Source organism: Pseudomonas sp. Leaf48 (assembly GCF_001421885.1).
Lineage (GTDB): Bacteria > Pseudomonadota > Gammaproteobacteria > Pseudomonadales > Pseudomonadaceae > Aquipseudomonas.
In genome coordinates this window covers 1-57,422 of sequence record NZ_LMLH01000011.1, presented here as the reverse complement: position 1 = coordinate 57,422, position 57,422 = coordinate 1, and the positions used below count along the sequence as shown (strand labels likewise).

Annotated in this window: 51 protein-coding genes and 1 other RNA gene (1 of these 52 running past the window's edge); 21 read left to right on the top strand and 31 right to left on the bottom strand. The window is 60.1% G+C overall.

The genetic code is table 11. The features are described from left to right. Nucleotides 1-5, bottom strand: partial view of a molecular chaperone DnaK gene (gene dnaK, locus ASE98_RS09890; RefSeq protein ID WP_060541189.1) — the start only. Its footprint begins 1,912 nt before the window's first position; 5 of the gene's 1,917 nt are visible here — the first part of the coding sequence; its start codon is at nt 3-5; the stop codon falls past the left edge of the window. Nucleotides 6-107: 102 nt separating this feature from the next. Next, a complete protein-coding gene (gene grpE, locus ASE98_RS09885; protein WP_060541188.1) occupies nt 108-674 on the bottom strand; it encodes a nucleotide exchange factor GrpE in 567 nt (188 codons plus the stop codon). A 242-nt stretch (nt 675-916) separates the two neighbouring features. Here grpE and recN point away from each other — a divergent pair, with 242 nt between their 5' ends. Next, a complete protein-coding gene (gene recN, locus ASE98_RS09880; RefSeq protein WP_060541187.1) occupies nt 917-2,590 on the top strand; it encodes a DNA repair protein RecN in 1,674 nt (557 codons plus the stop codon). A 75-nt stretch (nt 2,591-2,665) separates the two neighbouring features. Here the strand turns inward: recN and fur are convergent, their stop codons facing one another. After that, entirely contained in the window at nt 2,666-3,070 is a 405-nt protein-coding gene (gene fur / locus ASE98_RS09875; RefSeq protein WP_060541186.1) for a ferric iron uptake transcriptional regulator, read from the bottom strand. A gap of 97 nt (nt 3,071-3,167) precedes the next feature. Between fur and ASE98_RS09870 the strand changes: the two genes are divergently transcribed. After that, on the top strand, nt 3,168-3,695 hold the full coding sequence (locus tag ASE98_RS09870) for an outer membrane protein assembly factor BamE (RefSeq protein WP_060541185.1): 528 nt from the start codon (nt 3,168-3,170) through the stop codon (nt 3,693-3,695). Nucleotides 3,696-3,756: 61 nt separating this feature from the next. On the opposite strand, the gene ASE98_RS09865 is transcribed toward ASE98_RS09870, so the two are convergent. The 3 genes from ASE98_RS09865 to ASE98_RS09855 are packed head-to-tail and all read right to left on the bottom strand — an operon-like array spanning nt 3,757 to nt 5,909. Beyond that, nucleotides 3,757-4,071, bottom strand: coding sequence for an RnfH family protein (locus tag ASE98_RS09865; RefSeq protein WP_060541184.1), 315 nt, complete (start codon nt 4,069-4,071; stop codon nt 3,757-3,759). Beyond that, on the bottom strand, nt 4,064-4,498 hold the full coding sequence (locus ASE98_RS09860; RefSeq protein ID WP_060541183.1) for a type II toxin-antitoxin system RatA family toxin: 435 nt from the start codon (nt 4,496-4,498) through the stop codon (nt 4,064-4,066). Before ASE98_RS09860 ends, ASE98_RS09865 begins: the two co-directional genes overlap by 8 nt. 7 nt (nt 4,499-4,505) lie before the next feature. Continuing rightward, nucleotides 4,506-5,909 (bottom strand): sodium-dependent transporter, encoded by a 1,404-nt coding sequence (locus ASE98_RS09855; RefSeq protein ID WP_060541182.1) that lies wholly within the window; start codon nt 5,907-5,909, stop codon nt 4,506-4,508. 118 nt (nt 5,910-6,027) lie between these two features. Between ASE98_RS09855 and smpB the strand changes: the two genes are divergently transcribed. Further along, nucleotides 6,028-6,510: an SsrA-binding protein SmpB gene (gene smpB / locus ASE98_RS09850; protein ID WP_007915208.1), complete on the top strand. Its 483-nt coding sequence runs from the start codon at nt 6,028-6,030 to the stop codon at nt 6,508-6,510. Nucleotides 6,511-6,561: 51 nt separating this feature from the next. Here the strand turns inward: smpB and ASE98_RS09845 are convergent, their stop codons facing one another. Then, nucleotides 6,562-7,329 (bottom strand): FCD domain-containing protein, encoded by a 768-nt coding sequence (locus tag ASE98_RS09845; protein ID WP_060541181.1) that lies wholly within the window; start codon nt 7,327-7,329, stop codon nt 6,562-6,564. A gap of 261 nt (nt 7,330-7,590) precedes the next feature. On the opposite strand from ASE98_RS09845, the gene ASE98_RS09840 reads away from it, so the two are divergent. From ASE98_RS09840 to ssrA, 8 genes are all read left to right on the top strand, one after another. Continuing rightward, entirely contained in the window at nt 7,591-9,285 is a 1,695-nt protein-coding gene (locus ASE98_RS09840) for a lactate permease LctP family transporter (RefSeq protein WP_060541180.1), read from the top strand. 149 nt (nt 9,286-9,434) lie between these two features. After that, nucleotides 9,435-10,259, top strand: coding sequence for a (Fe-S)-binding protein (locus ASE98_RS09835; protein WP_060541179.1), 825 nt, complete (start codon nt 9,435-9,437; stop codon nt 10,257-10,259). Beyond that, entirely contained in the window at nt 10,256-11,710 is a 1,455-nt protein-coding gene (locus ASE98_RS09830; protein ID WP_060541178.1) for a LutB/LldF family L-lactate oxidation iron-sulfur protein, read from the top strand. Before ASE98_RS09835 ends, ASE98_RS09830 begins: the two co-directional genes overlap by 4 nt. Then, complete coding sequence (locus ASE98_RS09825; protein WP_060541177.1) at nt 11,710-12,381, top strand: LutC/YkgG family protein; 672 nt, start codon at nt 11,710-11,712, stop codon at nt 12,379-12,381. The genes ASE98_RS09830 and ASE98_RS09825 overlap by 1 nt, the downstream gene beginning before the upstream one ends. Next, nucleotides 12,378-15,188 (top strand): FAD-binding and (Fe-S)-binding domain-containing protein, encoded by a 2,811-nt coding sequence (locus ASE98_RS09820; RefSeq protein WP_060541176.1) that lies wholly within the window; start codon nt 12,378-12,380, stop codon nt 15,186-15,188. The genes ASE98_RS09825 and ASE98_RS09820 overlap by 4 nt, the downstream gene beginning before the upstream one ends. Nucleotides 15,189-15,391: 203 nt before the next feature. After that, nucleotides 15,392-15,664: a hypothetical protein gene (locus tag ASE98_RS09815; protein ID WP_060541175.1), complete on the top strand. Its 273-nt coding sequence runs from the start codon at nt 15,392-15,394 to the stop codon at nt 15,662-15,664. 372 nt (nt 15,665-16,036) lie between these two features. After that, the gene (locus tag ASE98_RS09810; RefSeq protein ID WP_060541174.1) at nt 16,037-16,315 is read left to right on the top strand and encodes a hypothetical protein; all 279 of its coding nucleotides are present in this window, start codon (nt 16,037-16,039) and stop codon (nt 16,313-16,315) included. 95 nt (nt 16,316-16,410) lie between these two features. Continuing rightward, nucleotides 16,411-16,807: a transfer-messenger RNA gene (gene ssrA, locus ASE98_RS09805) on the top strand. A gap of 827 nt (nt 16,808-17,634) precedes the next feature. Here ssrA and ASE98_RS09800 read toward each other — a convergent pair. The 5 genes from ASE98_RS09800 to ASE98_RS09780 all read right to left on the bottom strand — a co-directional run bounded on the left by ASE98_RS09800 (nt 17,635) and on the right by ASE98_RS09780 (nt 21,885). Beyond that, nucleotides 17,635-18,216, bottom strand: coding sequence for an HD domain-containing protein (locus ASE98_RS09800; RefSeq protein WP_060541173.1), 582 nt, complete (start codon nt 18,214-18,216; stop codon nt 17,635-17,637). A gap of 75 nt (nt 18,217-18,291) precedes the next feature. Then, nucleotides 18,292-19,161, bottom strand: a complete 870-nt coding sequence (locus tag ASE98_RS09795) for an SDR family NAD(P)-dependent oxidoreductase (protein WP_060541172.1) — start codon at nt 19,159-19,161, stop codon at nt 18,292-18,294. Nucleotides 19,162-19,218: 57 nt separating this feature from the next. Then, nucleotides 19,219-19,950: an SDR family NAD(P)-dependent oxidoreductase gene (locus ASE98_RS09790; protein ID WP_060541171.1), complete on the bottom strand. Its 732-nt coding sequence runs from the start codon at nt 19,948-19,950 to the stop codon at nt 19,219-19,221. An 85-nt stretch (nt 19,951-20,035) separates the two neighbouring features. After that, a complete protein-coding gene (locus ASE98_RS09785) occupies nt 20,036-20,884 on the bottom strand; it encodes a TauD/TfdA dioxygenase family protein (protein ID WP_060541170.1) in 849 nt (282 codons plus the stop codon). A 14-nt stretch (nt 20,885-20,898) separates the two neighbouring features. Next, nucleotides 20,899-21,885 carry a quinone oxidoreductase family protein gene (locus tag ASE98_RS09780; protein ID WP_060541169.1) on the bottom strand — a complete coding sequence of 329 codons (987 nt, stop codon included), beginning with the start codon at nt 21,883-21,885 and terminating at the stop codon, nt 20,899-20,901. 144 nt (nt 21,886-22,029) lie between these two features. Here ASE98_RS09780 and ASE98_RS09775 point away from each other — a divergent pair, with 144 nt between their 5' ends. Continuing rightward, entirely contained in the window at nt 22,030-23,037 is a 1,008-nt protein-coding gene (locus tag ASE98_RS09775; RefSeq protein WP_060541168.1) for an AraC family transcriptional regulator, read from the top strand. 108 nt (nt 23,038-23,145) lie between these two features. Here the strand turns inward: ASE98_RS09775 and ASE98_RS09770 are convergent, their stop codons facing one another. Beyond that, nucleotides 23,146-23,433 (bottom strand): hypothetical protein, encoded by a 288-nt coding sequence (locus tag ASE98_RS09770; RefSeq protein WP_060541167.1) that lies wholly within the window; start codon nt 23,431-23,433, stop codon nt 23,146-23,148. A gap of 172 nt (nt 23,434-23,605) precedes the next feature. Here ASE98_RS09770 and ASE98_RS09765 point away from each other — a divergent pair, with 172 nt between their 5' ends. Next, the gene (locus ASE98_RS09765; RefSeq protein WP_060541166.1) at nt 23,606-25,012 is read left to right on the top strand and encodes a DUF2252 domain-containing protein; all 1,407 of its coding nucleotides are present in this window, start codon (nt 23,606-23,608) and stop codon (nt 25,010-25,012) included. Nucleotides 25,013-25,104: 92 nt separating this feature from the next. Here ASE98_RS09765 and ASE98_RS09760 read toward each other — a convergent pair whose 3' ends face one another. The 8 genes from ASE98_RS09760 to ASE98_RS09725 all read right to left on the bottom strand — a co-directional run bounded on the left by ASE98_RS09760 (nt 25,105) and on the right by ASE98_RS09725 (nt 36,970). After that, nucleotides 25,105-25,962: a phosphatase PAP2 family protein gene (locus tag ASE98_RS09760; protein ID WP_060541165.1), complete on the bottom strand. Its 858-nt coding sequence runs from the start codon at nt 25,960-25,962 to the stop codon at nt 25,105-25,107. 26 nt (nt 25,963-25,988) lie between these two features. Next, nucleotides 25,989-26,660 (bottom strand): histidine phosphatase family protein, encoded by a 672-nt coding sequence (locus tag ASE98_RS09755; RefSeq protein WP_060541222.1) that lies wholly within the window; start codon nt 26,658-26,660, stop codon nt 25,989-25,991. A gap of 459 nt (nt 26,661-27,119) precedes the next feature. After that, entirely contained in the window at nt 27,120-28,493 is a 1,374-nt protein-coding gene (locus ASE98_RS09750) for a DUF1329 domain-containing protein (RefSeq protein ID WP_060541164.1), read from the bottom strand. Nucleotides 28,494-28,645: 152 nt separating this feature from the next. Beyond that, on the bottom strand, nt 28,646-30,601 hold the full coding sequence (locus tag ASE98_RS09745) for a DUF1302 domain-containing protein (RefSeq protein WP_177336963.1): 1,956 nt from the start codon (nt 30,599-30,601) through the stop codon (nt 28,646-28,648). Nucleotides 30,602-30,661: 60 nt separating this feature from the next. Further along, nucleotides 30,662-31,951, bottom strand: a complete 1,290-nt coding sequence (locus ASE98_RS09740; RefSeq protein ID WP_060541162.1) for a hypothetical protein — start codon at nt 31,949-31,951, stop codon at nt 30,662-30,664. Between the two features lie 239 nt (nt 31,952-32,190). After that, nucleotides 32,191-33,759, bottom strand: coding sequence for an FGGY-family carbohydrate kinase (locus ASE98_RS09735; RefSeq protein WP_060541161.1), 1,569 nt, complete (start codon nt 33,757-33,759; stop codon nt 32,191-32,193). A 20-nt stretch (nt 33,760-33,779) separates the two neighbouring features. Continuing rightward, the gene (locus ASE98_RS09730; protein ID WP_060541160.1) at nt 33,780-35,369 is read right to left on the bottom strand and encodes a glycerol-3-phosphate dehydrogenase/oxidase; all 1,590 of its coding nucleotides are present in this window, start codon (nt 35,367-35,369) and stop codon (nt 33,780-33,782) included. Between the two features lie 5 nt (nt 35,370-35,374). After that, entirely contained in the window at nt 35,375-36,970 is a 1,596-nt protein-coding gene (locus ASE98_RS09725) for an FAD-binding oxidoreductase (RefSeq protein ID WP_060541159.1), read from the bottom strand. A gap of 212 nt (nt 36,971-37,182) precedes the next feature. On the opposite strand from ASE98_RS09725, the gene gliR reads away from it, so the two are divergent. Further along, on the top strand, nt 37,183-38,217 hold the full coding sequence (gene gliR / locus ASE98_RS09720) for an AraC family transcriptional regulator GliR (RefSeq protein WP_060541158.1): 1,035 nt from the start codon (nt 37,183-37,185) through the stop codon (nt 38,215-38,217). Between the two features lie 429 nt (nt 38,218-38,646). On the opposite strand, the gene ASE98_RS09715 is transcribed toward gliR, so the two are convergent. The 5 genes from ASE98_RS09715 to ASE98_RS09695 form a co-directional block, all read right to left on the bottom strand. Beyond that, on the bottom strand, nt 38,647-39,015 hold the full coding sequence (locus tag ASE98_RS09715) for a glyoxalase superfamily protein (protein ID WP_060541157.1): 369 nt from the start codon (nt 39,013-39,015) through the stop codon (nt 38,647-38,649). Nucleotides 39,016-39,134: 119 nt separating this feature from the next. Further along, nucleotides 39,135-40,592 carry an N-acyl-D-amino-acid deacylase family protein gene (locus ASE98_RS09710; RefSeq protein ID WP_060541156.1) on the bottom strand — a complete coding sequence of 486 codons (1,458 nt, stop codon included), beginning with the start codon at nt 40,590-40,592 and terminating at the stop codon, nt 39,135-39,137. Nucleotides 40,593-40,636: 44 nt separating this feature from the next. Then, nucleotides 40,637-42,082, bottom strand: a complete 1,446-nt coding sequence (locus ASE98_RS09705; protein WP_060541155.1) for a SulP family inorganic anion transporter — start codon at nt 42,080-42,082, stop codon at nt 40,637-40,639. 209 nt (nt 42,083-42,291) lie between these two features. Then, nucleotides 42,292-43,209: a LysR family transcriptional regulator gene (locus ASE98_RS09700; RefSeq protein WP_060541154.1), complete on the bottom strand. Its 918-nt coding sequence runs from the start codon at nt 43,207-43,209 to the stop codon at nt 42,292-42,294. 220 nt (nt 43,210-43,429) lie between these two features. Then, nucleotides 43,430-44,020 carry an NAD(P)H-dependent oxidoreductase gene (locus ASE98_RS09695; protein ID WP_060541153.1) on the bottom strand — a complete coding sequence of 197 codons (591 nt, stop codon included), beginning with the start codon at nt 44,018-44,020 and terminating at the stop codon, nt 43,430-43,432. A 160-nt stretch (nt 44,021-44,180) separates the two neighbouring features. On the opposite strand from ASE98_RS09695, the gene ASE98_RS09690 reads away from it, so the two are divergent. Continuing rightward, nucleotides 44,181-44,495, top strand: a complete 315-nt coding sequence (locus tag ASE98_RS09690; protein ID WP_060541152.1) for a putative quinol monooxygenase — start codon at nt 44,181-44,183, stop codon at nt 44,493-44,495. Here the strand turns inward: ASE98_RS09690 and ASE98_RS09685 are convergent. Then, on the bottom strand, nt 44,485-45,249 hold the full coding sequence (locus ASE98_RS09685) for a sulfite exporter TauE/SafE family protein (RefSeq protein ID WP_060541151.1): 765 nt from the start codon (nt 45,247-45,249) through the stop codon (nt 44,485-44,487). The genes ASE98_RS09690 and ASE98_RS09685 overlap by 11 nt on opposite strands. A gap of 217 nt (nt 45,250-45,466) precedes the next feature. Here ASE98_RS09685 and ASE98_RS09680 point away from each other — a divergent pair, with 217 nt between their 5' ends. Beyond that, nucleotides 45,467-46,351 (top strand): LysR family transcriptional regulator, encoded by an 885-nt coding sequence (locus tag ASE98_RS09680; RefSeq protein ID WP_060541150.1) that lies wholly within the window; start codon nt 45,467-45,469, stop codon nt 46,349-46,351. Here ASE98_RS09680 and ASE98_RS09675 read toward each other — a convergent pair. From ASE98_RS09675 to kynU, 3 genes are all read right to left on the bottom strand, one after another. Further along, nucleotides 46,292-47,731, bottom strand: coding sequence for an amino acid permease (locus ASE98_RS09675; protein WP_060541149.1), 1,440 nt, complete (start codon nt 47,729-47,731; stop codon nt 46,292-46,294). The genes ASE98_RS09680 and ASE98_RS09675 overlap by 60 nt on opposite strands. 85 nt (nt 47,732-47,816) lie before the next feature. Next, nucleotides 47,817-49,130: an OprD family porin gene (locus ASE98_RS09670; RefSeq protein ID WP_060541148.1), complete on the bottom strand. Its 1,314-nt coding sequence runs from the start codon at nt 49,128-49,130 to the stop codon at nt 47,817-47,819. A 104-nt stretch (nt 49,131-49,234) separates the two neighbouring features. Further along, the gene (gene kynU, locus ASE98_RS09665; protein WP_060541147.1) at nt 49,235-50,485 is read right to left on the bottom strand and encodes a kynureninase; all 1,251 of its coding nucleotides are present in this window, start codon (nt 50,483-50,485) and stop codon (nt 49,235-49,237) included. A 174-nt stretch (nt 50,486-50,659) separates the two neighbouring features. Between kynU and ASE98_RS09660 the strand changes: the two genes are divergently transcribed. Then, entirely contained in the window at nt 50,660-51,133 is a 474-nt protein-coding gene (locus ASE98_RS09660; protein ID WP_060541146.1) for an Lrp/AsnC family transcriptional regulator, read from the top strand. Nucleotides 51,134-51,253: 120 nt separating this feature from the next. Here ASE98_RS09660 and ASE98_RS09655 read toward each other — a convergent pair whose 3' ends face one another. Continuing rightward, complete coding sequence (locus ASE98_RS09655) at nt 51,254-52,267, bottom strand: AraC family transcriptional regulator (protein WP_060541145.1); 1,014 nt, start codon at nt 52,265-52,267, stop codon at nt 51,254-51,256. Between the two features lie 378 nt (nt 52,268-52,645). Here ASE98_RS09655 and antA point away from each other — a divergent pair, with 378 nt between their 5' ends. From antA to ASE98_RS09635, 4 genes are read left to right on the top strand one after another with little or no spacing between them, the layout of a single operon-like run. Continuing rightward, nucleotides 52,646-54,037, top strand: coding sequence for an anthranilate 1,2-dioxygenase large subunit (gene antA / locus ASE98_RS09650; RefSeq protein WP_060541144.1), 1,392 nt, complete (start codon nt 52,646-52,648; stop codon nt 54,035-54,037). Continuing rightward, nucleotides 54,037-54,528 carry an anthranilate 1,2-dioxygenase small subunit gene (gene antB / locus ASE98_RS09645; RefSeq protein WP_060541143.1) on the top strand — a complete coding sequence of 164 codons (492 nt, stop codon included), beginning with the start codon at nt 54,037-54,039 and terminating at the stop codon, nt 54,526-54,528. Before antA ends, antB begins: the two co-directional genes overlap by 1 nt. 18 nt (nt 54,529-54,546) lie before the next feature. Beyond that, nucleotides 54,547-55,566, top strand: coding sequence for an anthranilate 1,2-dioxygenase electron transfer component AntC (antC, locus tag ASE98_RS09640; RefSeq protein ID WP_060541142.1), 1,020 nt, complete (start codon nt 54,547-54,549; stop codon nt 55,564-55,566). A gap of 43 nt (nt 55,567-55,609) precedes the next feature. Then, nucleotides 55,610-57,013: an amino acid permease gene (locus ASE98_RS09635; protein WP_060541141.1), complete on the top strand. Its 1,404-nt coding sequence runs from the start codon at nt 55,610-55,612 to the stop codon at nt 57,011-57,013. Nucleotides 57,014-57,422 lie beyond the last annotated feature (409 nt).

Here is a 57,422-nt window from a genome sequence, read left to right as displayed (position 1 = left end):
CCCATGTTCACTCTCCCGAAACTTTGGATTTGGTTGCCGCAGCAGTGGTGGCTAACTGCGGTAGCACTTAAACGCTTGACTTATAAATGGGGGCCTTGCGGCGGATTTCAAGCCTGCTCATCAATAGAAGGCGAAACCGGCGCAGGCGCCTTGCTGACCACGACCATCGCCGGGCGCAGCAGGCGGCCATTGAGCTGATAGCCCTTCTGGAACACCTTCAGAACGCTGTTCGGCTCCACATCGGCGCTTTCCTGCATGGCCATAGCCTGATGCTGAACGGCGTTGAACGGTTCGCCATGCGGATCGATCGCTTCAAGCTGATAACGCTTGAGGGTGTCGTGGAACATTTTCAGGGTCAGCTCGATGCCTTCGCGCATCGGACGGATGCTTTCGTCGTCCGGGCTGGACAATTCCAGGCCGCGCTCCAGGCTGTCGACGATCGGCAGCAGGTCACCGGCGAATTTTTCCAGCGCGAACTTGTGAGCCTTCTCCACATCCTGCTCGGCGCGACGGCGGACGTTCTGCAGATCGGCGGCTACACGCAAAGCCTGATCCTGAGCGCCTGCCAGTTGCTCTTCGAGCACTTGTACACGAGCCGCCAGGTTCTCACCCGAAGCCTCGGGCGCCTGGTTGGCGTCTGGGTTTTGCGTATCCACTGTCTGTTCGTCAGCCATAGATTTCTCCTTTCAATATCGTCCGCGAGCTTAACTCGCGCTTCTGCCCAGCTATATGGGGCCGTGAAATCCGGCTTCAAGGGGGGAACAAAAGATTAACCCCACAAAAAACAACTGCATTGTCATGCCAGGCAGCGATAAGGGTTTCGTCGGCTCAAGCAAATCGAGCTAAAGAGGGGCATTGTCAGCGCGAAACAAAACACTGTATAAATAACCAGACCTTATGCCTGGGAGCGGCCCTTATGCTGGTGCACCTGTCCGTACACAACTACGCCATCGTTGAACATCTCGACCTCGAACTCGATCGCGGGATGAGCGTGATCACCGGGGAAACCGGCGCGGGCAAGTCGATCATGCTCGATGCACTGGGCCTGACCCTGGGTGATCGCGCCGATAATGGCGTAGTCCGCCCCGGCGCCGACAAGGCCGACATCCTGGCGACTTTCGATCTGGCCGACATCCCGGAAGCCGCCGCATGGCTGGCCGAGCGCGACCTCGAAAACGACGGCCCGTGCATTTTGCGCCGGGTGATCACCTCCGAAGGGCGCTCACGGGGCTACATCAATGGCACGCCCTGCCCGCTTGGCGACCTGAAGGCCCTGGGCGAGCTGTTGATCGACATCCACAGCCAGCATGAACACCAATCACTGCTCAAGACGGACACCCACCGCCGACTGCTCGACGAGTACGCCGGCGCCACGGACCTGGCCCGCCAGGTACAGCTGGCCGCCCAACGCTGGCGCCAGACCCGCCAGGAACTGGAGCGCCTCTCCAACTCCGGTGACGAGCAGCGTGCACGACATCAACTGCTCAGCTACCAGCTCGAAGAGCTGGAAAACCTTGGCCTGGGTGATAACGAACTGGAACAGCTGGAACAGGAACACAAAAACCTGACCAATGCCGAAACCCTGCTCGGGATCTGCCGACAGGTGGTCGAACAATGCAGCGAAAGCGACTCCGGCAACGTCCTCAATGCCCTCACCGCCAGCCTCAACCGCCTGTCGAGCATCAATAGCTCTATCGGCGCACTGGGTGAAGCCAGCAGCCTGCTGACCAGCGCGCAGATCCAGGTAGAAGAAGCCGTCGGCGAACTGAACCGCTTCCTCGACAACTTCGACGCCGATCCGTCACGCCTTCAATACCTCGAAGAGCGCCTCGATGCGATCTACACCCTTGCACGCAAGCACCGCATCCAGCCGACTGAAGTCGCCGAGATGCAGCAAAAGCTGCTGGATGAAATCGAAACCCTGAATGCCAACGACGAATCTATCGAGCGTCTGAGCGATGAACTGTCCTCCTATGCGCGTCACTATCAGGAAAAGGCCCGGGAACTGAGCGACCTGCGTCATCAGGCCTCAAGCAGCCTGGCCAGCGCCGTGGAACAGGAAATCCAGCGCCTGGGCATGCCCGGTGGCCGCTTCACCATCGAGTTGCGCCCCAACAGCAGCAATGAGCTTTTGCCCAACGGCCTGGAACAGGTGGAACTGCTGGTCAGCGCCAACCCCGGGCAACCATTGAAAGCCCTGGCCAAGGTGGCGTCGGGTGGTGAACTGTCGCGGATCAGCCTGGCGATCCAGGTGATCACCGCGCAGACATCCCGCGTACCGACGCTGGTATTCGATGAAGTGGACGTCGGCATCGGCGGCCCGACTGCGGAAATCGTCGGCCAGCTACTGCGTAGACTCGGAGAACGGGGCCAGGTGCTGACCGTCACGCACTTGCCGCAAGTGGCGGCGCAAGGTCATCAACATTTATTTGTGCACAAGGTACGGGGCGAGGATGCCACGCGCACAGCTGTCTCCAAACTGAGCAAAAACGACCGCGTCGAAGAAGTCGCGCGCATGCTGGGCGGTATCGACCTCACCAAGGAATCCCTGGCGCACGCGAAAAAAATGGTCGTAACGGCAAAAATTTGAGATGCACAAAAAGCACGAAGGCGACCCTGGGGTCGCCTTCGTTCGTTTCGCGAACCTTGGCTTCGCGCGACATGCTTACTTTTTCTTGCGCACGTACAGCACCAGATTGTGATCCACCAGATCGACACCGTGCTCTTCGGCAATTGCCTTCTGGAGCTTTTCGATTTCCGGGCTGATGAATTCCACAACCTCACCGGTTTCCACGTTGACCATATGGTCGTGGTGGCCACCGTCGGCCAATTCGAATACCGCATGGCCACCGTCGAAGTTGTGACGGACCACGAGGCCAGCCGCTTCGAACTGGGTCAGTACACGGTAAACAGTGGCCAGACCTACGTCCTCTCCAGCTTCCATCAACGCCTTGTAGACGTCCTCGGCACTCATGTGGCGCTGCTCGGTAGAGTCGAGCATTTGCAGAATCTTGACCCGTGGCAGGGTCACTTTGAGGCCGGCTTTGCGTAGTTCGCTATTTTCAACCATGGTCAGCTTTCTCGCGATGCTGCTTCGCAGCTTCTCTTAATGCGGGTATGATCGGCGTTTACGTTGTCCCAGCCAAGATAGTGGAAGTCGCCCACCGATGCAAAACACCAAGCTCTTGCTAACCAGTTTCACCTTTGTGGGACTGCTCGCACTCGCCGGTTGTTCATTCCCCGGGGTTTACAAAATCGACATCCAGCAGGGCAATGTCGTCACGCAGGACATGATAGACCAGTTACGCCCGGGAATGACCCGAAAGCAAGTACGGTTTATCATGGGTAACCCTCTGCTGACCGACACGTTCCATGCCGATCGCTGGGATTACCTGTATAGCCTGCAACCGGGTGGCGGTGAACGCCAACAAGAACGCATTAGCGTTATTTTCAACCCAAATGACCAGCTTGTCAGCCTTTCTGGTGATTTCATGCCAGGGGTGAGCCGTGACGAGGCCATTCTCGGCAAGGACAGCGGCACACCAGTCGCTGCGCCAGTAGAAAACGTCGAGCAGCCGAAACCGGAAAAACCGGTCAAGCCAGGCTCGTTACTGGATCAGATCCAGAAGGACGTCGACGGCGTAGAAACCGTTCCAGTCCCGACGCCAGAACCGCTGGACACCTCGCCGCAATAATTTGCGACGCAATAAAAAACCCGGCATGTCCGGGTTTTTTTATTGCCTGCATTTCGGCAAATCACTGATTTCTGGCTTTGGCCTCGGCAGCCTTCGCGGCGCGCAGCCGTCGCACTTCTTTCGGATCGGCCAGCAAGGGCCGATAAATTTCGATGCGATCCCCGGCCTCTACCAGCCGACTGTCGGGATCGACGATAACTTTACCGAAGATACCCACGGGGCAATCAGCCAGATTCAGCTCGGGGAACTCCTTGCCAACCCCGGACCCGAGTACAGCAGCCCGCACGGTCGTTCCCACCGGCACCGCTACCGACACAAGCACCTGGCGCTCCACGGCGGCATACACCACTTCGATCTCGATCACGGCCTCAACCATGTATTTGCTTGGCACGCTGACAGAACGCATCCATCAGCGTGTTCGCCGCCTGATTGAACAACGGCCCCAACGTAGCGCGAACGATCGGCCCGGCGTAATCGAACGAGAGGTCCAGGCTGATTTTGCAGGCTTTGTCGGTCAGCGCCTTGAACACCCAGATGCCATGCAACTGGGTAAATGGGCCTTCCTCAAGATGCATCTCGATCGATTGCCCGGGCACCAGGGTGTTACGTGTAACGAAATGCTGGCTGAGTCCGCCCTTGGCCACGCCGACGCTCGCCCGCATATGCTCGGGGGAGCTTTCCAGGACTTCCGCCGACGAGCACCACGGCAGAAACTCCGGGTATCGCGCTACGTCATTGACCAGGTCATACAGCGCTTGCGCCGGATAAGGCAGCAGGGCCGAACGTTGAATGTGTGTCGTCATGTCAGCGTCACTTCCACAGCTGGGCGGCAAACACTACGAGAATGCCGATTGGCGCCACATAGCGCATCAAAAACAAGGACAAGCTGAACAATGCCGGGTTGCGGATCGACAATTCGTCGCGCACCGCTTCGCGCCCCATTATCCAGCCTGCAAACACCACGAAACACAAACCGCCAAGGGGCAACATGAGTCGCGAGGTGAAGAAATCGATCACGCCAAAGAAGTCCAGACCACCGGTTGCTCCCCACTGATAGAGATGGAACATCCCGCCTTCGTTCACGAAGAACTTCGCTTCCTTCCAGATATTGAAGGAAAACACGGTACCCAGACCGACAAACCAGCAACTGAATGCCAGCCAGAAAGTGACCCACGCCCTGCTTACTTTAGTGCGCTCCACCAGGTAAGCCACCATGGGCTCCAGCAAGGAAATGGCTGAACTCCAGGCCGCCACCGCCACCAGCAGGAAGAACACGACACCCATCAATTGGCCGAAGGCTACGTTACCGAATGCGAACGGCAGGCTGACGAACATCAGGCCCGGGCCTTCGCTCGGGTTCAGGCCCGCAGCGAACACAATCGGAAACAATGCCAGGCCGGCCACCAGGGATACGAAGGTATCAAGCAAGGCCACGCCGACGACAGTGCCGGAAATCGACGAATTCTTCGGCATATAGGCGCCATAGATCATGATCGAACCGACGCCCACGCTCAGGGAGAAGAATGCGTGCCCCATCGCCGGTAGCAGGCCTTCCAGCACCTTTTCCGGGTGGAAGTCGAACATGAAATGCACGCCTTCCATGAAATGCCCGGTGGTCATGCTATAGCCCAGCAGCACCAGGATCATCACGAACAGCAACGGCATCATGATCCGCAAGCTGCGCTCAAGGCCGGCAACCACGCCTCTGGCGATCACCACGGCGGACAGCAGCATGAAAATCGTGTGCCAAAGTGTCAGGCGCCACGGATCCGCGATGACATTGCCAAAGTAGGCACCGACCTGATCCGCCGTCACGCCCTGGAAATCGCCGCGCCCCATGTCGATGATGTAGTCCAGCGACCAGCCGCCCACCACACTGTAGAAAGACAGGATCAACAATGCCGTGATCATCCCGGCAAATGCGCCCCAGGACCATTTGCCCGAATGCCCCGCCTCGACCGCCAGCATCTTCAAGGCGTTGGCCGGACTCTGCCGGGCACGCCGGCCGATCAGGGTTTCCGCCAGCATCACGGGCACACCGATGAGTGCGATACAGGCCAGGAACATCAGCACAAAAGCGCCGCCGCCATAGACGCCGACCATGTAGGGGAATTTCCAGATACTGCCCAGGCCCACGGCCGAACCGGTCGCGGCGAGTATGAAGACCCAGCGGCTAGCCCAACTGCCGTGGACAGAAACCTTGTCTGTCGACATCGTTAACACGCCCAAGCGTTCAAAAAAGAGGGCGCATTGTCCGGGATTCAATCAACCTGCTCAAGCACGTAGCAACACCGTAGCCGACTCTGTTGTAACTCCCTATAATGCCGCCCCTATGGCTAAACAGAAGAAACACCCAACAGGGACCATCGCGCAAAATAAAAAAGCGCGACACGATTACTTCATCGAACACAAGTTCGAGGCTGGTCTGGTCCTGGCCGGCTGGGAAGTAAAAAGTTTGCGGGCAAGCAAGCTGCAGCTCGTTGACAGTTACGTACTGCTCAAGGATGGCGAAGCCTGGCTGCTTGGCAGTCACATTACGCCTCTGATGACGGCCAGTACCCACGTCATCGCTGACCCGGTGCGCACGCGAAAATTGCTGCTCAACCGGCGCGAGCTGGAAAAGCTGGCGGCCGCCGTGCAGCAAAAGGGTTACGCCTGCGTATGCCTGTCCTGGTACTGGAGCAAGCACATGGTCAAGTGCGAGATCGCTCTGGGCAAGGGCAAGAAGGAATACGACAAGCGCGATACCGAACGCGAACGCGACGCCGGTCGTGAGTTGCAGCGTGCTGTGCGCAACAAGGGCAAAGAAGACTGACCCTCCTGCCCTGATCGTCCCCACGCTCTGCGTGGGAACGATCACTAAAGGTCACATCCCCTTGCGTCGCTCCGCCCGAGCCATGCGCTGCACTTCCTGACGCACTTCTTCCAGCACTTCCTGTACATACAGAATGTGTCGGCTGGAGACTTCCCGCGCCTGCTCAGCCCGCCCTTCGATAATCGCCTGGTACAACTCCCGATGCTGCGTGATCAGCATGTCGCGGGTTTCAGTACGCTGCTTGTACATGCCGCCGATGTTCGTCACCACGTTGCGCTTGAGCAGATCGAACAACCCGCGAATGGTGTGCAGCAGCACTGCGTTGTGGCTGGCTTCGGCGATTGCCAGATGAAAACTGGCATCCGCCGCGCCCTCTTCGGCACGACTCACTTCATCGTGGCGGGAGTAGCAGTCCTGTAATTGATTGAATGCGGCGGTGAGCCGTTCGCGGTCGACGTCGGTGGCACGCAACGCCGCGTAATAGGCACAGGACGCTTCCAGCGTATGACGAAACTCCAGCAGATCGCGCTGAGCCTCGGGATTACTTTCCAGTAGTTGCAGCAATGGATCACTGAAGGTCGTACCCAGGGACTCCACCACATAATTGCCGCCGCCCTGACGACTGACCAACAAACCCTTGGCCGTCAGTTTCTGGATGGCTTCGCGCAGCGAAGGGCGTGACACGCCGAACTGCTCGGCCAGCGCGCGCTCGGCCGGCAGGCGCTCACCGGCCTTTAGCGTGCCCTCGAGAATCATTCCCTCAAGCCGCTCGACAATATCGTCAGACAAACGGCGCTGACGAATCTGATCAAACCCCATAACAAAATTTCTCCACGATCCGACGACTCGCCGGGGCTCTATTCTGGCCTATCGGCGCGTCGCCAGCACCTGCCTCAGCGCATTTGCCCACGTGCTACAGACGAGTCGCGGACGGCGCATTCGACAAAAGTTTTAGGGCGGCAAATTGACACACCACCTACAAGGCTTTTACCCTAGCGAACAGCGATTGTAAATTGGTATTACCAATTAACCAAGACCGCCCATCAGTGCCTGACCAACAACAATTAGGGGCCACCCCATATGCAAACCTGGCAACAGCTCTACAGCCCGCTCGGCAGCCTCGGCCTGTCCGCACTCGCCGCCGTTATCCCCATCGTGTTTTTCTTCCTGGCCCTGGCCGTGTTTCGCCTCAAAGGCCACGTGGCCGGCAGCATCACCCTGGCCTTGTCGATTCTGGTGGCGATCTTCGCTTTCCATATGCCGGTCGACATGGCATTAGCCGCCGCCGGTTACGGCTTCGCCTACGGTCTGTGGCCGATTGCCTGGATCATTGTGGCGGCGGTATTCCTCTACAAATTGACGGTCAAGAGCGGTCAGTTCGAGGTGATCCGCAGTTCGGTGCTGTCGATCACCGACGACCAGCGCCTGCAAGTGTTGCTGATTGGCTTCTGCTTCGGCGCCTTCCTGGAAGGTGCCGCCGGTTTCGGCGCGCCGGTGGCGATTACCGCCGCGCTGCTGGTCGGGCTGGGCTTCAACCCGCTGTACGCCGCAGGCTTGTGCCTGATCGCCAACACCGCTCCGGTCGCGTTCGGCGCCCTGGGTATTCCGATCATCGTTGCCGGACAAGTGACCGGCATCGACGCCTTCAAAATCGGCGCCATGACCGGCCGGCAACTGCCGCTGCTGTCGCTGTTCGTACCGTTCTGGCTGGTGTTCATGATGGATGGCCTGCGCGGCGTGCGCGAAACCTGGCCGGCAGCACTGGTAGCCGGCTTGAGTTTCGCCGTGACCCAGTATTTCACCTCGAACTTCATCGGCCCGGAACTGCCGGACATCACTTCGGCCCTGGCCAGCCTGATTTCCCTCACGCTGTTCCTGAAAGTCTGGCAACCGAAACGCGCCGCCGGCCAGCACATCGCCGGTGCCGTGTCAGCCTCCGTGGTAACCGCCAGCGTCGGTGGTTTCGGCCAGAAGCGCAGCACCGTGGCTTCGCCCTACAGCCTCGGGGAAATTATCAAGGCCTGGTCACCGTTCCTGATCCTCACTGTACTGGTCACCATCTGGACCCTGAAACCGTTCAAGGCGATGTTTGCCGCGGGCGGCTCGATGTACAGTTGGGTATTCAACTTCGCCATCCCGCACCTGGATCAAATGGTGGTCAAGGTTGCCCCGATCGTGGCGACGCCGACGGCCATTCCAGCGGTGTTCAAGCTGGACCCGATTTCCGCGACCGGCACGGCAATCTTCTTCTCCGCGCTGATCTCGATGGTGGTCCTGAAGATCAACCTCAAAACTGGTCTTACCACTTTTAAAGAGACCTTCTACGAGTTGCGCTGGCCGATCCTGTCCATCGGCATGGTGCTGGCGTTCGCCTTCGTCACCAACTACTCGGGCATGTCATCGACCATGGCCCTGGTATTGGCCGGCACAGGTGCAGCCTTCCCGTTCTTCTCGCCGTTCCTCGGCTGGCTGGGTGTGTTCCTGACAGGCTCCGATACTTCGTCCAACGCCCTGTTCAGCTCGTTGCAGGCCACCACTGCGCACCAGATCGGGGTCAACGACACCTTGCTGGTGGCGGCGAACACCAGCGGCGGCGTGACCGGCAAGATGATCTCGCCACAATCGATCGCCGTGGCTTGCGCCGCGACTGGCCTGGTGGGCAAGGAATCGGATCTGTTCCGCTTTACCCTCAAGCACAGCCTATTCTTTGCAACAATCGTCGGCTTGATCACGTTGGCTCAGGCCTACTGGTTCACCGGCATGCTGGTGCATTAAAGGCTACAGGAAACACGGACAAAACCGACGCCGGGCCAAACCTCCGGCGTCAGCTATTCATACCCCGGTCTGTAAGGCTGCTGAACGTTTCCCTTTCAATATTCAGCAGCCTCGACGGACGCATAACCGGGACCACCCGGAGACGCCTGATGAGCGAGCTTTTCTACAACGCTGTGCCGAACGCGACCCGCGTCGCCCCGCCACTGCCCGAGCCTCGGCAATACCCCAGCGAGAAACCGTCACGGGTCTACCTGTTCGGGACCTGCGTGGTGGATTTGTTTTATCCGCAAGCCGGGATGGACGCGATCCACCTGCTGGAGCGCGAAGGCATTCGTGTCGACTACCCGCAGGGGCAGAGCTGTTGCGGGCAACCGGCCTACACCTCGGGTTACACTGAGCAGGCCCGGACCGTGGCGCGCTCGCAATTGGCGCTGTTCGCCGGGGACTATCCAGTGGTGGTGCCGTCGGGCTCCTGCGCAGGCATGTTGCGCGAGCACTACGCCGACTTGTTCAAGGACGAGCCGGACACGCTGAAACAGGTTCAGGCGCTGGCTGCCAGGACCTATGAGCTGGCCGAGTTCCTGCTGTTCGTGTGCAAGGTGCAGCTCAAGGACAGCGGCGCTCCCGTGAAAGTGGCGCTGCACACCTCGTGCTCGGCACGCCGCGAGATGAATACCCACCTGCACGGCCGCGAGTTGTTGGCGCAGTTGAGCAATGTGGAGCGGGTCAACCACGAACACGAAAGCGAATGCTGTGGCTTCGGCGGGACTTTCAGCGTCCGAATGCCGGACATTTCCGGCGCCATGGTGGCTGACAAGACCCGGGCGCTGAAGGAATCCGGAGCGCACCAGGTACTGAGTGCCGACTGCGGCTGCTTGATGAACATCAACGGCTCGCTGGAGAAACAGCAGGAAGCGTTACGCGGTCAGCATCTGGCCAGCTTCCTCTGGCAGCGAACCGGAGGTGCCCGATGAGCGCTTCCACGATTATTCCGACGGTTGCCGTAGAAGAAGACTTTCGCACCCGCGCCCACAACGCGCTGGGTGATGCGCAATTGCGCGGCAACTTCCGCAAGGCGATGGATTCACTGATGACCAAGCGGGCAGCGGCTTTCAGCGATGCCCACGAAAGAGAACATTTACGCGCACTGGGCAATGCTGTTCGCGCCCGTGCGTTATCCAAGTTGCCAGACCTGCTCGAACAACTGGAACAGAACCTGACCCGCAACGGTGTGACAGTGCACTGGGCGGAAACGGTGGACGAGGCCAATGGCATCGTCCTTTCGATCATCCGCGCTCACGAGGGGCGGCAAGTGATCAAGGGCAAATCGATGGTCAGCGAAGAAATGGAGATGAATCACTTCCTCGCTGAACAGGGCATTGAATGCCTGGAATCGGACATGGGCGAATACATCGTCCAGCTCGACCACGAGAAGCCTTCACACATCATTATGCCGGCGATCCACAAGAATGCCGGTCAGGTCGCGTCCTTGTTCCACGACAAACTTGGCGTGGAATACACCAAGGACGTTGACCAACTCATTCAGATCGGTCGCAAGGTCTTGCGGCAGAAATTCTTCGAAGCGGACATCGGCGTCTCCGGCGTCAACTTCGCCGTGGCCGAAACCGGCACCCTGCTGCTGGTGGAAAACGAAGGCAACGGCCGCATGACCACCACGGTGCCACCGGTGCACATCGCCGTCACCGGCATCGAAAAAGTCGTGGAAAACCTGCGCGATGTGGTGCCGCTGTTGTCACTACTGACCCGCTCGGCCCTCGGCATCCCGATCACCACCTACGTCAACATGATCTCCGGCCCGCGCAAGGAGCACGAGCTCGACGGGCCTCAGGAAGTGCACCTGGTACTGCTCGACAACGGTCGCAGCCAGGCCTTTGCCGACAGTGAATTGCGCCAGACACTGAACTGCATCCGCTGCGGCGCCTGCATGAATCATTGCCCGGTCTACACCCGAATCGGCGGCCATGCCTACGGCGAGGTTTACCCAGGGCCTATCGGAAAAATCATCACCCCGCACATGGTTGGCCTGGCCAAAGTCCCGGACCACCCGAGCGCCTCTTCGCTGTGCGGTGCCTGCGGCGAAGTGTGCCCGGTAAAAATTCCGATCCCTGCACTGCTGCGTCGCCTGCGTGAGGAAAACGTCAAGGCACCGGACAGCCCTCATCAAGTGATGCGCGGCCAGGGCAGCAAGTATTCGCGCAAGGAACGGTTCATCTGGAACGCCTGGGCGAAGCTGAACAGCTCGCCGACGCTGTACCGCCTGTTCGGCTTTTTCGCCACCCGCCTGCGCGCCCTCACCCCGAGCAATGTCGGCCCGTGGACGCAAAACCACAGCGCGCCGAAACCCGCTGCCCGCTCACTGCATGACATGGCCCGCGAGCATCTGGCCAAACAGGGAGACCGTTGATGAGCGCCAAGCAAAACATCCTCGCCAAATTGCGTAAAAGCCTGACAGGCACTACGCCGGTGGCTGACAACTTCGACGTCGATCTGGTGACGCAGCCCTACACCTACGCGCCAGAACAACGCATCGCCCAACTGCGCAAACTGATGGAAGCGGTGCACACGGAAATCCATCTGACGTCCGGCGAAGCATGGCCAGCGCTGTTGGCGAAATTGCTGCAGGAGCGCCAAATGCCGAGCCTGTTGATCGCACCGGGCACCGCTCACGGTCAGCGAGTCACTCAACATTGGGCGAGTCATCCTGAGCTGCCGACGCTCAAAGCCTACGACCGGCCTATCGAAGAATGGAAAGCCGAACTGTTCAACGACACCCCGGCGAGCCTCACCGGCACCCTCGGCGCAATCGCAGCGACAGGCAGCCTGATTATCTGGCCGACCCGGGAAGAACCGCGCCTGATGAGCCTGGCGCCACCGGTGCATTTCGCCCTGCTCAAGGCCAGTGAAATCCGCGACAACTTCTATCAGGTGCAGCAGGAATTCGAATGGGCCCAGGGCATGCCGACCAATGCACTGCTGGTATCCGGCCCGTCGAAGACCGCCGACATCGAACAGGTGCTGGCGTACGGCGCTCACGGACCGAAAGACCTGGTGGTTCTGATCCTGGAGGACAAATGAGTCTACCGGCGGCTTTTCTGCGAGATGCGCAGCAACTGATTCCCAAGGCGCGGCGTTTCGACGATCCGCTGTCGACGCTGGCGTTCGGTACCGATGCCAGCTTCTATCGACTGATTCCGCAACTGGTGATCCGCGTCGAGTCTGAAGAAGAAGTGGTAACGCTGCTGCGACTGGCCCAGCGCGATCGGGTTGCGGTGACCTTCCGCGCCGCTGGCACCAGTCTCTCCGGCCAGGCCATCAGCGACTCGGTATTGATCGTGCTTGGGGATAACTGGAACGGTCGCGAGATTCGCGGCCAAGGCACCCAGATTCGCCTGCAACCGGGGGTGATTGGCGCGCAGGCCAACGCCTGGCTGGCGCCGTTCGGCCGCAAGATCGGCCCCGACCCGGCCTCGATCAACGCCTGCAAAATCGGCGGCATCGTCGCCAACAATGCCAGCGGCATGTGCTGCGGTACGGCGCAGAACACCTATCACACCCTGGCCGGCATCCGCCTGGTACTCGCCGACGGCAGTTGCCTCGATACCGAAGACGCCGCTAGCGTTGCAGCATTTCGGCAGAGCCACGGTGCATTGCTGGAGCAACTGGCGACACTGGGTCGCGAGACCCGCGCCAACACCGAACTGGCTGCGAAAATTCGCCACAAGTACCGTCTGAAAAATACCACTGGCCTGTCACTTAATGCCCTGGTGGATTACGACGAGCCTGTGGATATCTTGAGCCACCTGCTGGTGGGTTCCGAAGGCACCCTGGGGTTCATCAGTGCCGTGACCTACGACACAGTGATCGACCACCCGAACAAAGCCTCGGCGCTGATCGTGTTCCCGGATGTGGAAACCTGCTGCAACGCGGTAAGCGTGCTCAAAAGCCAACCGGTCTCGGCCGTGGAATTGCTCGATCGTCGTAGCCTGCGCTCAGTGCAGGACAAACCAGGCATGCCGGCTTTCGTACAGCAACTGTCGAACAATGCCTGCGCGCTGCTGATCGAATCCCGCGCCGCGTCGTCCACCCTGCTGCATGAACAACTGGCGCAGATCATGGCGTCGCTCGCCGGGTTCCCGGTAGAAAAACAGGTCGACTTCACCGAAGACCCGCTGGAAAACGCCCGGCTCTGGGCAATCCGCAAGGACACCTTCCCCGCCGTCGGCGCGGTGCGCAAAACCGGCACCACGGTGATCATCGAAGACGTGACCTTCCCGGTCGAACAACTGGCCATCGGCGTGAACCGCCTGATCGAGCTGTTCGACAAACATCACTACGACGAAGCGATCCTTTTCGGACACGCCCTGGAAGGCAATCTGCACTTTGTCTTCACCCAAGGCTTCAACAATCCGCAGGAAGTCGCACGCTATCAGGCGTTCATGGACGACGTGGCGCAGTTGGTGGCAGTGGAATTCGGCGGTTCGCTGAAGGCTGAACACGGCACCGGGCGCAACATGGCGCCCTTCGTCGAACTGGAATGGGGCAGCGACGCCTACCAGTTGATGTGGCAACTCAAACGCCTGCTGGACCCCAACGGTATTCTCAATCCGGATGTGGTGCTCAGCGAAGATCCGAAGATCCACCTCAAACACCTCAAGCCGCTGCCGGCCGCCGATGAGATTGTGGATAAGTGCATCGAATGCGGCTTCTGTGAACCGGTCTGCCCTTCCAAAGGCCTGACCCTGAGCCCGCGCCAGCGCATCGTCATCTGGCGTGACATCCAGGCGAAGAAGAGCGCGGGAGTCGACACCTCCGAACTCGAAGCGGCCTTCGAATACCAGGGCATCGACACCTGCGCCGCCACCGGCCTGTGTGCACAACGCTGCCCGGTCGGCATCAATACCGGCGAGCTGGTGAAAAAACTTCGCAGCCGTAAGGCCACGCATACGAAAACCGCCAACTGGCTTGAAGGAAACTTCGCCACGGCGCTGCAAGGTGCGCGGTTCACCCTGCACGTGGCCAACGGCGCACGGATGCTGCTGGGAGCACCACGACTGGCCAGACTCAGCGCGACGATGAATAAGCTGTCCCACGGGCAGATCCCGCTGTGGACCAACGCCATGCCGCAGCCTGAACGGGCGATCCGTTTCAGCCCGACGACAACCGATGCGCGCCCGCGGGTGGTGTATCTGGCCGCCTGTGTGTCACGGGCCATGGGCCCGGCGGCGGGCGACAAGGAACAAATGTCGCTGCACGACAAGACCCGCGGCCTGCTGGAAAAGGCCGGTTATCAAGTGGTCTACCCGGACAACCTCGACAGCCTTTGCTGCGGCCAGCCGTTCGCGTCAAAAGGCTACGCCGAACAGGCCGAACACAAACGCCAGGAACTGATCGGAGCACTGCTGCACGCCAGTCGCGGCGGACTCGACCCCATCTACTGCGATACCAGCCCGTGCACCCTGCGTCTGGTCCAGGACCTGGGCGACGTGCGCCTGGATCTGTACGACCCGGTGCGTTTCATCCGCACACACGTGATGGATCGACTGGAGTTCACTCCCCAGGACGCGCCGATTGCCGTACACGTGACCTGCAGTACCCAGCACCTCGGCGAAAGCCAGGCGCTGATCGATCTGGCGCGCAAGTGCAGCAAAAACGTGGTGATTCCCGAAGGCATTCATTGCTGCGGCTTCGCCGGCGACAAGGGCTTCACCACGCCGGAGTTGAACGCGCACTCCTTGCGAACACTCAAGGACGCGGTGCAGCAGTGCAGCGAAGGGATTTCCACCAGCCGCACCTGTGAGATCGGCCTGACGCAACACGGCGGCATCGACTATCACGGTCTAGTCTATCTGGTGGACCGCGTTACCCAAGCCAGAGCGCTGTGATAGCAAGACCTCAAGGAAGGTGGATTGTTGGACCTTCCTCGATGCTTCTTGCCGGAATTGACAACCTTACAGCAGAAAAAACAGAACCCTGACGTGCCGCCGCAGTCCACTGATCAAGTCCCGCAAATGCGGGGCTTTCCCAATACTCGGCAGCCCGACTTGATGGCCAGCGATACCTGGCCCTTCAGCTCAAGGAGATACACATGAATCGTTCTGTGCTGTTAGGTTTGTTCATTACTGCTTCCATGATGGCTTCCCCTTCGTTTGCCGCAGAAGACCTTTGCGAGGTCAACCTGAAAACCATCGAAAACGGCAAGGCACAGGTTCCTCCGGAAATGACTGACCAGGTAAAGGCCTCCGTCGAGAAAGCCAAGGCCGAGCAGGCAAAAGGCACCCAGGAAGGCATTGACGCTTGCATCTCCGAGACCACCCAAACCATCGCCGATGTCACGAATGCAAAAAAAGGCTCGAAGTAACCCGGTTCAAGGCCAACCTTCGGGTTGGCCCTTCCGAGCCTCGGTGGCGCACATCCCCCCGACGCCGCCCTATACAAAGAATTTTCGCCCCTTTTCAGCGCTGCCTCATCAGACAGTCCACCCACTGCTTTTCTGAGCGAACCGAATTCCTGCGCAGAGTCGGAGTCCATCATGTAATGCTGATCACTTAGCTGGGGCGCACACACTGTGGCGAGGGGGCTTGTCGGACCGCCGCACCGCCCCGTTCGGCTGCGAAGCAGTCGCAAAACCGTACACACGATGTACCTGACCTGATACCCCCCATGGCAGTTTTTTCGACCGAGCCGCGCCCCCCTGACGCAGCCCCGAAAAAATCACCCCAAGGAGCTAACCATGAAACCTGCCTCACTAGCTGGCCTATTCATCACCTGCGCAATGCTGGTCTCTCCTGTCTTTGCCGCAGACAACACCCTCTGCACGAGCAAGCTCCAAGAGCTCAACAACAAAGTCACCGCACTGCCAGCAACCTCCACGAACACCACAATGGAGATCAAACGACTACTGTCCAGCGCCCAAGCATCACAAGCCGCCGGTGACGACACCAAATGCGTCACCGAAGCCAGCCAGGCAACGGCCCTCGCTGACCAACAGACCAACGCAGCCACCCCATGATCTGTGATGCCCAACCTTTCGGGTTGGCCTTCTCACGCGTGTTGGCGTACACTGCACAGGCCTGTTGCTCATTTGATTCACCGAGCATCAGGCTCGGGGCCGTTTAGGATTCGACGCCGGTTGCGAAACTTTAGGTGCATGCCGAGTTGGTAACAGAACTCGTAAATCCACTGTTGCAACTACTTATAGTTGCCAATGACGAAAACTACGGCCAGGAATTCGCTCTCGCTGCGTAAGCAGCCTTAGCCCTGAGCTTCTGGTACCTTCGGGTCCAGCAATCACCAGGGGATGTCTGTAAACCCAAAGTGATTGTCATATAGAACAGAATCGCCGTGCAGTACGTTGTGGACGAATCGGCTAAAACTTACACAACTCGCCCAAAGCACCCTGCCCGTCGGGTCGCTGAGGGTTAACTTAATAGACACGGCTACGCATGTAGTACCGACAGCGGAGTACTGGCGGACGGGGGTTCAAATCCCCCCGGCTCCACCAATCGAAGCTGACAAAGCCCGCCTAGTGCGGGCTTTGTTGCATCTGGGGTTTGGCAATCGATGGCTCCCTCTTGTCGCAGGTGGCTTGCCAGCGAAGACGCCAGCCGCAGGTGACAATCCGGCACAAATAGATCCGTCCCCTTTTTGATCCCGGCCCACCAATCAAAACTGGCAAAGCCCGCCCAGTGCGGTAGTGCTGTTCACTTAAGACGATCATCAGGCAAGTACAAAACCTGTGGCGAGGGGGCTCGCCCCCGTTCGACTGCGAAGCAGTCGCAAAACCATTACACGTGGTGTACCTGATACGCCCTGATGGCAGGTTTTGGGGCCGCTTCGCGACCCAACGGGGGCAAGCCCCCTCGCCACAAGTGTGTGCCCACAGCATTACGCCAAGTGCGGGCTTTGTTGCATCTGGGGTTTGGTAATCGATGGCTCCCCCTTGTCGCAGGTGGCTTGCCAGCGAGGACGCCAGCCGCAGGTGACAATCCGGCACAAATAGATCCGTCCCCTTTTTGGTCCCGGCCCACCAATCAAAACTGGCAAAGCCCGCCCAGTGCGGTAGTGCTGTTCACTTAAGACGATCATCGGGCAAGTACAAAACCTGTGGCGAGGGGGCTCGCCCCCGTTCGACTGCGAAGCAGTCGCAAAACCATTACATGTGGTGTACCTGATACGCCCTGATGGCAGGTTTTTGGGCCGCTTCGCGACCCAACGGGGGCAAGCCCCCTCGCCACAAGTGTGTGCCCACAGCATTACGCCCAATGCGGGCTTTGTTGCATCTGGAGTTTGATAAAAACCAACCCACACTTGCTCCTGCTAAAGCGGACCTCACCCCGCATCCACAACCGCCTTATAGATAGATCGCCGCGGCGCCCCCATCACCCGCCTCACCATCGGCTCAAACGTACTCAGCGGATAAATCTCCCCCTCCGGATCAAACGCGGGGCTGTCGTATTTATCGATAAATTCCACCGTACGTTCATAATGAGGATGCTCCTTGAACCGGTCACGCATGTTGCGATCCATGCCAAGGCAGTGAAAGAAATTATGCCCCTGAAAAATGCCGTGGTGCTCGATCATCCACAGGTTGGCTTCGGATACGAACGGTTTGAGGATTGCCGCTGCGACTTCGGGGTGGTTGTATGAGCCCAGGGTATCGCCAATATCGTGCAACAGGGTGCACACCACATATTCTTCGTCGCGCCCGTCCTTCAAGGCCAGTGTGGCGCTCTGCAGGCAGTGGCTGTAGCGGTCGATGGGGAAGCCGCTGAAGTCGCCTTTGAGTAGTTGCAGGTGCGCCAGCACGCGCTCGGGCAGTGCGCTGAAAAACTTCGCGGCCTGGGGTTTGATGATGTCCCAGTCTTGCTGGGTGCTGTCCTGCATGCGCTTGAATGTCGCCAGTTTCATCATGGGAACCTTCATGTCTGATGTGCCGTGTGGGGATGCCATCTGCATGCGGGCCAGATGGCTTACGGTTCACTTCATTTAAATCACGGCCCCACCGTTGGGACTGATCACCTGCCCCACAAAATAATGGTCTCCGGCCAGGTACGTCGCCATGGACGCATATTCCTCCATCTGGCCAAAACGCCCTGCGGGGATCACTTGCCAGAATCTGTTCCTGGCTTCTTCGCCGATGGAGTCGAGATACTCCTCGAAGAACGGTGTCGACACGCCTCCCGGCGCCAGCGCGTTGACGAGGATATTGGAGCCGGCCACTTCGGCCGCGACCGACTTGGTGAAGGCAATAACGGCCCCCTTGGTGGCGCAGTAGTGGGGGCTGTGCACGCTGAGGGTGGAGAAGCCCGCGATCGAGGCCAGGTTGATGATCCTGCCGTAGTGCTGCGCCTCCATCAGCTTGAGGGCTTCGCGTGTGCAGTAGAACGTGCCATGCACGTTGACATCCCAGTAGCGCAGCCAGTCCTCATCGGTGATCTGGCTGGTGAAGCCCAGGGATTGACGGGGCACTGGTGTGGTCATGTAGGCGTAGTGCTTGTTGCGGCGCTCTGCGTCGGCTTTGCCGGTGGGCGCGAGCGCTGCGTTGTTCACCAGAATATGCACTGTGCCAAAACGCTCGGCGGCGCAGGCAAACATCTCTGCTACCTCTCGGCTTGAAGTGATGTCGCAGCGCAGGGCCAGGCAGGCTGCGCCCGTCTCCTCCACTCTTTGCCGGGTTTCTTCCAGGGCGGGCATGTCGATATCGCAGACAACGATATCGGCGCCGGCCCGGGCCATGTCTACCGCGATGGTGCCGCCAAGACCGCGGCCTGCGCCAGTGATCAGGGCTATGCGGCCAGCGAGCTTGCCGTGTGTTCTGTCGCTTGCTGCATGTTCGGTTCGTTGTGATGACTGCATGGCGTTCTCCCAGGTTCGGATACGATCAGTTTTTCAGCGCGAAAAGGCAGGCATGGCTCAGGCAGGTCGGCGCATGAGGCTGTAGCTCTGGGCCGTCGGGCCGACGTCGGGCATGCTCGCGATGAACAAGGCCATTGGCGTGACCTCCTGGGGCGACTTGAACCACTCCCCCGGGGGGATGGCCGCATCGCGGGTCATGTCGGTCTTGACCGGGCCAGGAATGAGTTCGTTGACGCTGATGTTGTATTCATGCAGCTCCAGCGCCAGCGATTGAGTGAGCATCCACAGGCCGCTCTTGGAACAGGAATAGGCCGAAAAACCTGGCGCAGGGCGATTGCGTTGGCCGGAGCCGATCATGATGATCTTGCCGGCGCCACGCTTGCGCAGGTGCGGGATGGCGGCATGTGCCGTGTAGTAGGCACCGGTCAGATTGATGTCGATGGTCTGGCGCCACAACTCGGGGTCGCTGTCTTCGATCCGGCGTTGCTCGGTGGCGACACCGGCGTTGGCCACCACAATATCGACGCCACCATATTCATCGCTGGCGCGCTGAAACAGAGAGACCATCGAAGCGTAGTCACCCACGTCAGCGACATGCGCAAGCGCCTGGCCACCCGCCGTCTTGATCAAAGCGGCCGTTTCAGCGATTTGCCCGGCGCTGCGGGCACTGCATACCACGGCAGCGCCAGCCCTGGCATAGGCGATGGCCACACTGCGGCCGATGCCACGACCGGCGCCAGTAATGATGGCGACCTTACCCTCGAGCGGGGTGGGATTGGTTTGGATCATGTCTGTTCCCTTATTGCCGTTAGGATGAAAGAGCGTCTGTACAACGGGGACGAAAGATCAGCTGGGGCCGATGGTGCTCGCGTGTTCAATAAGGCTGATCGCCGATGATGGTGGCGCGGTCCATCTTGCGATGGCAGGGCGGGTAATCCATCACGGCGTAATGCTGGGTCGAACGGTTATCCCAGATCGCCACGCTGTTTTTCTTCCAGCGCCAGCGCACCTGGTACTCGGGGATGCAGGCCTGGCTGATCAGGTACTGCAGAAGCTCACTGCCGCTCTTGTTGTAGTCCTGGCCGTAACGCACCCGCTCCCGGGTGTGGTAATTGACGAAGTGCGTCGTGAACGCATTGACGAACAGGATCTTTTCCGCGGTTTGCGGATGCGTGCGCACCACCGGGTGTTGGGCATCTGGAAACTGGCTCTTCAGCGCGAGACGCTTATCCCTGGGCATGGCGGCACCGAAGCTGGATTCGATGCTATGGCTGGCAACCAGGTCGGCAATCCTCGCCTTGACGTCCTCCGGCAGCTTCTCGTAGGCCAGCACCATGTTGGCCCACATAGTGTCGCCACCGACTGGCGGGCATTCCACGCAGCGCAGCACGGCACCGAAGGGCGGGGCTTCGCGCCAGGTAGCGTCGGTATGCCAGCAGTTCTCGTAGCGGTCGACCGGGTGGTCCGGGGTCTTGTAGATTTTCACCAGGCCCGGCGCATCCTCATGTGTGGGCGCCACCGGGTGATCTTCAAGGTCGCCGAAGCGGCGCGCAAAAGCCGCATGTTCGGTGCTGGTGATGTCCTGGTCGCGCAGGAACAGCACCCGATGCTTGATCAAGGCCTCACGGATAGCGGCGAACAAAGCATCGTCATGCACCGCATCGCGTAAGTTGATACCGATCAGTTCGGCACCGATTGCACAGGTCAATTGTTCGACTCTCATTCGCGCCGCCCTCCTTAGATGACGAAGATTGAGGAGCCGGTGGTCTTGCGCGCCTCCAGGTCGCGGTGCGCCTGGGCTGCATCTTCCAGCGTATAGCGCTGGTTGATCTCGATCTTGATGCGGCCTGCGCCGACGTGACCAAACAGTTCGGCGGCCAGATCCGCCTTTTCGGCCGGGTCGGCGATGTAATCGGCCAATGCCGGTCGCGCCAGATAAGGAGAGCCCTTGGTGGCGAGGATTTGCGGATCGAAATTGGAGAGGGTTCCGGAGGTGAAGCCCAGGCAGATCACCAGGCCGCGCCGCTTGACGGAGTCGAGCGAGGCATTGAAGGTGCTCTTGCCAACACTGTCGATGACCACGTTCACGCCGACACCATCGGTCATTTCGCGCACACGCTTGGCCACATCTTCATGGCTGTAATTGATGGTGTGATCGCAACCGTGGGCCCGTGCGATGGCCGCTTTTTCTTCGGTAGAAACGGTGCCGATGACCGTCAGGCCCAACAGCTTGGCCCATTGCGCAACGATCAGGCCGACACCGCCGGCGGCAGCATGCAACAGAATGGTGTCGCCGGGTTTGAAGTCGTAGATGCGGCGCATCAGATACGACGAGGTCAGGCCGCGCATGGTCATGGCGGCGGCGGTTTCACAGCTGATCGCCTCGGGTAACTTGATCAAGGGCGCAGCCGGTATCAAGCGCTCGGTACTGTAGGCTCCCAGGGTGTTCAAAAAGCCGGTGTAGGTGACGCGATCCCCTTCACAGACATTGGTCACGCCTTCGCCGACGGCCTCGACAACGCCGGCGGCCTCGACCCCCATGCCGGCAGGCAGTGGCATCGGATACAGGCCACTGCGGAAATAGGTGTCGGCGAAGTTCAAACCGACCGCTTCGTGGCGCAGCCGAACCTGACCAGGGCCGGGATCGCCGACTTCCACTTTCTCCAGGCGCAAGACATCGGGGCCGCCTGTTTCATGCATGCGTATGGCGTGGGGCACATTCATTCTCCTGATTCAAAACCTTCGGCGCGCAGACTTCACTTCATCGCAATGTCAGCGCTGTGCAGGAAAAGTATCGGTGAATGGCTGTGTGCGAATTTGATATTTTGGGGCGCAGACTTTACATTTTGGGGCACAAGAGGAATCTCGATGCCGACCTTAATCAGAAGCTCAAGCCTGACAAACTTTATCGAGGTTGCCCGCGCAGCGGGCCTGGACCCTTATCGGCAGTTGCGCAAAGCCGGCGTCAGCGCCTCAGCGCTACTGGATCCGGACATCAAGATCCCGGCAAAGTCGGTGTTGCGCCTGCTGGAGGAATCGGCTCGTGACTCAGGCGTCGAAGACTTCGGCCTGCGCATGGGCGAAATGCGCCAACTGGAGAACCTGGGGCCATTGGCGATTGCCCTGCGCGAGGAAGCCACACTGCGCGAAGCCTTGGGGTCGGTTGCGCGCCATCTTGTGCTGTACAACGAGTCGATGGATTTGTGCATCGAGGAAGTGAACGGCGTGGCGCTTCTCAGGCTGCAAGTGATACACGGTGCGCGCGCGTCTCTGCGCCAGTCGATCGAGATCGTCATCTGCACGCTGTACCGCATACTCAAGCTGTTCCTGGGGGCCAACTGGAAACCCATAAGCGTCTGCTTCGAGCACAAGGCGCCAGCCAGCCTGACCACGCACCGACGCGTGTTTGGCACCTCAATCCTGTTCAATCAGGACTTCGACGGTATCGTGTTGACCCAAGCCGATTTCGATACAACGATCCCTTCGTATGACCCCATTCTGGCGTGGCATGCCCGGGATTTCCTCAATGCGAAACTGGCCCAGTCCGATTTGACCATGCCTGACAAGGTCAGAAAGCTGGTACTGGCCCTGCTGCCGAAAGGAGAATGCGTTGCCGAGCGCGTGGCCGGGCAACTGGGCATGGACCGCAAGACCATGCACCGGCATCTGGCCAGTCACGGCCATAATTACTCTTCCATCGTCGACGCAGTTCGGCTCGACCTGGTGATTCAATATGTCGAAAACAGAGAACGGCCGCTGTCTGATGTGGCGACGCTACTGGGCTATTCGTCCTTGAGTGCCTTTTCTCGATGGTTCTCGGACCGATTCGGGTGCAGTGTCTCGGCGTGGCGCCGCGAAAAACGCCAACGGGTTTGAACAACCGTCAAACAAGCACCATTCAAATAAAAAAAGACGTCTGTAGACGTCTTTTTCATGCATGAAACCAGCAGTGGAAAGGCTCAACACTCACCCGGCATCCACCCTTCAATCCCTGCGTTTATCAAGACACTCACGGCGCAGGACAAGGTTGTTGATCTCCATGCAACTGACCGCGTAATCGTCATTGTCTTTGTTTTTCCCCTTGTCCTTGGACTTGTTGCAATTGCCATTGTCGTTGCAATTGCCCTTGCCCTTTTGATCGCTGTTGTTTTTCAAACAGTTTCGGACGTCACTGGCGCTGCCTGCGTCATCGCAATCGGAACCGGCAAAGGACAGCGAGGGTAAAGCCAGGGAGAGCAGAAATGTGCACACAAGCGTCGTTACGATTCGCATAACCAAGCTCCAGGATAGATGTTGTTTTGCCAGCAGCCATTGCCTTGAGCCGCTCCGACTGACTATAGCAGGCCTCGCTCAACGATCCGCCTTCATTCTCTGCGAAGAAGTCCCGCACCTCTTCTACACTCAATGGCACACGTTCTACGACACCCGTCGAAAGAGCCCCCCCATGAGCACGCTCAACGACCGTTTCAAGCAAGGTAAGGATGCCCGCAAAACCTGCCCCCGCAGTTCGCAAGCGACCTTGGGAAACATTGAGCGCGACCCCCTGCCGCTGATCAAGGCGTCCAGCTCGGGGCGGATCAGGTCACTGGTGGAGTTGCGCTATGGGCGCATGCTGGTGTCGCCATTCACCTTTTATCGCGGCAACGCGCTGCTGCAGGCTCACGACCTGGCCGGCACCCCGAACATGGGCCTGGTTTCGCCGATCTGCGGTGACTGTCACTTGATGAATTTCGGTGGCTTCGCAACGCCGGAGCGCAATCTGCTGTTCAGCGTCAACGACTTCGACGAAACCCATCCCGGGCCATGGGAGTGGGATTTGAAACGCCTGGTGGCCAGTTGCATGGTCGCCGCACGCGACCTGCGTCATGGGCAATCGGTTGAAGAAACGCTGTGCCATGAAGTCGTGGGCGCCTACCTGGAGACGATGCTCGAGTGCGCGGAGCAAAGCGCACTGGAAACCTGGTACGAGTCGATCACCTATAACGACATGCTGGCGAAGGCGCGCAAAAGCGCGCTGGAACATGTGCAATACGCCATCGAAAAAGCCGGGCGTCGCACCCATGCCGAACTGCTGCCGAAAATCAGTGAACGTCACGCTGAAGGTCACCTGGTGATTCGCGACGACCTCCCGGAAATTTTCCACCTGCACAATAACACCACGCTGCTGGACCCCGATGACGACTGGCTGCGTCTCTCGGACTGGCGACCGCTGTATGACGCTTTCATGCGCGACTACCGTGGCACACTGCAAGCAGATCGTCGGGACCTGTTGTCACGTTTTCATGTGCACGACATGGCGTTCAAGGTGGTGGGTGTCGGCAGTGTCGGTACCCGTTGCCTGGTCGCCTTGCTGACGGACGATCAGGAGTCTCCATTATTCCTGCAATTCAAGGAGGCGCGACGCTCAGTCCTGGCCAGCTACGTGAAGACCAGGTCGCGGGTACGCCATGAAGGCCAGCGTGTGGTCGACGGCCAGCGGCACATGCAATCGGCCAGTGACCTGTTCCTCGGCTGGACCACCGGCCCGAGCGGGCGCCATTTCTATGTGCGGCAATTGCGCGACATGAAAGTCTCGGCGGAATTGGAAACCTTTGACGGTGAAACCTTCACGGCCTACGGCCGGGTCTGCGGTCGAGCCCTGGCCCGTGCCCATGCCAAGTCTTCGGGACAGGCAGCGCTGATCAGCGGCTATATTGGCAAGAGCGAGGCGCTAGCCGATGCGCTCTACCAATATGCCCAAGGCTATACCAAACAGAACGAGCGCGATTTCGAGCGATTCCAGCAGGCGTGTCGCAGGGGAAGTTTGCGCGCTCGATCCGAGGCCGACTTTGCCGCCGATTACTTGCCTTGAGCATGGCAAGGCCTCTGGTCCGCGGCCTTCATCGAGATGAATATTTCTTCACCCCGGCGTCGTACACCAGCCTGTACATTTAGCTCGCTCTTTCAAGAAACTACAGTTTGCCCGCCCTCCCGCGGGCTTTTTTTTGCTTCACCGGGTACGGTTTTTTCCGCCTCATCGAGCACCGGCATTTCCAGCTGCGCTCGCCCATAAAACGCCAGCGCCGTCAGCAAACAGGCCAGCCACACGAAGATCCCGGCCCAGAAGGTGTGGGACATGTAGTGCCAGCCTTGCAGCACCCGAGTCGTACCGTAAACAAAACCCAGGGCCAACGAGCCATACATCAGCGCCTTCGAATAGCGCCAGCGATAACGGCGGGCCACAAAGTACAACGCAAGCATGGTAAAGCCGCCCGAAGCATGGCCGCCCGGCCAGCAGCGACCGTCACCGGCAACCTTGAGCAAGTCGAAATTCTCATACCACTCCTTGTGCTCGATTTTGCCGGCGTATTGCGTGGTTTCAACCGGGCAGTACACGCTAGTGTGGCCCTTGAGGTAATGGATCACGCCCGTGCTGATGGAAAACGCGAACACCACGTAGAGAAAATCCCGACGGTGTTTGTGGGTAAAGCGCAGCACTGGCGCCACTTTGGTTTTTTCCAGAAACGCGATGATCTTCGGATGTTTCTGCGCTTTCAGGCGTGGCCACAGGAACGACAACAAGGCACCGATGACCGCTATCTCGCCGGTCCAGTTCGGAATGATCCGCGCCCATTTGTGGGTGATTTTTTCGAACCAGTGCACATGGTCCAACGGGAACGTTTGGGTGACCGGGTCGTAAAACAGGTCGTTGAAGGCAATATCGATTCTGGTCAGGTCGAACATCAGGAACACCACCACCGCACAGGCCAGTGGGATACCGAAATTCATCCAGTAGAAGCGCGAGCGCGAAGTGGTCTGCATGGTGTGTGTCGATCCAGGCAGGGCATTCATTCGGTAGCCACGGAATGCCAGTCAGAAGCCTCGATGAAGCCAAGCATGCGTGGCGCATTCAATGTTTCGGCGTTGATAAACAGTGCAGTGCCATAGTCCGGCGTCGATGCCGGAAACTTGAGGTCCTTTTCCATCTGCACCATGCATTCGCTGTGGGTCACCAGAATCAGGTTTCGCCCGGCAACCTTGTGCGCCAGCGCGTCGCGCAGCATGGTGCCCTTGCAACTGATCAACCAGTCTTCGCCCACACCGGCCTTGTTGAACATATAGCCAGCGGTCTGCACCGTGCGCAGGATCGGGCTGTTGTAGATATCGGCACGCTCCAGCCCCAGTTGTTCGAACCGGGCCCCGACACTCACTGCAACGCCACGGGAGCGATCGGTAATCCCGTCGTTACCGCTCAGGCAGGCAGCCTTGGAGTGGTCGCATCGCTCGACGTGCCGCACCAACACGATCACATCGCCCTTGGCCCACGCCGTCATCAACGCTCGGGCACCGACCACGTTGCCATTGGCCAGGTCCGGTACGGCAGCGGGCTGCAGCAGAAATATCGTCAACGGGATCACCAGCAGCGCCGAGGCCAGGACCACCGCTGTATTGCGAAAACGGGCAAAACGGCTCAGATCGATCGAGCGTTTTATCCCGAACAGGCTCAGTCTCAATTCCACATCAAGCCGCCTCGCCGGCATGCACCAGCTCATTTGGTGGCGCAAGGTTAGTGAGGCTGGCGTTGGCTGCCGGTGAAAGCCATGTGAAAAAAACCTTAAACCGGTGTATTACCCTGTCCCGGGATTGCTGTCGACACCCCCTGCTTACACACTTTGGCGACGTCCAAAAAGAACAATCTTCCAGCCAATCGACGATAGAGAAGCACCGGTTTGCGGTGAATGAATGAACCATTCGCGAGCAGATCGCACCGCCGCACCCACAGGCAAGGCGTCGAACACAGACTCTGTGAACGACCCAACACCCTGTGGGAGATTCTATGTTTGGGGGAACCCCCAAGCATGGAATTTGGCTTGTATTCGCTTTGGTTTTTCACCAAGGCAAAATACGTCCGGCAAAGTCCTCGTCGAACATGGCCATGACAAGGACTTCAAGCTTTTGTTTGCGCTTGCACGCAGGTCTTACCGCGTCCCGCGCTGACGCAATGCCGACGGCATGAAGTACGCGTCTTCCGGCACCGGTTGGGCGAAGTCCACGGTGGCCGGCTCTTCGTTGTCCAGGTTCTGCACGTAGTAACGACGCGCCTGCAAGTCATGGAACACGTCCAGCGCACTCCAGGTGGTAGGCAGGTCGTAGAAGTTTTTCAGGTAGGCCATCGACACCCGCCACAACTCCCCTCGCCCGTCGTATTGATCCACCAGTGCAGCGCCCCAACTGTCCTCGTCGAGAAACAGCACGCGCTTGGAATAGATATGCCGCGAGCCCGGCTTGAGGGTGCCTTCGACCACCCAGACCCGATGCAACTCGTAACGGGTGAATTGCGGGTTGAGGTGGCCCGGTGTGAGCAACTGCGCATATTTCACATCGGGGCTACCGACTTTGTAGTTGTTGTAGGGAATGTAGACCTCTTGCTTGCCCTTGAGCTTCCAGTCGTAGCGGTCCGGTGAGCCGTTGAACATGTCAGTATCGTCCGCCGTGCGCAGGCCGTCGGACGAGGCGATCGGGGTGTCATAGGCGAGGTTCGGCGCCCGGCGCACGCGGCGCTGGCCGGCGTCGTAGACCCAGGCCTGACGCGGGTCCTTGAGCTGATCAAGAGTTTCGTGAACCAACGCCGCACCGCCCGCCAGCCGGGCCGGGCTCTTCACGAATGCCAGGTAGTAAAACAGGATGTTTTTCAGGTCGGCAAACTGTCCGCCCGGACGGTAATAGTTGAAGAGCCCCTCCTGCTGCGAGGTCACCAGCGCGAAGCTGCCGTTGCGCTGTACCGGCGCTTCAGAGGCACGCCGGACCACATAAATGCCGCGATAACGGGTGATGTGGTTCCACAGCACCTCAACCCCGTCCTTGGGCACCGGAAACGGCACACCGCCATAGGCATCGGCAAAACCGGTGCCGCCATCGAGCAACTTGGCCGAAGTCGCATTCTTGAAGGTGTTGTCATACAGCCACTGCGGCGCCGAGCCCGAACGACGAGACGGATAGATCGGCATCTGGAAGGTGTCGGGGTAGCTGTTGAACAGTGCGACCTGCCCCGGGCTGAGGTGGGCCTTGTACTGTTCAAGGTTGGCCTTGGTGATGGTGAACAGTGGTTTGTCCGCCGCATACGGGTCCAGGTGGTGCTGGCCCGGCTTGTAGCCCGCCGGCGCCTGGGTGATACCGCCGTTCCAGGCCGGGATGGTTCCGGCGGCGTTGCCGGCACGCTCGGCACCCAGCGGTGTCAGTGTGGTTTTCAATTGCTCGGCCTGCTGGGGCGTGATCGCGGCCAGGGCAGTGCTGGCGGCCAGGCTCAAGATGAGCGCCAGCGAGATTTTGGTCAGTCGTGAAGTGTGAAACATGATCGTTCTCCGAAATAAAGGCAGGTGCATTGCACCCAGCCACTGTGGGAGCGGGCTTGCTCGCGAAGAGGGCGACACATCCGACACAGATGTCGCCTGACACACCGCCTTCGCGAGCAAGCCCGCTCCCACAATGGGGCTGCGTGTGGCTATCAAAGGAAGTACTTGAGGTTGAAGCCGACGTTGTCGCGGTCACGCAGGCCGTTGTTCTGCCCGCCGCCATAGAACTCGGTGTATTGCAGCTCGGCCTCGAGCTTGTTCTGGTAGTTGGCCTTGATCCCCAGGGTGTAGGCCTTGCGGCCCTCAATGATGTTGCCTGCCTGATAGCTGTTGCCCTCGAAGTCATCCTTGTAGACGACGTAGGGCGAGACGTTGACCCCGGCATACACGTCGTTCCAGGTGCCATTGAGCATTGCGGTGTAGCTGTAGGAATTGCGGTTGACCTGGTCGGCGCGCTCGCCGCCGGACACGTAGGAAAAATTGCCGGTGCCTGCGTAGTAACGATTGCTGCCGTCATAGGCTGTGTACTGCAGATTGCTGCCGCGCAGGTGCTCGGACGCCAGCTCGAACACGCCGAACATCGAGTCGAACGACAGGCTCGGACCAAAGTTGTAAATGGTGCCCAGGGACGTGTTGAACGTTTCCACCCGCTCGGCGTTATTGATCTGGCTGTCGAGGGTGACCTGCTGGCCGCCAATGTTGATGGTCTGGCCGGATGCCGCAGCGGCAGCGCCATTGGCCAGGTCGCCGATCAGGTCGTTGGTGGCGGCAACCCCGATGGGCAGGTTCGGCCGATAAGCCACTTCGCCAAACACCGACGCCTGACCCAGGGTGGTGTTGAAACTGAAACCGTACATGCGGATGTCTTCGGCGTAACGCCGATGCGCCTGAATATTGCCCAGCACATCCATGGTCGCCAGGCCGTTGGCCAGCTGCCCCGCCTGACTGCCAGCGACACCGGCCAAGAGGTTGGTCAGGGCATTCATGTCGATGCCTTGGTAGCCTCCCAGGTCGGCGGAAATGGTCGGTTCTTTGGCGTGGTAATTGACCATGTACAGCCCGAACTCGGTGCTGTTGAGTTCTTCGGCGATGTAGCGAAAGGCGAAGCCGAACTGGCCGTCGTTGCGTGCGTTGAAATCCTTGCCGACCGAGGCCACTTTGACCGTGTTGCCAAAGGCCGGGGTTACCCCGTTGGCATAGAGGCCCGTGGTGCTCAGGGCCTGGTTGAGCAGCGGGTTGTTGCCCAGAGCGCTGTACAGATCGATCACGTTGCCGAAGCCAGGCACCGGGGTGTCCAGCGCGGTACCGCTGAAGTTGTTGTAGGCGGTGTTGCCGCCGTCGGCGAACAGGTCCGTCTGCGAGTAGAAAGTACCGACCGGGTCGATGCGGGTTTCCTTCCAGTTCGTCTGGTAGAAGCTTTCCATGGTCAGGGTGTCGGTCAGGCCGATGTTGAAGCTGAGCGCTTCCACCGGCACCAGCACTTCCTTGACTTCGGCCCCGGGCAAACGGTACTTGGCGGCGTCCACCGGGTTGGTGGTATTGACCCCGCCACGGTAGAAAATCCCCTCGCCCCAGTTGAACACCTGGCGCCCGACGCGAGCCGTGACCGGCATCTGCGCGACGTCCCAGTTGCCATAGAGGTAGGCGTCGAGCATCTCCACCCGGCTACCGGCGATATCGCGGGTCTGGCTGGTGAAGTGGTCGTCCTGCGGGTAACTCTGGCTGGGTTGCGACGGGTTGTTGTTGCGGTAGTAATCGTTGCGCTTGTCCATCAGCTGGGTGTCATAGAACGCGGTGCCGCGCACGAACATCCCGTAGTTCTGATAGTTGGCCTCCAGCTCCGAGGTGATCTTGTACACCTCCGAAACCAGCCCGGTGTCGAAGTTGCGATTGCCGTCGTTGGTGTTGACGTCATCGTTGCTCTTGTCCCGACCCTGGACCCGCCACAAGCGGCCATAGGACAAGGTGCTGTCGAATGAACCGGTGATCTGGTTATCCAGTACGCTGAATTCCCCGGCCTGCACGCCGTCGACCGCGCACAGTTGCAACAGCCCTGCCAGGCCCACGCCGGGAAGCGCCGCGCCAGACAGGCGAAATCGAGTGTTCATGATCCGTTCCTCTTTCCCTGGTTTTATTGTTTTTGTCTTCTGACATCGTTGTCGCGATGGCTATGGCGCCAATCCCGCACGGGCGTAAATGCGGCTATGGGCGCCGAAATGCCCCAGCAGTTTGAACAGCTGCTGGTTAAGTGCCGGATGGTCGAAGCCTTCGTGCTGCAGCTGATTGCCGCGGCTGAAATCGCTGGTAATCGGTGCCGCGTCCAGCCACTGGCCGATGGCTTCATCGAAGGCTGCGGATTCGTCGACGGACTCGGCACTCACCACTTCGCGCAGATAGTCCACCGAGTACGGCGGATAACGGGCGTCCTGGGCAAAATCGGCATAAACGTCGAGCATCGGGTGTGCCTGCCCGGCGCGCAGCAGGCGACGCAGCCAGGTCGACTGATATTTCTCCACTTCCGCGTGCCGGGTGGCGACGCGCTCGATGGCTGCATGCTTGTCGGCATCGAAGCCGGCCAGGGCCTTGCCTTCCAGCAGCAGCAAGCTCGCAAGACCGACACCGGGCAGCGGCTTGGCGTGATACGGCTGGGTCAGGTCCTGAACGTGATGCAGGCCCCAACCGAGAAATCGATAGCCCCAGTAAGAGTGGCCAGTGGCAAATGCCAGTCGCGCCAGGCCCATGTACTGGTAGGCGCGCCAGTGCGGCCAGCTGTGCCGAAGAAATCCGGCTGCGGCATAGACCACCGGGTTTTCCTGGAAGAACCCCATATGGAACGGTGCCTGGGAGCTGTACTGAAACCGGGCGTCGCCGAAAGGCTGTGGGCCGAAGCCGTACAACGCGCCAACCTCGCCCGGGTTGTCGCTGAACAGGTTGATGTCGTGGCCGTAATCCGGCTCGTCCGCGGCGCTGGCCAATACGGCCAGGGGCGCTACTTGTTCGTGGTCAGCGACAACGATGAAGCGCTGTCGATTCCAAGGCGAGAGCGTCTGCGGCACCATGACTTGTTCGGCCTTGAGGTGTTCACGCTCGGGCAGATCCTTGCCTGGCATCGACTGGATGACCATCGCCAGATGAATCCCGGGATTGATGCGCAGTGCGGTGAGGAAGTCGTGGCGCAGATTGTCCCCAGGCACGGCGGGCAATCGCAGGTTGTCGGGGCGCGGCGGATATGGGGCGAAGTGCTCGCGGGCGAAGCGCTCCTGCTCGTCGAGCAGCGCGCTCACGGCTTGGTATTGCTGCGAAAGAAACTGTTCCAGCGGCTCGACTTCGACCTGTGGCGCATCACGCAAGGTCGGCAAGTCCTGCAACGCCAGGTAACTGCCGACCGTATGGTTCGACCAGCCCCAGGCCATCGGCGCCGTTCCACAAAGCAGCAACAGGAGGAATGTCAGCTTCATTGCTTTTGGTTCTTATTGGATGTGCAGTACGGTTGAGCCTAACAACCGCCCCTGCCCCTGACACTGTCCAATCTCACCAGAAAAACTCTCCGATAGCGCCACATGCACGGTGCGAAAAACACAGTGCCCCCTGTGGGAGCTAGCCTGCTGGCGATGACGGTACGTCAGTCAAAATAAATGTTGGCTGACTCACCGCCATCGCCAGCAGGCTAGCTCCCACAAGGATTTGAGTTGGTCTACTAAGCGGGGTAACCGGTGATTTTGCGGATGCTCTGGTACAGCGGCTTGAGCTGTCGGTACATGCGCAGGTAGACCTCCCTGTACAGTCGCTCATAGATCTGCTGCGCTTCGGGCTGCGGCATGAATACCGCTCCAACCCGGGTCATGGCCGCCATCGCCGTGGGGAAATCCGCGTGCAGCCCCAGCCCCACCGAGCAGCAAATCGCCGCCCCAAGGCCAGACGCTTCGTAGACGTGCGGTCGCTCGGCCGGCAGGCCGAAAATGTTCGCCGTGAGTTGCATCGCGGCATCGCTCTGGGAGCCACCACCGGCCACGCGCAAGCGCGTGACGGAGATCCTCGAACGTTTCTCGATCTTCTCCATGCCCTGGCGCAAGGCATACGCCAGACCTTCGAGGATCGCCCGGTAAATGTGCGCACGGGTGTGCACGTCGCCGAAGCCAATCATCGCGCCCTTGGCTTCCACACCCGGCTCGCGGATGCCGGGCGACCAGTAAGGTTGCAACATCAACCCCATGGACCCGGGCGGCACGGCGTCGACCAGTGCATCGAAGAGTTGCTCGGGCTCAACGCCCTGGGCTTTGGCCTGCTGCATTTCCCGCAGACCGAACTCGTTCTTGAACCAGCTGACCATCCAGTAGCCGCGATAAATCATCACCTCGCAGTTGTACTGATCCGGTACCGCAGACGGGTAAGGCGGAATCAACGGGACGATTTCAAGATAGCGCGACCGGGTGCTGGTGATGGTCGCCGTGGTGCCGTAGGAAAGGCACACGGTGCCTGGGTCGACGACGCCGGAACCCACCACTTCGCAAGCCTTGTCGGCACCCGCGGCGATCAGCGGCAGCCCCTCGGGAATGCCGGTGTGGCGGCTGGCCTGGGCACTGATGTAGCCCAGGGTTTCACCGGGCTTGTGCAGGCTCGGCAGTTGCTCGGGGCGCACCGCCAGCGCCTGCCATTTCCAATCGGAGGGCGCGGCCCAGCGCAAGCGCTTGAAGTCGAACGGCAGGTAACCGACGCAACAACCTACGGAGTCGACAAAACGTCCACACAGACGATGGGTGAGAAACCCCGAGAGCAGCAAAAACTTGTCGGTCGCCGCCCAGACTTCAGGCTGGTGGCGGGCGATCCAGTTGGCCTCGGCCTGGGCGCGAAAGTGGTCCACCGTGGCCTGCGCACCGACCAGTTTGAACAGCCAGCCCCACGGTCCCTTGATGCCGCCGTCGACTTCACTCTGGCGTTGATCGAGCCACAGGATTGCCGGTCGCAACGGCTTGCCTTGGGCATCGACGTTGATCACGGTGCCGCGCTGGGTGGTCAGGGACACGCCGGCAATCTGTGAACGATCGATGCCGGTCTGCTGCCACAACAGCTGGCAAGCCTCACCCAGTTTCGCCCAGTAATATTCCGGGTCTTGTTCGGCCCAGCCGGGTTGGGTCGAGTAATAGGCCTGCAACTCGACCTTGCCTTTGCCCAGCAGATTGCCCTGCAGGTCGAAGAGCAGTGCGCGCACGCTCTGGGTGCCATTGTCGATGGCCAGCAGGTAACGCTTGTTCGGGTGGTTATCCATGGAGCTCTCTTCAATGGGCATCAATGCGTGGCATTCGGCAAACCGTGATGGCGTTGCCACAACGCCCGATAACGCTGCTGCTCGCGCAGCCAATGCTCATCGTCCCAGCCCAGTCGCGGCTGGCAGAGTCGGCGGATGGCATCAAAGTGATCCTCGGCGCCGCGAGGCAATAACAGACCCAGGCGGGTTCGGCGCAGCAGCAGGTCATCCAGGTGCAGGACCATTTCCGCCTCACAGGCAAAGGCCAGTTCCGCCCACAAGGTATCGGTGGCACCGACGCTGGCATGGCCCAACTCTGCGATCAGCATCGCCAGTCTCGGCAGATCACGGCCATGCCGCCCGGCCAGGCGGCGCCACTGGCTGGCGCTGAGCCCCGGTATCACCAGCGGCGGCACGACAGCAAACACCGGCGCGGCATCTTCATTGAACGGACGCTTGAGCATGGCCGCGCAGGCCTTGAGTACTTCGATGGCCTGCGGGCGGAAAGTGGTCAGCTTGCCGCCGGCCAGGGTCACGCATCCTGGTTCCTGCCACAGCACATGCTCACGGGTTTCATTCGACGGTTTGAGTTCACCCGCAGCGCTGCCCACCACCGGACGCACCCCCGACCAGGTCGACAGCACATCGGTCGCGCCCACCTCTGCCAAGGGGAATTGCTGGTTGCAGGCAGCCAGCAGATAGTCGAGCTCGTCGGAACTAATGCTCGCGCTCTGGTCCAGATCCTCATGATGATCAAGGTCCGTGGTGCCGACCACCGTGGCGCCCTCCCAAGGGAAAACGAACACCGGACGACGGTCGCGCTCGTGCAGAAAAGTGAAGGCTTGCGCCACGGGCAGGCGCCAGCCCGGCAACAACAAATGGCTGCCACGCAACGGCCGTAACTGGCGAGGAGTGTCGGGCAGGCGCAAGCGCTCGGCCCACGCACCGGTGGCCACGGCCAGCACACCACAACGCAATGTCAGTAACCCGCCGCCCTCGCAATCCTCGACCTGAACCCCGCAAACCCGCCCCGCTTCACGCAGCAATTGCTGCACGCGCACGCCGTTGAGCACCACGGCGCCGTCGGCCCGGGCCTCACCCAATACGCGCATCACCAGACGGGCATCATCAGTCAGCGCATCGACAAAACAGGTGCCGCCCAGCAGGTCATCTTCCTTCACTCCCGGCGCCAGATAACGCAGGTGTTGCGCGTCATGGAAGCGATGGCTGCGCCGCCCGGCCAATGCGTCATAGATCGACAGCAAGCCACCCAGCACCCGTGGTCCGGGAAAGCCGCCACGGTAATGCGCCATCATGAAACTCATCGGCTCCACCAGCCCCGGTGCTTCGTCGAGCAAGCGCTGACGTTCGCGGACCGAATCGCGGGTCAGGCGCCACTGGCCCTTGGCGATGTAACGCAAGCCGCCATGGACCATTTTCGAGGAGCGACTGGAGGTGCCCCAGGCAAAATCGCGCTGTTCCAGCAACAGGCAGCGCCAGCCACGGCGCGCGGCTTCGCGCAGGATACCGGCGCCGCTGATGCCGCCGCCGATGACGATCAGGTCCCAGGTTTCATCCGCAAGCGTCGGCAATACCTGTTGGTGCCAGGCGGCGTTCCAGTCCAGGCTCATGGCCGTCACTCCTGCAACAACGTGCCAGGGTTCAGTCGCCCGGCCGGATCAAAGTGCCGACTCAGCGCCTGCAAAGTGTCCATCGCCAGCGCACCTTTCTCGCGTAGCAGGTACGGCGCGTGGTCCTTGCCCACACCATGCTGGTGGCTGATGGTGCCATGGTTGTCGACGATGGTCTGGCTGGCCGCCTGCTTGAGTGCCTGCCAGCGCGCCAGGGTGGCGGGATAGTCCGCCGCCGGGCGAAACACATAGGTGGTGTAGATGCTCGACCCTTCACCGTAGACATGGGACAGGTGGGTGAAGACATGCACCCGCTCGCCTTCGGCCGCCAAGGCGTCGCGCAGGCTGTTTTCGATCAGTGTGAGGAGATTATCGACGTTGCTCCAGTCGGTGGCCGTTTCCAGGGTGTCCACCACGTAACCGGCGTTCCACAGGTTTTCGCGCAGGTAGGGAAAGCGAAAACGGTTCTGTGCCCACTTCTTTCCAAGCAAAGTGCCGGTAAACACCCCGCCGAACGACTTGAGGTGCTTGCGAGCCTGACTCAGGGACAGCGCGTTTTGTCGGCGATTACCGGTCACGCCGAACGTCAGCAGGCACTTGCCTTCACCGGCACCGCGCAGGGCCAGATACTTTTCCAGCCAGGCGATCTGCTGCGGGTGACCGGCCAGCGCCAACTGAGTTTCGGTTTCCACGGCGTTGGACAAGCGCAGCATCGACAGCGGCACGCGCGCCTGGGCCAACTGGCGGATGGCTTGCAGTGCCTTGGTCCAATCGGGCAAAAACACCCCGTAGAAGCGTTCGTCGGCAGGCAGTGCGCTGATGCGCACCTTGACCTGGGAAATGATCCCGAACCGGCCCTCACAGCCCAACACTACCTCGCGCAGATCAGGACCGGCCGCCGAGGCCGGGAAGGTGGGAATTTCCAGCGGCCCGGCAAAGGTTTCCAGCGTGCCGCCGGCGAACAGTTGCTCGATGCGCCCGTAACGCAATGACTGCTGACCACTGGAACGACTGGCGACCCAACCGCCCAGGGTCGAGAGCTCCCATGACTGCGGAAAATGGCCCAGGGTGTAGCCACGGGCGCGCAACTGACTTTCTACTTGCGGCCCACTGGCGCCGGGGCCGAAAGTGGCCAGCAGGCTCTGTTCGTCGAGGTCCAGCAGGCGATTCATGCGCGCCAGCGAAACCGTGACCACCGGCCGCGCGGAGCTCGGTGGATTGATGTGACCGGCCACCGAGGTGCCGCCGCCATAAGGGATCAGGCACAGGTCCTGCTCATGGGCGAGCGTCAGTAATTGGCGAATCTGTTCGGCGCTTTCGGGAAAGGCCACGGCGTCGGGATAATTGCCCAGCGCGCCTTCACGCAATGCCAGCCAGTCCGGCAGGCTCTGGCCCCGGGCATGCAGCAGACGATCATGGGCATCGACGCTGTACAAGGAGTGCTCCTGCAGCCGCGACTCCGGTACGCGGGCCATTGCCGCCTCGAGCGTTGCATCGGGCAGCGCTCGACCTTCACCCAGTCGCTGGGCGAGAAAGCTCGCGCCCTGGGCCGGCAGTTCGACCACCGTAGTTGCATCTCCCCAGCCGTTCCAGCGTCGCATGCGTGTGTCCTTTTACGGTTCTTGTCAGTGATATTTTTCAGGCCCCCATACTAGTGAGCCGTCCGAAAGTGTCACGGTCGCATCCGGCCAGTTCGAGTAGCCAATTGAGTCAAACGTCGAGCAGGCGTCAGCCATTTACTTTAGCCGTGGTTTCAAATTACCTTTCAGGGCATTCATCCGCGCACGCGGGCCTTGATCAAAGGAATACGATCATGCAATCCCTGGGCTTCACCTCAGTTCCGCCGCTGCTCAAGTACCTGCGTCATGCCGAACAACTGGGCATGGCCATCGAGCCTGCGTTGGCGGCGGCCGGGTTGCAGGCACAGCAGTTGAGTGACAACAGCCTGCGGTTGCCGGGTGAAGCCCATGAACGCTTGCTCGATTATTTCTGCGAACACTCGGGTGATCCGTTGTTCGGTCTCAACGCCGCGCATTTTGTGCTGCCCAACTCCTGGAGCGTGCTGGGTTACATCACCATGAACTGCGCGACACTGGGCGACGCCATGAGCCGCATCATGCCGTTCGAGAAGTTGGTGGGAGACATGGGCGTCAGCCGCGCCGAGGTACAAGGCAGCGAGGTGCACCTGATCTGGACATGCCGCCATCAACGCCCGCGAATTCGCCGGCACCTTGTGGAAAACGTGCTCGGTTCCTGGCTGCAATACGCGCGCTGGATCGCCGACACGCAAATGTCGCCGGCCGCCGTCTGGCTGGAGCATGCACGCCCGGCCGACACGACGCTGGCGCAGTACGAGCAGTTCTTCGACTGTCCGGTGCTGTTCGACCAGCCTTATTCGGCGCTGATTGTGCCGTTGCCGTATTTGCAGTTGCCCTTGCGCCAGGCCGATGCGCAATTGCTGCGCACCCTGGAAGAACATGCCATGGGCTTGATGGCGACCCTGGAGGATGCCTCGCTGCAACAGCGGGTCAAAAGCATCCTGCGAAAATTGCTCAAGGAAGGTCTGCCACGCAAGGAGCAGGTGGCCGAGCATCTCGCCGTGTCGGTGCGCACGCTGCAACGCCAGTTGCACCTGGCCGGTACTTCTTACCAGCAGATCCTCGACGACCTGCGCCAGGAGCTGGCCGAGCATTACCTGCTTAACAGCACGCTGCCGATTCAGGACATCGCCCAGTACCTGGGTTTCACCGAACCCCGCTCGTTTCACCGCACGTTCAAGAGCCGACGCGGGGTACCGCCCGGGGAGTTTCGGCAGAGCCATCGGGTGCAGGGATGTGGTAGCGACTGAGTGATCCATGTTGTCACCAGGGTGCCCGCCCCCCTCACCCCAGCCCTCTCCCGGAGGGAGAGGGAGCCGACCGTGAGATGCTCTGGATGTACATCGACCTGAAAATTTGGCTGTGAATCCAGAATCGACTTGATGCTGCAGGTCGGTCAGTACCTCCCTCAGGGAGAGGAGATCGACCGTCAGACACTCGGGATGAACATCGTTCTGACAATCCCGTTGTGAATCCATAATCGACTCGATGCTGCGGGTCGCCCAGTCCCTCCGTCAGGGAGAGGAGCCCGACCGTGAGGTATCCGGGATACACATCGATCTGAAACTCCCGCTGTGAATCCATAATCGACTCGGTATTCCAGGTCGATGTATGACGCAAGACACCTCGGTCGGTCCCCTCTCCCCCTGGGAGAGGGCTAGGGTGAGGGGCTTTCAGGCTCAGAGACTGATCGCGTTAGTGAACACCAACCGATTGCCAAACGGGTCGGCAATGGTCATGTCCTGGCTGCCCCACGGCATGGCCTGAATCTGTGGATGGGCAAACCTGTACTCCTTGGCCAGCAGCTGCTGCTGAAACTTCTCCAGCTCATCCGTCTCGATCCGCAGCGCAGAACCCGGTGTGCTGTCGCCATGGTGTTCGGACAAGTGCAGCACACATTCGCCACGGGAGATTTGCAGGTACAGCGGGAAATTCGCTTCGAATCGATGTTGCCAGTCGATCTTGAACCCCAGGAAGTCGACGTAGAACTCCACTGCCTTGGCTTCATCGAAAATGCGCAGGATTGGAGTGGTTTTACCGAAGCTCATCGGGTTGCTCCCAGACAATGAAAGCCCGCAGTGTAGCCGGGCTTGATGTCAGCGAGTCGGCTTAAAAGCGCCATTCTTTAGTTGCAAAATGCCATCACTGTGACGCAACACTCGAATCATCACTGAAAACCGCCGCGCAAATCGCCCTCCCGCGCCAGGAACCGCCCTGCCCTGCTCCCGTTGGCCTGGCCGTCGCGGTAACTCAATACGCCGTTAACCCATACCCCTTCGATACCCTGCGCCGCCCGCTGCGGATCGCTGAAGTCGGCAACGTCACGAACAGTCACCGGATCGAACAACACCAGATCGGCCCAATGACCTTCACGGATTTCTCCCCGGCCCTTCAAGCCGAAGCGTGCCGCCGACAGGCCGGTCATTTTGTGTACGGCGGTGTGCAATGGAAACAGTCCCACGTCGCGGCTGAAATGTCCGAGCACCCGTGGAAACGCGCCCCACAAACGTGGGTGGGGAAACGGGTCTTCCGGCAAACCGTCAGAGCCGACCATCGACAGCGGATGCGCAAGGATGCGGCGTACGTCCGCCTCATCCATCCCGTAATACACAGCGCCCGCTGGTTGCAGCCGGCGAGCGGCATCGAGCAAAGGCACAGCCCACTCGGCAGCGATGTCCATCAGGTCGCGGCCGCCCATTTCCGGGTGGGGCGTCGACCAGGTGATGGTAATGCGATGGGCATCGGTGACCTGCTTGAGGTCCAGGGTCGAAGAACTCGCGGCGTAGGGATAACAGTCGCAACCCACCGGGTGGTTTTTCGCCGCCTCTTCCAGCGACGCCAACAGCTGTGGACTGCGCCCCCAGTTACCGGCACCGGCACATTTGAGGTGGGAAATGATGACCGGGGCTTGCGCGTGACGGCCAATGCGGAACGCTTCGTCCATGGCTTCCAGTACGGGTTCGAATTCGCTGCGCAGGTGGGTGGTGTAGACCGCCCCGAATGCCGTCAATTCTTCCGTCAGTTGCATCACCTCATCGGTCGACGCCGAAAAGGCGCTGGCGTACGCCAGGCCTGTGGACAAGCCCAGCGCGCCGGCCTCCAGACTCTCGCGCAACTGACCGCGCATGGCCGCGATTTCTTGCGCGCTGGCGGTGCGAAACAGGTCGTCCAGGTGATTGCTGCGCAGCGCTGTGTGGCCAACCAGGGCCGCGACGTTCAACGTGGTGTTCGCCGCTTCAACCGCCGCGCGGTAGTCGCTGAAGGTCGGATAAACAAACGCGGCGGCGCTGCCGAGCAGGTTCATCGGGTCGGGCGGATCGCCGCGCAAAGTCACCGGCGAGGCGCTGATCCCGCAGTTGCCGACGACGACCGTGGTCACACCCTGGCTGAGCTTGGGCAGCATCTGCGGCTGACGGATGACCACTGTGTCATCGTGGGTGTGCACGTCGATGAAGCCGGGCGCCAGCACCTGGCCGGTGGCGTCGATTTCCTCGCTGGCGCGTGCATCGTGCAAGTCGCCAATGCGTTGAATGCGGCCGTTCAGGATCGCCACGTCGGCACGATAGCCAGGGCTGTTGCTGCCATCGATGACCAGAGCATTGCGAATCAGCGTGTCGTACTGCATGTCAGTCTCCCGGCGGCAAGTGATTGTCGCCCTCATACGGTTACTCAGTCGTGATGCACCCGGGCACGCTTGAGCAGCTTCTTGCAGCGCTCGGACAAATGCAGCACCCGCAGGTGCTTGCCGGCCCTGGTGTAGCGCTCGCGAAGGGTGTCCAGCGCGGCGATGGCCGAATAGTCGACAAAGCTCAGGTGCTGACAATCCAGGGTCACCTGCGCCGGGTCGTTGGCCGGATCGAAATGATTGAGGAACGGCGTGGTGGAGGCGAAGAACAGCGTGCCGTGCACCCGGTACAGCTTGCTGCCGTCGCTCTCCAGATGACTGTCGGCGTAAAGCTGCCGGGCCTGCTGCCAGGCAAAATTCAGCGCCGCAATGATGATGCCGCACAGCACCGCCGTGGCCAGATCGGTGAATACCGTGACCACCGTGACCGCGATGATCACCAGCACATCATTGAGCGGCACCTTGTTCAGCACCCGCAGCGAAGCCCAGGCAAAGGTCTGCTGCGACACCACGAACATCACCCCGACCAGCGCGGCCAACGGGATACGCTCGATCAGCGGCGACAGGAACAGGATGAACAGCAGAATCGACACCCCCGCGATTACGCCGGACAAGCGCCCGCGCCCCCCGGAACTGAGGTTGATCACGGTCTGGCCGATCATTGCACAACCGCCCATGCCACCGAACGCCCCGGACACCAGGTTCGCCGCCCCCAGCGCCACGCACTCGCGATCCGGGTAGCCCCGGCTCTCGGTGATTTCGTCGGTGAGGTTCAGGGTCAGCAGGGTTTCCAGCAGGCCGACCAGCGCCATCAGAATCGCGTACGGCGCGACGATGCGCAGGGTTTCCAGGTTCCACGGGATGTCCGGCAGGGCCAGGGTCGGCAAGCCGCCGGCAATGTGCGCCATATCGCCCAAGGTGCGGGTTGGCAGGCCGAGCAGATAAACCGCCAGGCCGACGCCGAGAATCGCCACCAGTGCCGGCGGAACGCTGCGGGTCAAGCGCGGCAACACATAGACAATAGCCATGGTCACCGCGACCAGGCCGATCATCATGTACAGCGGTGTGCCGCTCAACCAGGCTTCACCGCTCTTGAAGTGTTCCAGTTGCGCCAGCGCAATGATGATCGCCAGGCCGTTGACGAAGCCGAGCATCACCGGATGCGGGACCATGCGCACCAGTTTGCCAAGCTTGAGCAGCCCGAACGCCATCATGATCAAGCCGCCCAGCAACACCGTGGCCAGCAAATATTGCACGCCGTGCTGCACCACCAGCGCGACGATCACCACCGCCATTGACCCGGCCGCCCCGGAAATCATGCCCGGCCGCCCGCCGAACAGCGCGGTGAGGGTGCAAATGATGAATGCGCCGTAGAGCCCCATCAGCGGATTGAGGTGAGCCACCAGGGCAAACGCGATGCATTCGGGCAGCAGGGCGAACGAAGTGGTGAGTCCGGCCAGTACATCGGCGCGTAGACGTTTTGCTTTCATGTGGGGAACCGCACGCAGGAGTAGCGAGAAAAGATTGTGCGGATGTTACGGAATTGCGGATGGCCCGGCCAGTTCATGCGCCTGCACAAATGCCATCTCGAGCAGGCTCGCACAGTGGATTTTCGTCGTACACAAAATATGTGGCCTGCGATGATCAATTGTGGGAGCGAGCCTGCTCGCGATGAACAATGACGCGGTCTAAAGCGAACTCAAAGCACGCCCTGGAAATCGGCGTTGGCATATTCCGCCAACTTGCCCTGGATAAAGTCCAGGAAGCACTGAATGCGCAGGGCCAGTTGCGAGTTGCGGTAGTACACCGCGTTGATTGGCTGGCGATAACCACTGTTGAACCCGGCCAGCAGCACTTTCAGACGCCCGGCACGAATGTCTCCAATGGTCATGTAGTGCGACAGACTGGCGATGCCCTGGCCTTCCAGCGCCAGATGGCGAATGGTCTCGCCGCTGGACGCGCTGATCGAAGCCTGGATCGGCCAGCGGTCACCATGAACATAACGCAGGGGCCATTGGTTGAGGCCTTCGTTCTGAGTGAACCCGAGCAGCGTATGGTTGGCCAGATCGGCCACGGCAGTCGGCGTACCGTGGGCCTCCAGGTAAGCCGGGCTGGCAACGATATGCAGCGGGCTGCACCCCAGGGAGCGGGCATGCAGGGTGGAGTCGGTCAGGGTGCCGATGCGGATGGCGATGTCGGTGCTCTGTTCCAGCAGATCGATAATCAGGTCGTTGCTGTTGAGTTCGAGCTGGATGTCCGGGTAGAGCCTGCGGAACTCATCAATGTAGGGCACGATGGCATGCAGCATGAAGGGGGAAGCGGCGTTGATCCGCAGACGGCCGGACGGCGTTTGCTGGCGCGAAGACAGGCGTTCTTCGAGTTCATCCATCTGATCGAGAATCAGCTTGGCGTGTTCGAAGAAATACCTGCCCTCCTCGGTCAGGTCCATGCGCCGCGTGGTGCGGTTGATCAACGTGGTTTCGAGCTTGGCTTCCAGCCGCGACAGCGTGCGGCTGATCGCCGAAGGCGTTTGCCCGACCTGCTCGGCCGCCGCAGAAATCGACCCGCATTCGATCACGCAGACGAATATCTGCAACTCATCGGATCTGGCTTTCACGTGTGTCCCTTATCGATAGCCCTGTGGCGAGGGGGCTTGCCCCCGTTGGTGCGCGAAGCGGACCCAAAACCGTTAAAAGCGGTGTTTCATATGAACCGCGTTCACCGAATCTACGACGGCTTCACCGCCGAACGGGGCGGTGCGGCGGTCCGACAAGCCCCCTCGCCACAAAACGCCCCATGCGACAGGAGCAATAGAAGTCGATAGTAGCCTGAAACGCTTAGGCGGACAGGCCAAACACCTCGGTCAAATGCTGCTCATACCGCGCCACATCCGCTTCGATGTTCGGGCGTTTCATCACGTCCACGCACAGGAACGTCGGCAAACCGCTCATGCCAAGGAACTCGTTGGCCTTGTGAAACGGGAAGTACACCGCGTCCACGCCCTTGGCTTCGAAGAAGTCAGTCGGATCGTCGAACGCTTGCTGCGGTGCGTTCCAGGTCAACGACAGCATGTACTGCTTGCCCTGGATCAAGCCGCCGCTGCCGTACTTCTGCGATGCGTCGGAACGGGTGCGGCCATCGCTGGCATACAGGCTGCCATGGCCTTCGGTGAAGACTTCGTCCACATACTTCTTCACGGTCCACGGCGCGCCCATCCACCAGCCCGGCATCTGATAAATGATCACGTCGGCCCAGAGGAATTTGGCCACTTCTTCGGCGACGTCGTAACCCTCGTCGATAAAGGTGGTTTTAACGTCCATACCACCGCGGTCCAGCACGCTCAGCGCGGCTTCATGCAGGGTAGCGTTGTAGCGACCATCGGAATGGGCGAATTTCTTGCCACCATTGAGCAACAGGACTTTTTTCATGGAAGGTCTCACAAGGTCTGGAATTCGATGGCGGCAGAGTATCGATCCGACTCGCGCGGAATAAGACAGGAACAAGCAAAATTCATTTGACCAAAACGCACGAATCAACCGGCGATTGTTGCATTACAATCGCCTCCATTCTGACGTTGAGGACATTTTGATGAGTGAAATCCAAGGCTTCATCCTGCACGCCAAGACCCGCCCGGAAAAATCCGACGCCTTCGAAGCGTTTTTCAGCGGACACGTGGAAGCGAGCCGCGCCGAGCCCGGTTGCATTGAGTACCACATGCTGCGCGACAAGCAGGACCCGACGCTGTTTATCTTCTATGAGATCTGGCAATCCCAGGCGCACCTGGATGTGCACTCCAACCTGCCGCACATGAAACAGTTCCTCGAACAGCGCGATGAATACCTGGAACGGGATTTCGACATTCGTGCCATCGAGATGATCAGCCCGTGGTCCGCTAGCCGCTGATCAACAAATGGCCGCCGAGCAACCCCAGGCCAATGAAGAACACCCGTTTGAACAGCACGGCGCTGATCCGCTGGCGCAGCCATTGCCCCAGCCACATCCCGAGCACCGCCGGAATCAGCGCCAGCAGCGACGCACTCAACTCGCCGCCACCGAGGGCGCCACGCCATAACAGCCCGGCGGCCAGGGCGAGGGTCGAGAAGGTGAACGACAGGCCCAGCGCCTGCACCAGTTCGTCCTTGCTCAACCCCAGTGCTTGCAGATAGGGCACCGCCGGAATCACGAACACGCCGGTGGCCGAGGTGATGACGCCCGTCACCACACCGCACACAGGCCCGAGCCAGCGCTCATGGCGAGCGTCGACACGCAGGGTCGGCAGGAACAAACCGCTCAGCGCATAGAGCAGCAGCGCTGCCCCCAATCCCCGCACCACCCAGTGCCCGCCCGCCATGCCGATCCAAAGTGTCCCCGCCCCCGTGCCAATGAAAATCGCCAGCAGCATCGGCCACAGTCGCTTGACCAGCCCGCGCAGATGCCCGCCGATTGCCAGTTGCCAGACGTTGGTCAGGGTCGCCGGAATGATCAACAAGGCGGCAGCCTGCGATGGAGCCATAGCCAGACCGAGCAGCCCCATGGCGATGGTCGGCAGGCCGAGACCGATCACGCCCTTGATCATGCCGGCCAGTACAAAGGTGCCGATAACCAATAGCGAAAGGGCCAATCCGAGATTCTGATAAAACGCCGAGAGTGTATTCATGGGGCTATGGTGAGCCCGCGGGGATTGATTGAAAATCTGCCATATACTTAGGCTGCCTCTTGTTTATACAGAGGCTTGCATATTTGGTGTTGCTGCTGGCCCCTTCGCGAGCAAGCCCGCTCCCACATGGAATTTGTGTCGTTCACAGATCCACTGTGGGAGCGGGCTTGCTCGCGAAGGCGTCCGTGCAGACAACACACCTCTTGAGGCTGTACCAATGCACTTCGACCTGACCGACCTGCGCCTCTACCTGCACATCCTCGACACCGGCAACATCACCGCCGGCGCCGCGCGCAGTCATCTATCACTGGCAGCGGCGAGTGCGCGAATCCGCGCGATGGAAGCGTCACTTGGCACTGATTTCCTGCAACGCGGCCGTCGCGGGGTAACGCCGACGCCTGCCGGCAAAGCCCTGGCACAGCACGCCCGGGGCCTGCTGCAACAAGCCGAAAGCATGCAGCAGGACCTCGCCGAATATGCAAAAGGCGTCAAAGGCCAGGTACGGTTACTGTGCAACACCACGGCGATCACCGAATACCTGCCGGAATTGCTCGGCGATTTCCTGCGCGAGCACCCCAACCTCGACATCGACCTGCAGGAATTACCCAGCACGCGCATCACCCACGCCCTGCGCCAGGGTGCAGCAGACCTCGGTATCGTCTCCGATGCGGTGGACGCCCAGGGTCTCCAGACCTTGCCCTTTCGCGACGATCCGCTGGTGCTGATCATGCCGCCCGGGCATCCCCTGGCCGCCGGCAAACCGCCAGGTTTCAGCGATACCTTGCAGCACGATTACGTCGGACTGGCCGCCAATAGCGCACTGGCGGTGTACCTCGAAGAACAGGCGTTGCACGCAGGTATGCGCATGCAGATCCGCATCCGTGCGGAAGGCTTCGACGGGGTGATTCGCATGGTCGCTCGCGGTGCCGGGCTGGCCATCGTGCCGCGGGCGGCGATCCAGCGCCGGGCACTGGATCAACCGCTCAAAAGCTTCGCGTTGAAGGAGGACTGGGCACAGCGAAAATTACTGCTGTGCGCCCGTTCATTCACTGGTCTGCCCGGCTATGCCAGAGCGCTGCTCGAAGCCTTGCGCACTGAGTGAGGCCGGCTTTGGCTTTCTGAAAAACAGACCATAGACCACCGTCAGCAGAACCAGGAACGGCACGCCAAACACCAGGGTCATCTTGAAGGCCTCGGTGAAGTAGGTGGTGATCATCACCGCGCCCATCAGCACCAACCCCAGCAATGTCGTGTAAGGAAACAGGCGCATGCGGAACGACAGTTTACGTTCGCCGTGGCGCTGGTGATAACGGCGGAAACAGTAGTGGGTCAGGAAGATCATGAACCAGGTGAAGATGGCGCCGAACATGGAGATCGCCATCATCAGGGTGAACGAACTTTCCGGGTACAGGATGTTGAGCAACGTCGCCAGGGCAATGCCCGAGCTCGACAACAACAGGGCATTGAGCGGAATCCCGGTCTTGCTCAACTTGCCCATGGACTTGGGTGCGTAACCGCCACGGGACAGGCTGAACATCATGCGCGTGGTGATGTACAACTGGCTGTTCATCGCCGACAGCGCGGCGATCAGGATCACGAAATTCATCACCCCGGTGGCGCCGGGAATGCCGATGGCCTGCATCACCGTGACGAACGGGCTCTGCGCGTGACCGGCCTGCACCCACGGCACGATCGCCAGCATCAGGGCCAGGGTCAACAGGTAGAACACCACCAGCCGCACGATGGTCGCGCGAAAGGCTTTCTTCACCGCTTGTTCCGGGTCCTGCGCCTCACCGGCGGCCACCGCGATCATCTCCACGCTCAGGTAGCTGAAGATCGACACGATGACCGCGACCCACATGCCTTGCAGGCCATTGGGGAAAAAGCCGCCGTGACTGGTGTAATTGTGCACGCCGTATTCCGGGTTGCCGGAACCGAACACCACATACACCGCGAGAATGATGAAGCCGACAATCGCGCCGATCTTGATGGTCGAGAACCAGTATTCGAAAGTGCCAAACGTCTTCACGCTGATGGCATTGAGCACAATCAGCACACTGGAGAACGAGATGATCCACACCCACTCCGGCACGTTGGCAAACCAGTACTTCATGTACATCGCCACCGCCGTCACTTCCGTACCGACCGCCAGCACGATCGCTGCCCAATAGGCATAACGCACCAGGAACCCGGCCAGGGGGCTGACATAAAATTCGGCGTAGGCACCGAACGAACCGGAGGTCGAATGGGCCACGGTCATTTCCGCCAGGCAACCCATCAGCAGCAAGGTGATGATCGCGCCGATGGCGTAGCTGAGCAGCACGCTCGGCCCGGCATAGCCGATCGCGTAGGCACTGCCCATGAACAGTCCGGTGCCAATCGCACCGCCAATGGCGATCATGCTCATCTGCCCGGACGTCAGCTGACGCCGCAGACCCTGTTCACGGTTGGATATCGTTTCAAAACCGGCGTTATCGGTCATTTTTATGTCCTCTGAATATTGTCTTTCTTGAAGAGCACGTCTTGGTTTTTACGGTGGGGATCAGCCACGCACAGCAGCACACGGATCAGAAAATACTCAGTGGATACTCGATGATGACGCGCACTTCGTTGTTGTCCGTGGTATCAGCCCGGGCCACTTGGGCGGTCGAACGCACACTGGCCTGGCGTACCCGCACCGAGAGATCCCTGGCCTTGCCCGACTGCACGACGTAGCGCGCTTCGATGTCGCGTTCCCAGCGCTTGCCGTCATCGCCGTAGCGCCCATAGGCGCCGTTGGGACCGCCGTCGTAATGGCTGTCGTCGATATGGTCACCGCTGACGTAGCGCGACATGAAGCTCAGGCCCGGCACGCCGAACGGCGCCATGTCCAGGTCATAACGCAGTTGCCATGAGCGTTCGTTGGGGGCGTTGAAGTCGAGCACCTGAACCGAGTTGGCGAGGAAAATCGACGTGCCCGGCTGCTGGTCGAAACCCAGGTAATCGAACGGTTCATTGCCATCGACCTGTTGATACGCCAGGGTCAATCGATGGGCGCCGAACTTGTACGCGCTGGCCAGCGACCAGGTGGTGTTGTCGATCTTGCCGGCAAGGCGCTGGCCATCGTCGAGGGTGCGGTAAATATTGAAATCCAGGTTCAGCGACTGGCCTTCGCTGAGGATAAAGGTGTAATTGCTGTTGGCGTAGTACTGCCGCCAGATATCGGTGAACTGCGAACCGTACAGGCTGACGCTCAGTTGATCGTTCAGGGCGTAACTGCCGCCCAGATAATCGACGCTGCGGGTTTCCACGCCAGCGTACAGCGCTTTGAGTGCGCCATCGGCGTTGGTCGAATTGCTGTCGTTGCCGGCGGTGAAATGACCGATGTCCAGTTGCAAGGCCTTGAGTTCATTGCTGGTCAGCTGAAAACCGGTGGCCACGCTGGTGAACAGTCGTGCATTACCAGTACCGAACACCGGGTTGAGTGGTGTCAGGTTGCCGTACTTGAGCTCGGTCCGGGATATCCGCGCCTTCACCGCGCCACCCGCTTCGGAATACTCATCCTCGGGGTTACCATCGGAATCGATGGGCAGCAAGCCCGTGCCCGTGCGTCCCTTGCCACTGTCGAGCTTGATGCCCAATTGCGCGTAGGCATCGACCCCGAACCCTACGGTTCCCTGGGTGTACCCGGAGCGGTAATCGAGCATGATCCCGTGAGCCCATTCATCCCGATAATTCTGCCCGCCAGGGTTGTTGAGGTTGTTGCGATAAAAATAGAAGTTACGGTTGGTCAGGGTCAGGCTGCTGTCTTCGACGAAGCCGTTGCCTGCGTCGGCATAGGCCATTTGCCCGAGGCAACTGCTGATGGCCAACGGCAAGGCGGGCCAGAGGGAGAGTCTCATTCTGCGTGCTCCTTATTATTGTGATTGCACAGAACTCTTGTTGGACAGCGGCCGAAGACCTGCTGCGCGCAAAAAACGGCAGCCGGACGTCGACATCGCAAGTATCAGGTGACGCTGTGGCGGACCTGGAATCGCGCTTGCGCCCAGGTTTTCTCATCGAGAATCTCGCCAAGGATCTGCACCGCATCCCAAACCTCGGTGAAGGTCGTGTATAGCGGGGTAAAGCCGAAACGCATGATCCGCGGCTCGCGGTAGTCACCAATCACACCCCGCTCGATCAGGGCCTGGATCACCGCATAACCTTCAGGGTGTTCGAAGCTGACGTGGCTGCCACGCTTGGCGTGCTCGCGCGGAGTGATCAGCTTCAATTCGTGAGCTGCGCAGCGCTGTTCTACCAATTCGATGAACAGGTCCGTCAGGGCCAGCGATTTGCGGCGCAGGCTGGCCATGTCAGTCTGGGCGAACACGTCCAGCCCGCACTCGACCATTGCCAATGAAGTGATCGGCTGGGTGCCGCACAGATAACGGGCAATGCCGCTGCTCGGCTCGTAGCGAGACTCCATTGCAAACTGTCGCGAATGGCCGAACCAGCCCGACAGCGGCTGCGGCACCAGATCGCACAATTTTGGCGACACCCAGACAAACGCCTGGGAACCCGGACCGCCATTGAGGTACTTGTAGGTGCAGCCGATGGCGTAGTCGGCGCCCGCCTGATGCAGGTCGACAGGCACCGCGCCAGCGGAATGCGCCAGGTCCCAGATGGCCAGCGCCCCACACTCGTGGGTCAGAGCCGTGAGGGCCTGCATGTCGTGCATGTAGCCCGTCTTGTAATTGACGTGGGTGAGCATCACCACCGCCGTGTCCTGGTCAATCGCTTGCGGCAACTCTTGCGGGCTGTCGACCAGGCGCAAGGTGTAGCCCTGCTGCAGCATGTCGGCCAGACCTTCGGCGATGTACAGGTCGGTGGGGAAGTTACTGGCTTCGGTCACGATCACCCGTCGAGTTGGCGAACGTGTGGCCTGCACGCGCAACGCAGCGCTGAGCACTTTGAACAGGTTGATCGAGGTGGTATCGGTCACCACCACTTCACCGTCACCGGCGCCGATCAGCCCAGCCAGGCGATTGCCCAGACGCTCGGAAAGATCGCGCCAACCGGCACTGTTCCAGCTGCGGATCAGGCCATTGCCCCACTCCTGGGCGATCACCTCCTGAGCACGCGCCAACGCCGCGACGGGGCGTGCGCCCAGCGAATTGCCATCGAGATAAATCACACCGTCGGGTAGCGCAAACTGCTGGCGTAGCGGCGCGAGAGTGTCCTGGGCATCAAGCTCCAGGCAATCGTTTCTTGTTGTCATCGGGTGTCCTGTTCTTTGAAGGTCGTAGCGTTTTTACGGGCGTTTCCGGCCCTTTTCCGTGGAGAGATAATGAACGATGACTTGCAGAATTTTCGTGCAAAGTAAGCGGCCGCAGGGTAGTTGTTTCGCATAAAATTCGAATACAACTCCTATAAACGCGGATTTACACCAGCCATGAATCTCGACTCGACAGACCTGCGAATCCTCCATCAACTGCAACAGGATGGCCGTATCAGCAACCAGGAACTGGCAGAGAAAGTCGCCCTGTCGCCGTCGGCCTGTCTACGCCGATTGCGCCTGCTGGAAAGCGAGGGAATCATCTGTGGCTATCGCGCCGTGCTGAATGCCGAGCGGCTGGGAATCGAGCTGGAAGCCATCGTCCATGTGTCATTGCGACAGGACATCGAGGACTGGCACGAGACCTTTATCAAGAAGGTCCAGTCGTGGCCGGAAGTGGTCACCGCGTACGTGATTACGGGCGCGAGCAACTATGTGTTGCGGGTCCAGGCGCGCAACCTCAAACACTTCTCCGATTTCATCGTCAATCACTTGAACCGCACGGCGGGGGTCACTGATATCCGCTCGGAAATAGTCCTGCAGAAAATCAAGGAGCGCGACGAGTTGCTGGACCTGGTGGTGCGCAAGTAAGGGAGCAACGCACTGCCAAACCTGTGCGAGCGGGCTTGCTCGCGAAGAGGGAGTGTCAGTTGAAACCAATGTTCACTGGACCTGCGCATTCGCGAGCAAGCCCGCTCCCACAGGGTTCGCTCAGAAGCCCCGCATGCGCCGGGCTTCATTGCGCTGCAAGGTCATGCTTGGGGATTCGTCGAACAGCTTGCGGTACTCGGCGGAAAAACGCCCCAGATGGGTGAAGCCCCAGCCCATGGCGATTTCGGAAATATTGCGCACCGAGCCGTGCTCGAGGATCTCCTGGCGCACGCCGTTCAAGCGGTATTTTTTCAGGTAGACCATTGGCGACAGAGCGAAGTACTTCTTGAACGCCTCGAACAGCTTGAAGCGCGAAACCCCGGCAGCGAGCTCGATGTCCTCCAGATGCAAAGCCTCGCGAGCATTGTCGTGAATGTATTGCCGAGCCCGGATCAGGTAATGGGGCAACTTCACGCCCAGCACCTCCCGCAACTCCTCTGAATAATTATTCGGCTGAGCGAGGATCAGGCCTTTGATGAGCGAGCTCTCAATATCCCGGGTGAACGCCACTTGCTCGTACAGCTCGCTGCTGCGTTCCAGCTCGGTGATGAAATAACGCGCCATACGCCACCAAGAGGCCGACGCACCATCGACCGCATCCATCACCGGTTCGAAGCGCAGCGGCGCGTCCAGCGGCCGCTGCAGCAGGCCTTGCAGGGACTCGCTCATGGCGACGCGGGTGATCACCACCTGGACCTTGCGGCAGTCGCCGGAGATCGCCAGCAGCTGGTTTTCATTCGGGGAAATAATCACGCCTTGGTCGCGGTCAGATCTCAGCACACTGCCGTTCTTGCTCAACTCCTGCTCGCCCACCAGGGGCAAGCTCAGGCTGTAACTGCTGAAGTGCTCGGCGTCTTCGATATCGATGGTGACATCGGTGCCGTACTCGATGGTGCCCAGGGTCGTGGCCATCGACTTGAACATGTTGGCGCTGTGATGGAAGCGGATTCGCTCGGGCGTCGTGCTCACGAGTCGATGCGGCCCGCAAATACCGGACATCCAGTTTCTCGCGGCCTCAAGATCATCGCTGTCGACACGAATGTCGCGACACTGCGGATCGGTTTTGCTGTTCATCACGATGCACCCACAGGCTATTTTTCAGCGCGCTCTGACGGCGCGTCTCAGGCGTGGAGAAGGCAAGTTCCAAGCCATGAAACCCCGGCGCCAACCAAGTGGATAGCAATTCTCGACTATGCGGATAAAACAGCCGATGAACGCCCCCCAACAGGCACTCGAGGTTGTGCGAAACAGTACCTCATTGTTGCAAACAGGGGCAGCCGTTCATCGTTTGATGCGCGGTTTGGGTAGTCGCTGCACAGCTTGATACCCCGCGCGTGTTACCCCACAAATTATACGGACTGCCTTCGCCGACAAACCGGATAGACCCCCACCCGCCCCACTCCCTCTAATGCGCACACCGATTAGCCCCAATACAAAAACAGGTACACCCCCATGAGTGGCGAAAAAAACGTCGAGCAGTGGAAAGCGTTTATTGAAGGCTGCCTGGACTTCCGTCCGGTAGATGGTGTGTTCCGCATTGCCCGTGACATGTTCACCGAGCCGCAGTTGTTCGACCTGGAGATGGAACTGATCTTCGAGAAGAACTGGATCTACGCCTGTCATGAAAGCGAGCTGGCCAATAACCACGACTTTGTCACCATGCGCGCCGGCCGTCAGCCGATGATCATTACCCGCGACGGCGAGGGTCAGCTCAACGCACTGATCAACGCCTGCCAGCATCGGGGCACAACCCTGACCCGCGTCGGCAAGGGCAACCAGTCGACCTTCACCTGCCCGTTCCATGCCTGGTGCTACAAGAGCGACGGGCGCCTGGTGAAGGTCAAGGCGCCTGGCGAGTATCCGGAAGGCTTCGACAAGGCGACACGCGGCCTGAAAAAAGCCCGCATCCAGAGCTATAAGGGTTTCGTGTTCATCAGCCTCGATGTGCACGCCGACAACAGCCTGGAAGACTTCCTCGGCGACGCCAAGGTGTTCTTCGACATGATGGTCGCCCAATCGCCCACCGGTGAGCTGGAAGTGCTGCCCGGCAAGTCGGCCTACACCTACGATGGCAACTGGAAACTGCAGAACGAAAACGGTCTCGACGGCTATCACGTCAGCACCGTGCACTACAACTATGTGGCCACGGTGCAGCATCGCCAGCAGGTCAACAGCGAGAACGGCACCGGCAACGGCAGTACCCTGGACTACAGCAAGCTCGGTGCCGGCGATGCCAATACCGATGACGGCTGGTTCGCCTTCAACAACGGACACAGTGTGTTGTTCAGTGACATGCCGAACCCGACGGTACGCTCGGGCTATGCCACCATCATGCCGCGACTGGTCGAAGAATACGGCCAGGAAAAGGCCGAATGGATGATGCATCGCCTGCGCAACCTGAACATCTATCCGAGCCTGTTTTTCCTCGACCAGATCAGCTCGCAACTGCGCATCATTCGCCCGGTGGCCTGGAACAAGACCGAGATCATCAGCCAGTGCATCGGAGTGAAAAACGAGTCGGACGCCGACCGCGAAAACCGCATTCGCCAGTTCGAGGATTTCTTCAACGTGTCGGGCCTGGGCACTCCGGACGACCTGGTGGAATTCCGTGAAGCCCAGCGCGGTTTCCAGGCGCGCCTGGAGCGCTGGAGCGACATTTCCCGTGGCAATCATCAATGGGCCACCGGCGCCACGCCCAACAGCAAGGCGATCGGCATTGCCCCGGCCATGACCGGCACCGAATTCACCCACGAAGGGCTTTACGTCAACCAGCACGGCAACTGGCAGAAATTCCTGCTCGACGGCCTGGACGCGAAATCCCTGAAACTCCGTGAGGTGCAATGATGAATGCGCAATTGCAGTACCAGATCGAACAGTTTTTCTACCGCAAATCCGAATTGTGCGACGCCCAGGACTGGGACGCCTACATCAAGCTGTTCGACGAGCAGAGTGAATTCCACCTGCCGCAATGGGACTCGGAACACGTCTACACCCGCGACCCCAAACGCGAAATGTCGCTTATCTACTACCCCAACCGTTCCGGCCTGGAAGATCGCGTGTTCCGCCTGCGCACCGGCAAGTCCGCGTCCTCGACGCCGATGCCGCGCACCCTGCATTTGATCAACAACGTGCGGATCAGCGAACTTGAGGGCGGTGAACTGGAGGTGCGCCTGAACTGGCACACGCTGTTCTATCGCCTGGCTACCTCCGAGCAGTTCTATGGCCGCGCGACCTACCGGCTCAAGCCTCACGCCGACAGCTGGCTGATCAGCCGCAAGCATGTGCTGCTGCTTAACGACACCATCAACTCGGTACTCGACTTCTACCACCTCTGAGCCCCTGGAGACCGAGGCATGAATCACAAAGTAGCGTTCAGCTTTGCCGACGGAAAAACCCTGTTCTTTCCCGTACAACCCAACGAAATCCTGCTCGACGCCGCCCTGCGCAACGGCATCAACATTCCCCTGGATTGCCGCGAAGGCGTCTGCGGCACCTGTCAGGGTCGCTGTGAATCGGGTGACTACAGCCAGGATTACGTCGACGAGGAAGCGCTCTCGAGCCTGGACCTGCAGCAGCGCAAGATGCTCACCTGCCAGACCCGGGTCAAATCCGATGCGGCGTTCTATTTCGACTTCGCTTCCAGCCTGTGCAACGCCTCGGGTCCGGCACAACTGAGCGCGAAGGTGACCGACATCAGGCAGATTTCTGCCAGCACCGCGATCCTGCACCTGGACCTCGGTACGACCACCCCGCTGGATTTTCTGCCGGGGCAGTACGCCCGTTTGTCGATTCCCGGGACCGACAGCAAGCGTTCCTATTCGTTTGCCAATCGGCCAAGTGAACACAATCAACTGCAATTTCTGATTCGCCTGTTGCCCGACGGGGTGATGAGCAACTACATCCGTGAACGCTGTCAGGTGGGCGACGAAATCATGCTGGAGGCCCCTCTGGGCGCCTTCTATCTGCGGCATGTGGCCAAACCGCTGATCCTGGTGGCGGGCGGAACCGGGCTGTCGGCACTGCTGGGCATGCTCGACGACCTCGCCGAACGCGATTGTGCGCAGCCGGTGCACCTGTACTACGGCGTGCGCGACGCTGCCGACCTGTGCGAACGCGCGCGGATCGAGGCCTACGCCGAACGCCTTCCGGGGTTTCGCTACACCGAAGTGGTCAGCGACCCTTCGCCGCAGTGGACGGGCAAGCGCGGCTACATTGCCGAGCATTTCGACCTCAGCGAATTGCGCGACGCGCCGGTCGACATGTACGTCTGCGGGCCACCGCCGATGGTCGAGTCGATCAAGGACTGGTTGCAGACCCAGGCACTGGACAGCGTTCACCTGTATTACGAAAAGTTCACCGAGAGTAATATCTGATCTTTCAAATCAGGCCTGACAACAATAACCAGAAGGGATCGAGATGGCGGATGAAATCTTGCAACAGGGAACGCTCAAGCGGGGGTTGAAGAATCGGCATATTCAACTGATCGCCCTGGGCGGGGCGATTGGCACCGGGCTGTTCCTCGGCTCTGCGGGCGTACTCAAGTCGGCCGGGCCGTCGATGATCCTCGGTTATGCGATTGCCGGGTTCATCGCCTTCCTGATCATGCGCCAGTTGGGCGAGATGATTGTCGAAGAGCCGGTGGCCGGTTCCTTCAGTCACTTCGCCCACAAGTACTGGAGCGGTTATGCCGGCTTCCTCTCCGGCTGGAATTACTGGGTGCTGTACGTGCTGGTGGGCATGGCCGAGCTGACGGCCGTGGGCAAGTACGTGCAGTTCTGGTGGCCCGAGATCCCGACCTGGGTCAGCGCTGCGGTGTTCTTCGTACTGGTCAACCTGATCAACACGATGAACGTCAAAGTCTTCGGCGAGATGGAGTTCTGGTTCGCGATCATCAAGGTCGTGGCAATCATCGGCATGATCGTCCTGGGCTGCTACATGCTGTTCAGCGGCACCGGCGGGCCGCAGGCGTCGATCAGCAACCTGTGGAGCCACGGCGGATTCTTCCCCAACGGCACCACCGGCTTGCTGATGTCGATGGCGTTCATCATGTTTTCCTTCGGCGGCCTGGAACTGGTCGGCATCACGGCAGCTGAAGCCAGCGAACCGAGGAAGGTGATTCCCAAGGCGATCAACCAGGTGGTGTATCGCGTGTTGATCTTCTACGTCGGCGCCCTCACCGTGCTGCTGTCGCTGTACCCCTGGGATCAACTGCTGCAGACCCTCGGCGCGTCCGGCGATGCCTACGGTGGCAGCCCGTTCGTACAGATCTTCTCGCTGATCGGCAGCGACACCGCCGCGCACATCCTCAACTTCGTGGTGCTCACCGCGGCGCTCTCGGTCTACAACAGCGGCGTCTACTGCAACAGCCGCATGCTCTACGGCCTGGCCGAACAGGGCGACGCACCAAAGTCGCTGATGAAACTGAACAAACAGGGCGTGCCACTGCGGGCGCTGGGCATCTCGGCGCTGATCACCATGCTGTCGGTGCTGGTCAACTACCTGGCGCCCCATGAAGCGCTGGAGTTGCTGTTCGCCCTGGTGGTCGCCTCGTTGATGATCAACTGGACGCTGATCAGCCTGACCCACCTGAAGTTTCGCAAAAGCATGGGCCAGCAAGGCATCGTTCCGGGCTTCAAGTCGTTCTGGTTTCCCTACAGCAACTACCTGTGCCTGGCGTTCATGGCCATGATCATCTGCGTGATGTGGATGATTCCGGGCATTCGCGCCTCGGTCATCGCCATCCCGGTGTGGGTGGTGATCATCTACCTGTTCTACCGGATACGTGTGGCGCGCGATCGCGGCTTGCCCGTCGCTGAATAATCCAACGCGCAACAAAAAGCCCCGGTATTGCGGTAATGCTGTTCACTTAAGCATGGTGTTGTTAAAAACTGGATTGGGGGGATATCCATTGCTGCGGTAACGGCCACTTATGGTTTCGCTCTTACAGCGAGTCACTTTTGGAAGAGCCCAAAAGTAACCAAAAGGCTCTTGCCCCACCACTCGGTGCCTCGCTGTGGCTCGGCATGCCCTCTCTCCAGCATTGCTCCGTGGGTCGCCGCGATGGGCCATCCCTGGCCCAGCGCGGCTAAACCGGCGTCCTGCCGGTTTCCCCACTGCGCAATGCCTGCGTTCGGCCATCGTGGTTTAACGGGGCGCCCAAATCTAAAGCCAAAGCGAGGCGGCCTGACAGCCGACCTGAATTCTAGTGAGCACGTTCCCCTGTAGGAGC

Excerpts from the sequence above, each read along its gene's own strand:
- grpE (WP_060541188.1), bottom strand. The coding sequence starts at position 674 with ATGGCTGACGAACAGACAGTGGATACGCAAAACCCAGACGCCAACCAG.
- recN (WP_060541187.1), top strand. The coding sequence starts at position 917 with ATGCTGGTGCACCTGTCCGTACACAACTACGCCATCGTTGAACATCTC.
- fur (WP_060541186.1), bottom strand. The coding sequence starts at position 3,070 with ATGGTTGAAAATAGCGAACTACGCAAAGCCGGCCTCAAAGTGACCCTG.
- ASE98_RS09870 (WP_060541185.1), top strand. The coding sequence starts at position 3,168 with ATGCAAAACACCAAGCTCTTGCTAACCAGTTTCACCTTTGTGGGACTG.
- ASE98_RS09865 (WP_060541184.1), bottom strand. The coding sequence starts at position 4,071 with ATGGTTGAGGCCGTGATCGAGATCGAAGTGGTGTATGCCGCCGTGGAG.
- ASE98_RS09860 (WP_060541183.1), bottom strand. The coding sequence starts at position 4,498 with ATGACGACACACATTCAACGTTCGGCCCTGCTGCCTTATCCGGCGCAA.
- ASE98_RS09855 (WP_060541182.1), bottom strand. The coding sequence starts at position 5,909 with ATGTCGACAGACAAGGTTTCTGTCCACGGCAGTTGGGCTAGCCGCTGG.
- smpB (WP_007915208.1), top strand. The coding sequence starts at position 6,028 with ATGGCTAAACAGAAGAAACACCCAACAGGGACCATCGCGCAAAATAAA.
- ASE98_RS09845 (WP_060541181.1), bottom strand. The coding sequence starts at position 7,329 with ATGGGGTTTGATCAGATTCGTCAGCGCCGTTTGTCTGACGATATTGTC.
- ASE98_RS09840 (WP_060541180.1), top strand. The coding sequence starts at position 7,591 with ATGCAAACCTGGCAACAGCTCTACAGCCCGCTCGGCAGCCTCGGCCTG.
- ASE98_RS09835 (WP_060541179.1), top strand. The coding sequence starts at position 9,435 with ATGAGCGAGCTTTTCTACAACGCTGTGCCGAACGCGACCCGCGTCGCC.
- ASE98_RS09830 (WP_060541178.1), top strand. The coding sequence starts at position 10,256 with ATGAGCGCTTCCACGATTATTCCGACGGTTGCCGTAGAAGAAGACTTT.
- ASE98_RS09825 (WP_060541177.1), top strand. The coding sequence starts at position 11,710 with ATGAGCGCCAAGCAAAACATCCTCGCCAAATTGCGTAAAAGCCTGACA.
- ASE98_RS09820 (WP_060541176.1), top strand. The coding sequence starts at position 12,378 with ATGAGTCTACCGGCGGCTTTTCTGCGAGATGCGCAGCAACTGATTCCC.
- ASE98_RS09815 (WP_060541175.1), top strand. The coding sequence starts at position 15,392 with ATGAATCGTTCTGTGCTGTTAGGTTTGTTCATTACTGCTTCCATGATG.
- ASE98_RS09810 (WP_060541174.1), top strand. The coding sequence starts at position 16,037 with ATGAAACCTGCCTCACTAGCTGGCCTATTCATCACCTGCGCAATGCTG.
- ASE98_RS09800 (WP_060541173.1), bottom strand. The coding sequence starts at position 18,216 with ATGATGAAACTGGCGACATTCAAGCGCATGCAGGACAGCACCCAGCAA.
- ASE98_RS09795 (WP_060541172.1), bottom strand. The coding sequence starts at position 19,161 with ATGCAGTCATCACAACGAACCGAACATGCAGCAAGCGACAGAACACAC.
- ASE98_RS09790 (WP_060541171.1), bottom strand. The coding sequence starts at position 19,950 with ATGATCCAAACCAATCCCACCCCGCTCGAGGGTAAGGTCGCCATCATT.
- ASE98_RS09785 (WP_060541170.1), bottom strand. The coding sequence starts at position 20,884 with ATGAGAGTCGAACAATTGACCTGTGCAATCGGTGCCGAACTGATCGGT.
- ASE98_RS09780 (WP_060541169.1), bottom strand. The coding sequence starts at position 21,885 with ATGAATGTGCCCCACGCCATACGCATGCATGAAACAGGCGGCCCCGAT.
- ASE98_RS09775 (WP_060541168.1), top strand. The coding sequence starts at position 22,030 with ATGCCGACCTTAATCAGAAGCTCAAGCCTGACAAACTTTATCGAGGTT.
- ASE98_RS09770 (WP_060541167.1), bottom strand. The coding sequence starts at position 23,433 with ATGCGAATCGTAACGACGCTTGTGTGCACATTTCTGCTCTCCCTGGCT.
- ASE98_RS09765 (WP_060541166.1), top strand. The coding sequence starts at position 23,606 with ATGAGCACGCTCAACGACCGTTTCAAGCAAGGTAAGGATGCCCGCAAA.
- ASE98_RS09760 (WP_060541165.1), bottom strand. The coding sequence starts at position 25,962 with ATGCAGACCACTTCGCGCTCGCGCTTCTACTGGATGAATTTCGGTATC.
- ASE98_RS09750 (WP_060541164.1), bottom strand. The coding sequence starts at position 28,493 with ATGTTTCACACTTCACGACTGACCAAAATCTCGCTGGCGCTCATCTTG.
- ASE98_RS09745 (WP_177336963.1), bottom strand. The coding sequence starts at position 30,601 with ATGAACACTCGATTTCGCCTGTCTGGCGCGGCGCTTCCCGGCGTGGGC.
- ASE98_RS09740 (WP_060541162.1), bottom strand. The coding sequence starts at position 31,951 with ATGAAGCTGACATTCCTCCTGTTGCTGCTTTGTGGAACGGCGCCGATG.
- ASE98_RS09735 (WP_060541161.1), bottom strand. The coding sequence starts at position 33,759 with ATGGATAACCACCCGAACAAGCGTTACCTGCTGGCCATCGACAATGGC.
- ASE98_RS09730 (WP_060541160.1), bottom strand. The coding sequence starts at position 35,369 with ATGAGCCTGGACTGGAACGCCGCCTGGCACCAACAGGTATTGCCGACG.
- ASE98_RS09725 (WP_060541159.1), bottom strand. The coding sequence starts at position 36,970 with ATGCGACGCTGGAACGGCTGGGGAGATGCAACTACGGTGGTCGAACTG.
- gliR (WP_060541158.1), top strand. The coding sequence starts at position 37,183 with ATGCAATCCCTGGGCTTCACCTCAGTTCCGCCGCTGCTCAAGTACCTG.
- ASE98_RS09715 (WP_060541157.1), bottom strand. The coding sequence starts at position 39,015 with ATGAGCTTCGGTAAAACCACTCCAATCCTGCGCATTTTCGATGAAGCC.
- ASE98_RS09710 (WP_060541156.1), bottom strand. The coding sequence starts at position 40,592 with ATGCAGTACGACACGCTGATTCGCAATGCTCTGGTCATCGATGGCAGC.
- ASE98_RS09705 (WP_060541155.1), bottom strand. The coding sequence starts at position 42,082 with ATGAAAGCAAAACGTCTACGCGCCGATGTACTGGCCGGACTCACCACT.
- ASE98_RS09695 (WP_060541153.1), bottom strand. The coding sequence starts at position 44,020 with ATGAAAAAAGTCCTGTTGCTCAATGGTGGCAAGAAATTCGCCCATTCC.
- ASE98_RS09690 (WP_060541152.1), top strand. The coding sequence starts at position 44,181 with ATGAGTGAAATCCAAGGCTTCATCCTGCACGCCAAGACCCGCCCGGAA.
- ASE98_RS09685 (WP_060541151.1), bottom strand. The coding sequence starts at position 45,249 with ATGAATACACTCTCGGCGTTTTATCAGAATCTCGGATTGGCCCTTTCG.
- ASE98_RS09680 (WP_060541150.1), top strand. The coding sequence starts at position 45,467 with ATGCACTTCGACCTGACCGACCTGCGCCTCTACCTGCACATCCTCGAC.
- ASE98_RS09675 (WP_060541149.1), bottom strand. The coding sequence starts at position 47,731 with ATGACCGATAACGCCGGTTTTGAAACGATATCCAACCGTGAACAGGGT.
- ASE98_RS09670 (WP_060541148.1), bottom strand. The coding sequence starts at position 49,130 with ATGAGACTCTCCCTCTGGCCCGCCTTGCCGTTGGCCATCAGCAGTTGC.
- kynU (WP_060541147.1), bottom strand. The coding sequence starts at position 50,485 with ATGACAACAAGAAACGATTGCCTGGAGCTTGATGCCCAGGACACTCTC.
- ASE98_RS09660 (WP_060541146.1), top strand. The coding sequence starts at position 50,660 with ATGAATCTCGACTCGACAGACCTGCGAATCCTCCATCAACTGCAACAG.
- ASE98_RS09655 (WP_060541145.1), bottom strand. The coding sequence starts at position 52,267 with ATGAACAGCAAAACCGATCCGCAGTGTCGCGACATTCGTGTCGACAGC.
- antA (WP_060541144.1), top strand. The coding sequence starts at position 52,646 with ATGAGTGGCGAAAAAAACGTCGAGCAGTGGAAAGCGTTTATTGAAGGC.
- antB (WP_060541143.1), top strand. The coding sequence starts at position 54,037 with ATGAATGCGCAATTGCAGTACCAGATCGAACAGTTTTTCTACCGCAAA.
- antC (WP_060541142.1), top strand. The coding sequence starts at position 54,547 with ATGAATCACAAAGTAGCGTTCAGCTTTGCCGACGGAAAAACCCTGTTC.
- ASE98_RS09635 (WP_060541141.1), top strand. The coding sequence starts at position 55,610 with ATGGCGGATGAAATCTTGCAACAGGGAACGCTCAAGCGGGGGTTGAAG.